This window comes from Flavobacterium sp. (genome assembly GCF_044341265.1).
Classification (GTDB): domain Bacteria; phylum Bacteroidota; class Bacteroidia; order Flavobacteriales; family Flavobacteriaceae; genus Flavobacterium.
This window is the reverse complement of the sequence record NZ_JBIISA010000023.1, coordinates 1-57,671: the sequence shown is the minus strand read 5'-3', so window position 1 is coordinate 57,671 and position 57,671 is coordinate 1. Positions and strand designations below refer to the sequence as shown.

The window sequence follows — 57,671 nt, the reverse complement described above, 5'->3', positions numbered from 1 at the left end:
TATCTGAAGAATACCGCATTGAAATTAATAACGAAATTGACAAACCAATTGTGAAGAATAACTTTGTAAGTGTTTCTAAAATTGATTCTTCAATGATGCGTATTATCATGCTAAACATAGGACAATCAGTTGCTTTAGATTATTATGAAAACTTGACAGACGACCTTATTTCGTCTTCTAAACACTACATCCTCCAACTTGAAAAACAAGGTAAAATAAGCATTTCAAAAACTAATTTACTAAAATATATTGGTAAGGTTTTGAATGTGAAAAACAGTATCATCGATAATTTATACATTTTAGATGATCCGAATTTGGTTTGGGACAACGAAGAACTGAATTTACTAAACCGAAATCTGAAAGCCAATTTTGACATCAATACTAGATTCAAAGATTTGGATTACCGATTGCAAATTGTGGAAGATAACCTAACGCTTTTTACCGATGTTCTGAACGTAAGAGAAAGCTCAAAACTGGAATGGCTGATTGTGATTCTTATCTTTATTGAAATTGTAATTAGTTTGACGCTGCGTTAATCGAAATGTGGCTTCGATTGCCTCACAATAATATGTTCACGTAACGTTGACTTCGAGAGCCTCAGCCTACAATGATTTATTTCTTAAAGAAGTTTTTTGTCGGCGGTTTATGCTCTCGAAGCCACTGTTTACTTAAACACTATTCTTGTCTAACAGAGGGTTGTCTTGCTTTTTCTCTAGCTAGTTTTCTTGCTAATCTCTTGGCTTTTTTTTCGGCTCTTTTCTCGTCTTTTTTTTCAGCGTGTATTCTTTGTGCTTCAATTTTAGAGGCGCGTTCTAATCTTACTTGAGTTGGTCGTTGTGGTTCTTGTTCTATTTTATCTAGAATATTTTCTTGACGGTCGTCTTGTTTTTCTACTTGTGCTGAGGAAAATGAGATTCCAGCAAAAAGTAGTATCATTAACATTGCTTTTTTCATATCTGTAAAATTTAGTGGATTATTGTTTCTAACAAAGTTAGGCGCTACTCCACTAAAAGATTTATATAAGTATTGCGAAAATTTACAAGATTCAATGATTATTATGTCATGAGGAATTCACGTAACGGTGGCTTCGAGAGCATTTCGACAAGCTCAACGTGGCACCTCAGCCAACGGAGGTATCTAGCTTGAGGAAGGTTTCTTAGCGGTGGCTGAGGTTCTCGAAGTCACTGCTTACGCTATGCGGTGGCTGAGGTTCTCGAAGCCCTGCTTATGGTTTTGTGTTGTTTTTCAACAATTGAATTTCTTTTTTAAGATCTTCAATTTGTGCTTGTTGTTCTTTTATGGCTTCTACCAAAACTGGAATTACAGCATCAAGGTTTACGGTTTTAACTTGCATTACTTCTACATCCTTTCCTCCTTCTTCTCTACTGGTATTGGTAGTAGAAAGATTTTTGGTAACAACGGCTTCTGGTAGTATTTTCTCTAAATCTTGAGCTATAAAGCCTAATTGGTGACGTGGATTTAAGGAGTATTTTTTGTATTTTTCGGTATTATAATGATAAGATACACCTTCAATTTTTAGTATTTTGTCTAATGCTTTTTCAATGGGTGCAATTTCTTTTTTAAGTCTTCCATCAGAAATTATGAAATAACCACCTGATGTTCCTATGTCACCATCTGCACGTACTGCCCAACCATTATATGATATTTCTTGTCCGCTAACTCCAGTGGATTGATTAAAACTTATTCCTCTCACACCTGCACCAGTTAAACTTGTTCCATTATACTCACCTTGAACACCGCCGAAAACCGTTGTACCACTAGTAATTTGTCCGTAAGTTCCACTACCATTAAATGAGGAATAACCATTAACCGCCCATGGAAAAACAACATTGCCGACACCATTCATTAAATCTCCTGCTAAAACAGTGTTGGTGGTTCCTATAAAAAATTCACCTAAATTGGATAATCTACCTCTTACAAGATTATTAGAAACCAAATCAATATGCTGGTTAGTACTTGTACCTAAAAATCCAGTAACGGTATTAGCATTAGTGGTTGCTGTATTTGTTCCTACCAACCAAGCAGCTCTTGCTGACGTAATAGTAGAGGGAATAGAGGTTACAATAGATTGTGTTCCAGTATTGTTAAAATTGTTAGAAGTAATCGTCCAAGGATTTCCGGTAGCTAAACGAACCCAAACTCCATTCCAATAGTAATACCCTGGCGTAACATCTCCAGCCGTATTGATATTGTAAACTAATAACGATGTTGCAGGTGTAGTTACTGGTGCGGCAACAGTAGTTGCTGTTAAACTAACACGAGGTATTAAGACACCTGTATTTAAAGAACTAACATCTAAGCTAGAACTTAAATTAGGAGAAGTGGTACCTATACCTACTTGAGCATTCATTTGAAATCCTAAAGTAGTACTAAATAAAATTGCATAAATAATCTTTCTCATTTTGTTTTTGTTTTCAGGTTAACCTTATTTTCATGAACTGTTTTAGCTATCTTAAACTATCCTTTTTAAAGAAATTTGCATTGAAAAAATTTCAAAATCTTTAATTATTATGAAAATTTACTACTTATCACAATAATGTTTCAAATAAACTCGATTAACGTAATAAAAAACAGATTAAAAGCTTAAAAGCAATATAAGTCTTTAAAAACCAATTGATTTGAGTAAGATAAAAAAGGGGTTTGAAAGATGTTTGCTTAACGTTGGCTTCGAGAGCATTTCGTAACGTTGACTTCGAGAGCCTCAGCCAACGGAGAATATTCTATAATAAAGAACCTCAGCCAACGGAGCTGTTCACGTAAGATTGGCTTCGAGTGGCCTCAGCCAACGGAGAATATCCTATAATTAAGAGCCTTAGACAACGGAGGTATTCACGTAACATTGGCTTCGAGTGGCCTCAGCCAACGGAGAATATTGTATAATAAAGAGTCTCAGCCAACGGAGAATATCCTACATTTGAGGACCTCAGCCAACGGAGATATGTAGCTTAAGGAAGGTTTCTTAGCGGTGGCTGAGGTTACTCGAAGCCCTGCTTACGTTATGCGGTGGCTGAGGTCACTCGAAGCCACTGCTTACGGAGATGTTTTGTTTAAAGCGGTGGCTGAGGTTACTCGAAGCCCTGCTTCAACTCAAATTGTGTTTCTAGACCACTATCGGAGCTACCGCCTACTCTTATTTTGAAGGTGCCTGATTCTACAAGATAGTTTCCTTCGTTGTTGAAAAATCCTAATTCTTTGTCGGTTAGCGTGAATGTTATGGTTTTGGTTTCACCTTTTTTCAAATTGGTTAGTTCGAATCCTTTTAGTTCTTGAACGGGTCTTGCTATACTTGCCACAACGTCGTGAAGGTAAAGTTGCACTACTTCTTTTCCGTCGTAATTTCCGGTGTTGGTAACTTCTATGGTGACTTTTACCGTTTCGCCTTTATTGTATTCTGGTTGGCTAACTTTTAGATTTTTGTATTCAAATTTGGTATAACTCAAGCCATAGCCAAAAGGATATAAAGGTGTGTTTTCAACATCGGTGTAGTGTGACCAAAACACATTTTTCTCATCATTCGTTGGTCTTCCAGTACTGTAATAATTATAGTATATTGGGCATTGTCCGACGTTTCTTGGAAAACTCATTGGTAACTTCCCACTCGGATTGTAATCACCATACACTACTTGAGCTACTGCATTGCCAGTTTGTGTTCCAAGTTGCCAAGCTTCTACAATAGCCGGAATGTGTTCCTTTGCCCATGATAGCACTAAAGGTCTTCCATTATTTAAAACCAAAACAATATTGGGATTAACTTTATAAACTTCCTCTAACAACTCTTGTTGAACGCCAGGTAAATCTAAATTGGAGCGACTTCTGGCTTCACCAGATTGAAAGCCATGTTCGCCTAGAACCATCACAACAACATCTGAACTCTTAGCAAGGTTTTTAGCGGCTTCAAATCCGCTTTTATCTGTGGTATTGAAAACTAGTTCGTTTACAAAAGTGGTTTTTCCAATAGTCAAATCGGCTCCTTTTTCAAAAGCTACCGTATTGCCTTTATAACTTTGCATCCCTTCTAAAACAGAAACAGCCGTTCCGTCCTCTGAAGCTACTCTCCAACCACCTAACGGACTTGTTTTATCATTTGCTAAGGAACCAATTAGCGCAATTTTAAGTCCGGACTTCTTTAATGGCAATAGATTATTCTCATTTTTCAATAATACCATTGACTTTTTTGCTATATCTAAAACAGCCTCATTGATGGCTTTGCTTCCCACAACTGCTTTTTCTCGTGTTTCATCACAGTATTTATAAGGATTGTCAAAAAGTCCCAATTCAAATTTAACTCGTAGTATTCTTCGAACGGCATCATCAATCAATGCTTCTTTTACCTTTCCAGATTTAACCAAATTGACTAATTCTGCAACATAAAAATGAGATTCCATATCCATATCAGAGCCAGCGATAACAGCTTTGGTAGTAGCATCGACAGCATCTTTTGCAAATCCGTGGTTTTTCATTTCTCTTATGGATCCCCAATCGGATACAATAAAACCATCAAAGTTCCATTTTCCTTTCAGAAGTTCACGTTGCAAAAAGCTACTTCCTGTGGCTGGAACTCCATTTAGAATGCTAAACGAATTCATAAAGGTTCTAACTCCAGCTTCTTTAGCCGCTTGAAATGGAGGTAATACAAGATTATATAGATTTGAATTACTGATATCAACAGTGTTGTATTCGCGACCGGCTTCGACAAAACCGTAAGCAGCAAAATGTTTGGCACAAGCGGCAATAGTATTCGCTTTGGCTAAATCAGCACTAGTTTCACCTTGAAAACCTTGCACTCTTGCCACTGCTATCTTACTACCTAAATAAGGGTCTTCACCTGCTCCTTCCATAACTCTACCCCATCGTGCTTCACGAGACACATCCATCATAGGTCCGAAAGTCCAATTAATTCCTGATGCTGAGGCCTCATCGGCAGCTACTTGAGCTGATTTCTTTATGGCTTCTAAATCCCAACTTGCTGCTTCAGCCAAAGGAATTGGGCTCAAGGTTTTATAACCATGAATTACATCCAATCCGAATAGTATTGGGATTCCCAATCGGGTTTCTTCCACTGCTATTTTTTGAACTGCTTTTACCTCTTTAACACCTTTAACGCTTAGCATTGCGCCTACCCATCCTTTACGAAGATGTTCGTATTTAATTTCGGCTGTGCCACCTTTAGGAGTCGGACCTGTAACGTCCCAAAATCCATTATATTGATTCATTTGACCTACTTTCTCTTCTAAAGTCATTTGATTCATTAGTAAATCGATGCGCTCTTCAATTGGCTTTTTAGAATCGAGATAGTCTTTCTTTTGTGCGTTTATGTTAGCTGTTACTAGTAAAACTATTCCTAAAAGAAGTAACTGTTTATTTATCATACTTGTAAATTTATTTTTAACGTATAGTATCGCTTACTGTTTGTATTTATAACACCTCTATGACCGCTTCTTTCTATACCAATCATAAATTGGTTTTTCAAAACCGTAATATAAAGCAATGGATACCAACCATAAAAGTATAAAATTTCGGTCGGGAAAAAATACAAAAGATTTAAGTTTCAAATTAGCATAACTAATATGAACCAGATAAAAGGCAAAAGAAGCGTTACCCAACAAGACCATGACTTTGGAAGATAAAAACTGTTGTAAATAAGTTCGCTGGCTCATCAAACCTTGAAATAGTAGTATTATAAAAAAAGGCAAAACAATAAAAAACAAAACTTTTCCTTGCCAATGGTTGGTGCCATGATCTACTCTACTCTCTTGGAACCATCCGATAACATACAAGGTCAATACAAAACCGATACCACCAATAACAGTGGCGTATTTAGAAAAAGGAATTTGATTCCAAAATTTAGGATAGTAGGCTAAAAATATTCCAGTAAGAAATAAGAGCGATTGACCTGCAAAAGTGCTCATGGTTACAAATTCTATAGGAACTAAATACCTATCTGGATTTCCGTTGTAAAGTGTCCACAAATTACCTAAAAGCAATGTAGTTGCAAATAGTACTATCAAAAAAAGTAGTAGGTATTTGAGGTGCTTTTCTAATAGTAATAGCATTAATGGTGCGAAAGCATAAAAAGTCATTTCAACAGTAAGCGACCAAGATTGTGAAATAGCATCTAAGGAGTGTGTTGAGGAAAAACCTTGTAATAAAAGATAATGAGGTAAAGAAAAACGATAGTTACCAAAACCTGAATCCAAATAATATAATGTAAGCAATAACCAATACAAAGGCATAATGCGGACAATTCGTTGGGCAAAATACTTTCTGTAATGCGTTAATGATTGTAAAGGTTTACTTCCATAGCTTTTGGCAATAAGAAATCCGCTTAACACAAAGAACAACTGAACACCTAAATTTAGTTCGTTACAAAAGCGAAACAGCTCTGGATGTATATCGTCTTTCCAATACTTGCGGTTATGGTAAACAAATATCATTATGGCTGCAATGGCGCGAACTCCAGTTAGGGCTTTGAAATGGTTGGGTTTGGGTTGGTCGGCTGTCATTGTGATTAGTAATGGGGTAAAGTTACAAATTTTTATGAGTGTGGCGCTTGTGTGGAAAATGGAACGCGGATGGAACGGATTGCTTCGCAAACGCTGATGGTCGCGGATTTTATTTGCAACACAGATTGGAATAATCTGAGAAATCTTGTAACTATTCAGTCTATAAAATTTCAACCACGAATTACACGAAATACACGAATTCATTTTGCATAAATTGCACAAATTTTAGCGATTTTCGTTGAAAATCATTGCAAAGCAATTTAAAATTCGTGAAATAATTAAAATCTATTACGAAAATTCGTGATTTTTAGTGTAATTCGTGGCTAAAATGAAAGTTTTTTTAAGCTTAGTAGTTAAGAAATCTTTTGTGGTGGAATGTAATATTGGAAAGTATAGTCAAAAAAAAAATCGAGAACCTATTTAAGATTCTCGATTATTACTATTTATAGTTTATTGATATAACTGCTATACAAATCCTTAAACTGATAGCCTACATCTACTCTATCTTTACTTAGTTTATCGTATTCCACCAATCCCCAAAGTACGAATTCTTTTAAGAAATACTTATCTTCTGTTGGGAATTCTGGTTGGTATTTTTGGATTAAATCTTCTAATGGTGTTACTGCATCCAATTGTTTTTTGTAGTCTTCATCGGAAGCATCGTCTAACAATTCGAAACCTGTTTCTGCAAAAAACCATTCTACTATTTTGGCATATGGACTGGAATCAGCATCACGTTCTAACTTCTCAATTTTGGGAAAGTAAGCTGGGAAGAACGTCTTAATGGCATCTGCTATTAAATATTGTGCTACAACTGCTGCACCCTCTTGTTCACCTTCATAAACCAATTCAACTTTACCCGTAATGGCAGGAATAATTCCCATAAAATCGGACAATCGCACTGACGTTTTATCGCTTCCTGATAACAAAGCTCTTCTTTCGGCAGTACTTAGTAAATTCTCATAGGCTGTGATACTCATACGTGCACTTACACCGCTTTTGGCATCAATGTATTCGCTTTCTCTTGCTTCAAAACTTATTTGTTCTAGCAAATCCTTCGCTAGATTTGGAACATGAACCGCGTCCGATTGTTGTTGGTCTAATTTAGCTTCTTGATGTGTAATCGTTTTGGCTATGGCAACTGTTTCAGGATAATGTGTTAGAATTTGGGAACCAATTCGGTCTTTCAATGGTGTCACAATACTTCCACGATTGGTGTAATCTTCTGGATTGGCAGTGAAAACAAATTGCATATCTAATGCCATTCGCACTTTAAAACCACGAATTTGAATATCGCCTTCTTGCAAAATATTAAATAAAGCCACTTGAATTCTCGCTTGCAAATCAGGTAATTCGTTGATTACAAATATGCAACGGTTCGCTCTTGGAATCATTCCGAAGTGAATTACTCGGTCATCAGCATAAGATAATTTCAAGTTAGCTGCTTTTATTGGGTCAACATCACCAATTAAATCGGCTACTGTTACATCAGGAGTAGCTAATTTTTCAGAGAAACGTTCGCTTCTGTGAATCCATTTTATTGGAGTAGCATCACCTTTTTCAGCAATTAAATCTTTAGCAAATCTTGAAATCGGATTTAATGGATCGTCATTAATTTCTGAACCATCCACAATAGGCATGTATTCGTCTAATAATTCAATCATTTTTCTAGCCAAACGAGTTTTCGCTTGACCACGAAGTCCAAGTAAATTGATGTTGTGACGTGATAAAATAGCACGTTCCAATTCAGGAATTACGGTGTTTTCAAATCCGTGAACACCTTCAAAAACTGGTTTACCCGATTTTATTTTTGTTCGTAAATTATCACGCAACTCGTCTTTAATACTTCTAGATATCCAACCGGATTTTTTTAATTCTGCTAGTGTTTTTATGTTTTCTACTTTCATATTTTTTTATTTAACCGCTTTTTTTTAACCACTAAGCTCACTAAGATTTACACTAAGTTCACAAAGTTTTATTTATAAATTTGATATTATGAAATTCTTCCTTCGTCAAAATGACTACTGGACGGAATCTGTAATCTTGTAAACTATTTAATCTTCTTCTTTCTATTAGTCTCATAATCCTCAAAAATCATTTCTCCCAAACCTTTGAGTCCAGTGTAAAATGCTTTTCCTTGATTGGCTTCCGTAAATCGGTTTACGAATTTCTGTAAGTATGGATCGTTTGCAATCATGAACGTTGTAATTGGAATGTGCAATTTTCTGGCTTGTGCGGCTTGATTGTAGCATTGTTCTACAATATACTCATCCAAACCATTACTGTTCATGTAATAGGTTCCGTCTTTTTCACGAACGCAACTTGGTTTTCCGTCGGTTATCATGAAAATTTGTTTGTTGGTATTTCGTTTTCTACGCAACATGTCCATCGCCAATTGTAATCCGGCAACGGTATTGGTATGATAAGGTCCGACTTTTAAATAGGGTAAATCTTTAATGGCGATTGGCCAAGCATCGTTTCCGAAAACTAGAATATCAATGGTGTCTTTTGGATAACGTGTTGTGATTAATTCTGCCAAAGCCATCGCTACTTTTTTGGCTGGTGTGATTCGGTCTTCGCCATACAAAATCATACTATGGCTAATGTCAATCATCAAAACGGTACTCATTTGAGATTTGAATTGAGCATCTTCAACAACCAAATCATTTTCGGTTAATTTAAATTCATCAACTCCATTATTGATTTGTGCGTTTCGCAGACTTTCGGTTAACGAAATACTTTCTAAGCCATCACCAAAATGATAATCGCGAAATTCGCCTGTTTTTTCATCACCACTTCCTGAATATTTAGTTTTATGATTTCCGGTGCCTGATTTTTTAAGATTCCCAAAAATTTGGTCTAAAGCCGCTTGACGAATGGCTCTTTCGGTTTTGGCTGTAATTCCGGTTCCTGAAGTTCCATCGTCTTTTAGTTCTTCGCGGATGTATCCTTTTTTCTTTAAGTCTTCAATAAAATCGTCAACTGTGTAGTTTTCGTCCGTTAATTTATATTCAACGTCCAACTGTCGTAACCAATCGATGGCTTCATCAAAGTCGCCTGAAGTATGAGTGATTAACTCTTTGAAAATATCAAAAAGTTTATCAAATGGCGAAAGATTGGGTGCTTCGTATTTCTTAAAGAAAAATCCTTTTCTAGTGTTCTTTTCCATAGCATATAAAATTACTATTTAAAGTTTAGAACCCAACAGAACGAATACTAATTTTTAGTTAAAGTAACTTTATTATTTGACGTAACGTTCACCAATAACTTTTCGAATGGATACAAATCCGATTTTATTTAAGTCGATTTCGCTTCTTTTTATCCAGATTAACGACTTGATTTCATCGGCTGCATTGATGGAAATTACATCACTCTTAAGTTGGCATTCGTAGAAGATGTCCATAGTTCTGTAAGGTACATTTCTATAAAGGTAATTATTTGGTGATGTGGTAATATAGGTCAAATCACTTGAAGTAATTGTTAATCCTAATTCTTCACTTATTTCTCGACAAGCAGCTTCTTCGGCAGTTTCATTTGGATCGATAAATCCGCCTGGTAAATCTAGTTTTCCTTTGTCAGGATCGACGTTTCTTTCTGTGAAAAGAATTTTATCTTCATAAGTAAAAATTATGGCAACCGCAGCAGCGATATTATGATACAAAACAAAATCACAATCGGAACAATGCAACTTGAAATTGTTTACATAAGTTAGATTTTGCGAACTGCAATTGGGACAGTATTTAAAAAAGGACGTTTCGTTATCTGACATACTATTTGGTATAAACTCGATTTTCTTGTTCTAAAACTCTGATAAAAGTGGTTCTTTTAGTTAGTTCTTTCAACTTGGAAGCCCCAACATAAGTACAAGTACTTCTAATGCCACCAAGTATATCGTGCAAAGTATCAATTACATCACCTTTGAATGGCACTTGAACTGTTTTTCCTTCGCTGGCTCGGTATTCCGCTACACCTCCAACATGCTTCTTCATTGCGGTTTCCGAACTCATTCCGTAAAACTGCTTGAACTTTTCTCCGTTAATTTCAATTGTTTCACCACCGCTTTCGGTATGTCCGGCTAACATTCCGCCAAGCATTACAAAATCAGCACCAGCTCCAAATGCTTTAGAAACATCACCTGGAATGGCACAACCGCCATCGCTAATAATGTGTCCGCCCAAACCATGAGCTGCATCGGCACATTCAATAATTGCAGAAAGTTGTGGATATCCTACTCCTGTTTTAACTCTTGTAGTACAAACCGAACCAGGTCCGATTCCTACTTTTACAATATCGGCACCTTCCAAAAGTAATTCTTCTACCATTTCGCCAGTAACTACATTTCCTGCAATGATAACTTTATCAGGATATTGTTTGCGCGCTTGTCTCAAAAACGCCACAAAATGCTCAGAATAGCCATTAGCTACATCAATGCAAATAAACTTGAGTTGTGGGTTGTGTTCAAATATTTCAGCAATTTTCTTGAAATCAGCCTTGCCTGTTCCGGTACTTACTGCGATATAATCACAAATATCTGATGGTGCTTTTTTAATAAAATCATTCCATTCTTGAACGGTGTAATGCTTATGAATGCATGAAAATAGTTTTTCTTTTGCTAAAGCTAAAGCCATTTCAAAAGTTCCAACAGTATCCATATTGGCAGCCATTATTGGAACTCCTGTCCATGTAACGGTACTGTGTTTAAACTTAAAATCTCTTTCCAATGACACTTGCGATCTACTGTTTAGTGTAGAGCGTTTTGGTCTTATCATTACATCTTTAAATCCTAATTTTAGTTCGGTTTCTATTCTCATTTTACATACGTTTTCATTACGTTCAAATGTATTATATCGTTGGGTTTATATGAAATAATATTATTGGAATTTATTAACAAAAAGGTGTGAGTTTTTAGTTTTGGAACGCGGATGAAACGGATGCTTCGCAAACGCGGATTGAGGCGGATTTTTTTGGAGCACACAGTTAAAGAATGTTATTTATTGCTTCTAAGTTCTCGATAAATTTTTTATATAATTACTTGGTCGCAATTATATAAAAAACACTCGAAGTGACGGTGGTTGTATACTTGAATACTGAGAACTGAAAACCGAGAACTGAAAACTGAATACTGAACACTAAACACTATTTTTCCCTAACTTTACGCTCACAAAATAAAAAACATGCACACCGATTATATTTTAGACCAAGAATTTAGAGACCAAACGTTTGACGATACCAATACCAAGTTTAAAGATTTTGAGAATTGTACTTTTTACAATTGTGATTTCAGAGCTTGTACGTTTCAAACGGTAACTTTTATTGATTGTAATTTCTTTGATTGCAATTTTGCGGAAACTAAAATCAATTATATTTCTTTACGTGGTGTGTTTTTTACTAAATGTAATTTCACGAATGTGAATTTTGCCATGACCGACCAAGTACTGTTTGAATTTCACTTTAAAGATTGCTTGTTGGATTACTCCAAATTTTATGCTTTAAAGCTTAAGAAAATGCAGTTCATCAATTGTAGTTTGATTTCAGCCGACTTTATGGGCAGTGATTTAACCGAAGTATTGTTTGACAATTGTAACCTAAGAAGAGCTGTTTTCATTGATACCATCGCCAATAAAGCTGATTTTTCTACTAGTTATGATTACGCCTTCGACCCAGATAAAAACAAAATTAAAAAAGCTGTTTTCTCTCAAGACGGATTGAAAGGACTTTTGGAGAAATATGATATTATTGTTAAGTGAGAAGTACGAAGTACGAAGTGAGAAGTGGGAAGTTTTAGGTTTTAATTATTTTTCCGTCTTCCATTGTGATGATTCTGTTGGTTCTTGAGGCAAAATCGTTGTCGTGGGTTACTATTAATAACGTTTGCTTCTCTTGTAGCGTAAGTTTTTTAAAAATATCAAAAACTAAGTCGCTGTTTTTTTTGTCCAGATTTCCTGTTGGTTCATCTCCCATAATGATTAATGGATTGTTGATTAACGCTCTTGCAATTGCTACACGTTGCTTTTGTCCACCACTCAATTGATTTGGCATTTTTAGTGCCTGCTCTTGCATGTCTAGTGTTTTTAAATGCTCCATCGCATTGTGTTCGATTTCAGAATTTGATAGTTTTCCTAGTTTCATTCCAGGCAACATGACATTTTTAAGCACATTGTATTCAGAAAGTAAATAATGAAACTGAAATACAAACCCAATTTTTTCATTGCGGATTGCGGCTAATTCTTTATCTGATTTTCCAGTTATAAGTTCTTCGTTTATAAACAATTGTCCTTCATAATCGGTATCCATTGTTGAGAGCAAATACAGTAATGTAGATTTCCCACAACCTGATTTTCCAACTATGGAAACAAACTCGCCATGATTTATGGTCATGTCAATGCCTTTCAGTACTTGAAATTTAACTGGGTCGTAAAAATATTTGGTCAAACCTTTTGTTTCTAATACTTTACTCATTTTATTTTCCTCTAATGATTTCTACAGGATCAATTTTACTGGCTTTGAGTGCTGGAAAAAGTCCGGCGATAATGGTAGTAAGCAATGCAAAAACAATTCCGATTACGTAAAACAATGGATTGAAATTGATTGGATAAGTCTTTATTGTAGGCAAAGAAGCTGTTTCAAACGGAATTACATCTATGATGGAAGAAAATACAAACCCGAAAATCAATCCAAAAACACCTCCTACCAAACCTATGATTAGCGCTAACAAAATAAAAATCCATTTTACGTCATTACCCGAAAAACCAGTTGCTTTTAGAATGGCAATACTGTCCATCTTTTCAAAAATCATCATGTTTAGAATATTATAAATTCCAAATCCAGCTACTATAAGCAACACAACGCCAACAGCATACGAAATAATACTTCGCACCGTGCTTCCTGTTTCAAATTGTGAATTGGCAGTTTGATAGTCAATTGCATCGATTTCAAATTTATTTTGAAATTCAACTGCAACACTCGGAGCTGTGGTTATATCAAACAATTTTACTTGAATGTCGGTAACGTAATTTGTAGACTCTCCAAGCAATTTTTGAGCTGTAGCCAAAGAAGTGTAACTCATTGTGTTATCATATTCCGCGATACCAAATTGTGAAATTCCAACAATCTTTAACGACGCAAGATTTCCTTTTGCCGAGGTTACTTTTATCATATCACCAACGGCAAGTAACATTTTATCAGCCAATCCTTTACCAATAATAATACTGTTGTTTTGAATCAAATCAGCCACTTTACCCTCGATAATATAATCGCTTATTTTGAATAGTTTTTCTTCTGGTAAAACATCAATTCCGTTAATAACTCCAGAAATTTCAATGGTTCCTGAATTAAAAAAAACAGGTACATTGATTTTGGGTGCTACATCAATAATGCGGTTATCTTGCTTTAGATAATTGATAATTGCTTGGCTGTTGTAGATGGCTTTTCCTCTGTCTTTGGGCTTAATAGAACTTATAAAATTAGTGCTGTTCTTGTATTTCTCAGACAACTCAATGGGTTGCTTTAAAGTAGGTTTTATTTCGTTGTAAAGTCTAACATGAGCAGTTCTATTTAGCATTAACCCATCTAATAGATCATTCAAACCATTCATAAAGCTCACTAAAGCGATAAACATTGCAATTCCGAACGTAACTCCGACTGCAGCCACAATAGTTTGTTTGAGTCTGGCTTTAAGTAAATGGATGGCAATATTAAAAATTAGTTTGAAATTCATTATTGTGGTAAATAAATGGTTTCGTTAACAGTTAATCCCGATAGTATTTCAGCATTTTGATAATCGCTTAATCCTACATTTACTTTACGTTTCTCGTCTTTGTTAACCAAAACATATTCACCATCAATAAGATAACTTTTCGGAATTGTAATTACGTTTTTTCTAACCTTTATTACAATATTAGCTTCGGCAGTTAAGTTTGGATATAATTGCTGTGGTATATTTATAAAATGAGCTTCTATTTTGAATGTTCTAGAACGTTCATCCATAATTGGATAAATTTTATCAACCGTTGCTTCAAACACTTTTCCTTTATAACTATCCAAACTCACCAGCATGGTTTGACCTAATCTAACGCGAACCATATCGTTTTCATCGACTTCTAATTCGAGCAAATACGAATTTTTCTTTCCAATAATGGCTAGTGGTGTTTGTGTAGTAACCATAGAGCCTTTTTTGACTAAAACATCAAATAACTCGCCATAGAAGGCGCTTTTAATAGTATAATCAGCTTTTGTCTTTTGACTAATCTTTAAATTGATACTATTACGTGTTTGGTCATTTTGCAGTTGCGATTTAAGTTGCGCTAATTGCTTTACAGCTGCTTCATAATTGGATTTAGAATTTTTATAAGCCAATTCTATCCTTTCATAATCTACTTCAGAAATGATGTTGTATTTCTTGATGTTCTTATTTCTGTTATAAATGGATAAATCCAATGCCAATTTATCTTTAGCAGCTTGAACCTTAGTTTCCATTTCTGAAATTTTATCTCGAATGTAATTATTGTCTTGTTTACTGAGTTGATAAGCCAGTTGAGCATTTTCAGTATTTAGGTTTGCTTTATCACTTTCTATTTGAAATAAAGCTTGACCTTCAGTTATCGTTTGTCCTACCTCAACGTTTATAGTTTGCAAAACGCCATTAACCGTTGAATAAACAATATATTGATTTTCGGCTTTTACAATACCTGAAGCATAAACACTTTCGGTTACATCACCTTTTTTAGGTTGTGTTTCGGTTAGTTCTTTTTTAGAACAAGAAATCAATAGAAAACCTATGACTATGGAAGAAATTAGAAAATATCGCATCTGAAAAGGTATTAAACGAATGAAATCGCCTATCAAATATACGAAAATTTAATGAAATTCAGAAGTACTACTTAGATTAATTTACACTCCCAATCTAAAGAAGTATTGTAAGCAATTTGCCCATTTTTTATTTCTAACGGACTATCAAAATTATTGGTATATAATCCTCCAGTTCCGAGTCCTTGAGGCATTGGATTTTGTTGTAAAAATGTCCATTGTGTGATGGCATTTAAACCAATATTACTTTCTAAAGCAGAAGTAATCCACCAACCAATATTGTGTTTTTTAGCTAAATCAATCCACTCATTTGTACCGCGAAATCCGCCTACAAAACTAGGTTTCAAAATGATGTATTGCGGCTTTATTTTTTGCAAAAGTTGTTCTTTCTCTTCGTATGAAAACACACCTATAAGCTCTTCGTCTAAAGCAATAGGAATTGGAGTGGTTTTACATAGCTCTGCCATAGTGTCAGTATGGCTTTTAGCAATAGGTTGCTCGATACTATGTAATTTATAACCAGCTAATTGATTCAATTTATTTAAAGCTAATTCTTCACTAAAAGCACCATTGGCATCTACTCTAATTTCGATAGTGTTTTCATCAAAATTTTGACGAATGAAGTGCAATAAATCGAGTTCTTTTTGAAAATCTATAGCACCAATTTTTAGTTTGATGCAATGAAAACCTTGCGCTAATTTTTCTTCAATTTGCTCCTTCATAAACACCTCATCACCCATCCAAACTAAACCATTAATGTCCATGTTTTTTTTGCCTTCGGTAAACTCCGATGGAAACAATAAAAAAGGGTTTTCTGAGGCTAATGATTGGAATGCCATTTCAACGCCAAATTGAATAGAAGGAAATTCTAAAAGCGCCTCCCAAAGTTGATCTTTTCCTAAATCGATATTTTGACAAGTCCATTGTAGTTTTTCTTCATAATCGGGTCTGTCGTCTGCTGAAAGTCCGCGAAGGATGCCACACTCACCTATTCCTTTCTTTCCGTTCTCCTCTAGAATGATGAACCACGTTTCTTTTTCGTTCATAACGCCTCTAGAGGTTCCAGAAGGTCGTTTGAAGTTTAAGATGTATTTTTGGTAGGTGGCTATCATTTTCTAGATTGTTGGATTGCTAGATTTTTAGATTATTGGATTGTTAGAGATAGACTATTCTAAAACTCGTAAAATCTTTTTGAAGTTTTCTGATGGTAATCCGAATTTTTGAAACTCTTTAAAATCATCATTTACTTGTTCTTTCCAAGTTTTGTTGCTTTCTATGTTTTGATTGGAAAATGATTTATGAAGAGCTTTGGCCATTGACAATCTATTGGTAAACATATACACATGAGCCAATTTGAGTTGAAAAATAATATCAGATGGATTAAGTTTTAAACCTGTGTTGTAAGCTTGTTCTGCTTTGGCAAATTGTTTGGTTACCAAATAATAACCTCCTAACAAGGCATAATCAGCACTTGTGGCTTTGTTTTTATTGATGATGTCTGTATTAATGACTTCAATAGCTTCTTGAATTTTTCCTTTGTTGAATAAGGCAACCGATTTATTTCTTATTGCTCCGTAATATTTATTGATTTCACCAGTTTGACGTAAGCTTTCCTCAATAGCTAACTCTGTAGCTCTATTTTTTTCAACAGTAAGCAATTGGTTGTATTCACTTGCTTTGTATTTCTTAGAAATGTTTTCTAGAAACAAAGCGTAGAATTCTTCTTTCTTGTTTAATGATTTAGCTAACTCTAGATTTTGAGCTACTTTGAGTAATTCTTTTTTAGTATCGTTATTCCAACCGCGGCTGGCTTTGTTGTCAATCCAAGGCACTACTTCTAGGATTACTTTTTCTTTCATCACCCAATTATCACTTTCGAAAACGAAGTAAAGATTTTGAGTTTTAGCGTTAAAACAATCCGAATCTTTGGCTTTAAGCAAACGTGCTTCTTTGTTGACAGGTGTTTCTTGATATAAACAAGCTTTGTTAGGTTTCTCAGCTGTTAGAAACTCCTCTGCGTCTTTTGATTGCGAGAAAATAGCATATTTGGTTTTGTCGTCACCAGAAATAGAAGATGCCAAAAAAATAACTCCAGCAGTTCCTTGACTGATTCCTGTTGGATCGGGAATGGCTTTAAGAACAGAAACCAAACTAGAAGATAGTTTTTGGTTGTCGTCTAGAAGTGTAATTCGGTAAACTATCTCTGTAGTTCCTTCGGGAAAATCGGCTGTCTTGATTACTTTTTTCTCTCCGGCTTTTAGAATAATGGTTTCGTTGGTGGTTCGAACATTGTCCCAATAACCGTCTTTAGATTGTGCAGAAGCTATTGTTGCTGAGAAAAATAAGACAACTATTTTTATTTTTTGAACCAGTAAGATATTAAGTTTCATTAAGATTTTCTTTTATTTTAAAATCAGATGTTGTTTTAGATTCTGATTTCTATTCAATACAATTACTAATTAGCCCTGATGGAAGCAACTACCATGTAGTGCGTACAGCAGGAATAAGGTTGATAACAATTACCATACCATTCGCTCCTAAATTTAAAGCTTAATACTTTGACCGATTTCTAATAACATTAGGTCTTTGCCTGCATCAAAGAATTTCTTTTTGGCTTCGTCGTGGTTGATTTCGATATATCCGAAGGTGTCGAAGTGCACTCCAAGTACTTTATCGCAATCTACAAAATCGGCAGCAAGAATGGCGTCCTCAACATCCATAGTGAAGTTGTTTCCGATGGACAAAATTGCCAAATCGAGTTTAGTGCGCATTGGAATAAGTTTCATATCCATTGTAAGCGCTGTATCTCCAGAGATATAAATGTTTTTGTGTTCGCCTTCGATTACGAAACCACATGGATTTCCGCCATAGCTTCCGTCTGGGAAAGAGCTTGAGTGGATGGCATTGACTAATTTTACTTTACCAAAATCAAATTGCCAACTTCCGCCATGATTCATTGGATGGTATTTTAAGCCTTTATTTCCGTAATGTACTGCTACTTCATAGTTAGAGACAATAGTTGCGTCTGTGCGCTTTGCAATAGCTTCTGCATCGAGAATGTGGTCTTGGTGCGCGTGAGTAAGTAAAATATAATCTGCTTTGAGCGAATTTATATCAATATGACTTGCTTTTGGATTGGCAGTGATGAATGGATCGACCAAGATATTTTTTCCGCTTACTTCAATTCCGATGCAGGCGTGTCCGTAGAATGTGATTTTCATGGGTTATTTAATTAATTAGTATAAAAAATTAAAAAGTCAGAGAGTAAATAGATAAGTGATAATGACAATAGTACTGATAAAAGAAAAGTACTAAGTGCTAATTTCTTTAACTCAGGATCTAGCAATTTGTGTTCTTTATTTTTAGCAACTCTTTTAAGATGTGCGATTATAGGAAAATAAGCAATTAAGAAGAAATACAAATCGAAATTGAATCGTCCTGGATTTGGATCTCTGTAACTAAAATCGAAAATTAAGGCAAAAGCTAGCATTAGAACCATTGCTGTAATGATTAAGAAATAATGATACTTCTTAGCCCAAGCTCCACCATTTTTAACAACAATAGTATTTTTACCCGACTTTCTATCGGATTCTTCGTCACGCATGTTGTTTAGGTTCAAAACCCCTACACTTAGTAATCCAATAGCAGTTGCAGGAAGGAATAACAACCAATCGATTTGTTTGGCAAACATGAAGTATACTCCAAATGTACTTACCAATCCGAAGAACGTGAAAACAAAAACATCGCCCAAGCCTCTGTAGCCATAAGGGTTTTTACCAACAGTATAACGAATTGCAGATGCAATAGCTAGAATTCCTAAAACAAAGAAAATAATCGAGTAAAGAAAATACTTTCCTTTGAACGATACGTAAATCAATAACATTGCTGAAACTAAGGTCAAAAATGCTGTAATGAATATAGCATAACGCATTTCACCTGGCGTGATTAATCCGCTTTGAATGGCGCGCTTTGGTCCTATTCTATCTTCGTTGTCTGTTCCTTTTACTCCGTCGCCATAATCGTTGGCGAAATTGGAAAGGATTTGCAATCCTAAGGTAGTAGAAAGTGCTAAAATCACAATTTTCCAATTGAAAATTCCTTGAGACATAGCGTAGAAACTACCTACCAATATTCCGGATACAGAAAGTGGTAAGGTTCTTACTCGTGCGGCTTCAATCCAGTGTTTCATTTTTTAAAATGTTTAAAAGTTTAATCTTTTAGTTTAAGGGTTTAAAAGTTTAGAAGAAAAATAGTATTCACGTTTATTTTAATTCTTATTTACTAATCACTATTCACGGCGGTTAGCGGTAAGTATTTATAAATATTCTAAACCATTTAAATTACCATTAAATATTTTCTCTTCAATTTCTTCAAATTTACTTCCTAATAATCTGTATAATTTATAAGGTTTTTCATTCTGAAAATCTATATCTTCATCATTCGTTTCGTATAATAATCCATGCGAACCATTTCCTAAATTTGCAACAAATTCAAAGAATTTTATAATTACATCTGACTTATGGTTTCTAGAATACTGAATTGTTAGAAAATCAGACATATTATTAAAACTAATTAATTCATATTTTATAAAATGATTTTCGCTACTTATTCTTTTTAGTTCCTTTAGCACTTTTTCGATAAACTTCCGAATAAATTCATCTTCTAAGTCATCATATTCTTGAGAACATATTTCAATATCTTTTATGCTATTTGGGCTTATTCTCAAAACAATCCAACCTTGACAATTATACATTTTAATTTTATTTTACCGCCGTCGTTCTAAACTTACTGTTAACTAATTACTATTACCTATTAGCTAATTACTTTTTACTAAAATTACATCCAGTTGCTGTCTGAGGTTTCTATTTCGTACAGCCACAGATTTACATATTCTTTTATTGTATTGTATTCGCCTAAATAAAACGATAAGTTACCTCCTGCTGTGTGCAAAGTTAACGAACCAATATTTAGGTTTTTGTGCCAAAACAATTGTGAGGTTGTAATGGCTTGTATTTTTTTAATTTCGATTATTTCATTGTCTACATCCCAAGCGCCACTTTGTTTGATGATATGATTATCACTTACAAATAAACGGTAATTTCTAAATCCGAATACGTGAATTAACAACAAAAATACTGTATAAAAAACAGCAAAATGGCTGTATTGAAATACAATGGCATCTACTTTAGTACCAAAGATAAAAAATCCTGTTAAAGGTAAGATAATTGTTAGAAAAATAGAGAAAACTAATTTACGAAAATTAGGTCGCATCATCACTCCTCTTTCTGGCAATTGGTTGAAAAGCAGTTTTAGAATTTCATCGCGCTCTAGCGAATTACATCCCGGAATTTCAATTAAATTCTTTTTCTGCTTCTTTTCATCGCTTGTAGCTTGCTTGATTTTGATTTCGAGTACATTAAGTTTTTTCTGAAAGTAATTTCTTGAAATGTTAACGATTTGCACTTTTTCTGGTTTTAGAATAGTACTTTCCGTGTTAATTAATCCGTAAGAAAGTAACAAAGAACCTTTTTGCTTAGCGATAGAAAAATTGAAATACTTGACAATTGTTCTAACGATATTGATTAGAAATATAATAGTAAACATCACTACAACAAATACAAGAATCGCATAGATAACTGGATAATTGCTTATTGCTGTCTCGATTTTATCTTCGTTAATAACATCTTCTTTTCCTATTTGATGTAGATTTTCTATAATGGTAAAAAAGAACGTTAGAATCAATCCAATGCTTTTAACATAATTAGACGTAATTCCAATTTTAAATAAACTAGCAAGATTGATTTTTAGAAAAGGATGTGTTTCTGATGTCGGAATTGCCTCTTGAACCTCAGTAGCATTCTCGTCAGAAACAACTGTTTTCAGATTTTCATTGTCTAATAATTTTGATTTCAATGCCAATGCCAATGGATGCGAAATAGCTTTGATGTTGCCTTCTTTTTTATCACTACCTGCAGTATCAACGCTCAAAGCATAAACACCTATAAGACGTTGCACAAGATTTTGATGAATATTTACTTGTTGGATTTTATTGAGCTGAATGGTAGTTTTAGTTTTGTTGATTACACCATCATTAACGATAAACTCGTCGTTCACATCGTCTATATAGAATGTAAAATTTAAATATCTTAAATAAGCAATAACACCAACAACTACTATTACACCAATGATTGCTAAAAACACATACAATTTGCTAAGATTATCTACTTTAAAAAGAGAAACTAGAATAATAGGCCAAAAAGCCCTTGCGAATTTCTGCAAAGAATCAACAAACATGATCAAAACTCCAATAGAGGATTGTCTTTGTGGCTGATTGAAATTGGTTTCCATTACAGTTGCTTTTGAATTTTACCCATCAATAACTGTTTGATGTTTTCGGCTTCTTCCTTTTCGATACCTGGAATTTCTAAATCGCTTGAGCTTCCTCCGGCAGTGAAGATTTCTACTTTGGCTAAACCAAAGATTCTAGAAACAAAACCTTCATGTAATGCAACGTGTTGTACTCTATTATAAGGAATTACCATAGTATTGGTTGAAATAATACCACTTCTGTAAATTACATCGTGATTTCTGAAGGCATAGGCTTTTTTCTTGAAAGCAATTCGATTAATTAATAAAGAAAATAAAAGCACAACGAAATAAGTAATTGCAAAATACAATCCAATATCTGAAAATTCTTCTTTATTGAACCAAAGCAATGTCAAAGCAATACCAATAATAAAAAATACGATAGAAAAGTTTATAAGTGCAACTTTCCAATACTTTGGATGCAAAGGTGTCAATTGCACTTCTTCATATCGAGGAAGTTGCTTGGTATCTATAACTTCGTTGGTAAATTCTTCCATAAATTAAAATTTTAGACCTATTCCCAAAGCTAGGATATGTGCATTAATGTTAGATTCTATTGGTAAGTATTTATAATCTGTTTGAAAGTAAACTTTATCATTAAAATAAAGTCTAAATCCAGGATTGATTGAAAGACTATTATAAGTTTCTGTGATTTCAAAACTTCTAGCTTGAAAAGCAGGATCCATTGGGTCAAAAAGGTTCAAATTAGTTGTTTTGATGACATATTTAGCCGAAAAAAAAGAGTATCCTAAATTAAAAAAAGGTTTGAATGTTTTACTAGCATTAAACTCAATTCCAAAATTTGGATTAACCATTACTCTGTTTTTTAAATCAACTTGATTATCAATAACTCGACCTTGAAAATAATCTAATCCCAATCCACCTTGAACACTAATCAATTCGTTATTGAACAAAACATAATGAGCGTTCAAACCAAGAATTCCATTATAGTTATCACTAACAAAATTGTTATTTCTACTATTTCCTGTGTAATGTAATGAAATCAAAAATTTATTACCATCCTCCTTTACCTTCTCTTGAGAGTTAGATTTAATAGATAATAACAATAGTAAACTTAAAATTATTATGTTTTTCATGGTAAAATTATAGATTCCTACGGAATGACAAACTGTGTATTTAAACTGATAACCGACAACTGAACACTGAACACTGAACACTGACAACTAAATTAAGGCAACCATTTTTTATCGAAGTTAGGCTTACGTTTTTCTAGGAACGCATCTCTTCCTTCTTTGGCTTCGTCGGTCATGTAAGCTAGTCTTGTTGCTTCGCCTGCAAAAACTTGTTGTCCTACCATACCGTCGTCTGTTAAATTCATAGCGAATTTTAGCATTTTGATAGACGTTGGTGATTTGGCTAATATTTCTTGTGCCCATTCGTAGGCAGTAGCTTCTAATTCATCGTGCGGAATTACGGCATTTACCATTCCCATTTCAAAAGCTTCTTGTGCGGAATAGTTTCTTCCTAAGAAAAAGATTTCTCTAGCTTTCTTTTGTCCGACCATTTTAGCTAAATAAGCTGAACCATATCCACCATCAAAACTAGTTACATCTGCATCGGTTTGTTTGAAAATAGCGTGTTCTTTACTGGCAAGTGTCAAATCGCAAACTACGTGAAGACTGTGTCCGCCACCAACGGCCCAACCTGGAACAACGCAAATTACCGCTTTGGGCATGAAACGAATTAATCGTTGAACGTCTAAAATATTTAATCTATGGTATCCGTCATCACCTACATACCCTTGATGTCCTCTTGCTTTTTGATCGCCACCACTACAAAATGACCAGATTCCGTCTTTAGAACTTGGACCTTCAGCAGAAAGCAACACCACTCCAATAGAAGTATCTTCTTGTGCATCGTGAAAGGCTTGTAGTAACTCTGCTGTAGTTTTTGGACGAAATGCGTTGCGTACATCTGGTCGATTGAATGCAATTCTCGCTACCCCATTGCATTTTTTATAGGTTATATCTTCAAATTCTTTAGCGACTACCCAATTAATTTCTGACATATTCTTTTTTTTAAGCGTAAAAATACTATTTTTATGACTTATTTAAAAAGAAAGTTCTTTATGAAAAATTTATTTGTTGCTTTATTTGTTTTAACCTATTCATTAACAGCTACATCACAAGTAAAAGCAACCGCTTTTCCTGATGCAGGATTTATGGCTGCCTTTCCAACAAAGCCAGAAGTGGAGAAAAACCAAGTGGATACTAAAGCCGGAAAAATAGAAAGTACCGCTTACACTTGTGAAGGTGAAGATTTTGTTATTACACTTTCAGAAAATATATACCCTGCTGAATTGATAAAAAAACTTGGAGATGTTGGTGTACAAGGAATTTTGGATGGCGCAAAAAATGGTGCTATTAAAAATTTTGAAACCCAAATGGAAGGAAAATACACCTCAACAATGGATGAAACTTTCTTGTATGATGGTAAATATAAAGCAACAAAATTTGGTGGAACAGCTGGTGAAGTTGATATGGAAGCCCTTTGTATTGTAAAAGAAAATCATTTCTTTATTCTGATTATAATGGGAAATACTAAAGCTGAAGCTGCTTTACAATTTGTAAAATCATTTAAATTAATTGAAAAATAATAATGAAGAAACGATTTCTATCCTCAAAAAACACTTTTACCATTGCTATCCTATGGGGTTTAGTATTGTTTTTAATTACTATGTTAGTTTTAAACTTAACCAAAGGAAATATTCCTATTGCTCCCATTATCATTATATCCTTGGTAACTGCTTTTATTCTTTGGGTCTTGTTGGATACGAGATATGTTATTAAAAACAACTTTCTTTTATATCGTTCGGGACCAATTCGTGGTAGAGTTGATATCACCAAAATCAAATCCATAAAGCGTTTTTCAGGATTGAATGTTCCAGTAATGTTGAAACCAGCTTTAGACACTAAGGGTTTTATTGTGACTTACAATCAGTTTGATGATTTGTTTATTTCACCTAAAATGAGTGATCTTTTTATTGAGGAAATTAAGAAGATAAATCCGAAAATTGAAGTGATTTAATATAAAAAAGGTAAGCGTAATGCTTACCTTTTTTATTTATCCTATTTTCACAGAAGTCATAGTTAAAGAACCTCCAACTGGCTTATCATTAAAGAAACTAACCTCGTCTTTACTGTCTTGCAAAGCGATGCTGTACAACAACGGATAATAATGATCTGGGGTTGGAATAGCAAGTTTGGCTGCTGCATTAAGTTTCTCGTATTCAATTAGCGATTTGAAATCATTATTTCCTATTTTTTCTTTGAAGATTGTATTCATTTCTATTGCCCAATCAAAACCATATTCTGGTTCTTGAAGTTTGTCCCAAGCAACCATGCGAAGGTTGTGCACCATATTTCCGCTTCCAATAATTAGAACTCCTTTTTTTCTTAACGAAGCCAATTGTTTGGCCAAATCATAATGATATTGTGGAGGTTTGTTATAATCAATACTCAATTGCAATACAGGAATATCTGCATTGGGATACATGTGGCGCACAACTGTCCAAGTTCCGTGGTCTAAACCCCAATCGTGGTCTAAGCCAACATTGGTTGAGGTAATTAATTCGGAGGTTGCTTTTGCCAATTCTGGACTTCCTTTTGCAGGATATTCAACATCAAACAACGCTTGCGGAAAACCACCAAAATCATGAATCGTTTTGGGATTTTCCATAGCGGTAATGTGCGTTCCATTCGTTAACCAGTGAGCTGAAATAACTAAAACAGCTTTAGGTTTCGGAATTTCTTTTCCGAATTTTGCCCAAGTTCTCGAAAACTCATTGTCTTCAATTCCGTTCATTGGTGAACCGTGACCAATAAACAATGCTGGAAGTTTTTCTTCTTGTTCTGTTAACTCTTTAGTCCAATTGTAAAAAGGCTGTAATGATGCCATAGCTGCTCCTCCTATTAGTGTTTTTATAAATGTTTTTCTTTCCAAGATTCTAACATTTGTATATACAAATATATGGAATTATTTCCTATACTAAATAATAATTAACAACGTTTTAAATCTTAAATAAAACTCATGAAAATTAAAATACTAATACTACTTACGTTTTTTATATTCTCTACTATAAATCAAAATGCAAAAAGTGATTATTCAATAGCTAAAAACAAAATTGAAACACAACGAAAAGCAATAAAAGTTAACTATTTGAAGGCTTCTGCACAAGAAAAGAAAGCATTATTACAATCTACTAAACAAGTAATAACTAAAAATTTAATGTCCACAATAATTCCGTTTTGGTACGGAACAAAATGGTCTTTTGATGGTTACACCGCAATTCCAAAGCAAGGTGAAATTGCTTGTGGTTATTTTGTTTCGACTACTTTAAGTCATGCTGGATTTAAATTAAACCGCTATAAATTAGCTCAAAAAGATCCAAAAAAGGAAGCTGAACTACTTCAAATAAAAGGAGCAATTGAAGTTTTAGAAAAAAGTCCGAGTGAGCTTAAAAAACATTTTATCGCTACTAAAAAAGACGGACTATATTTTGTGGGTTTGGATTTTCACGTTGGGTATTTACTGAAAGAAAACAATGAAGTATTTTTCATTCATTCCAATTACATCAATCATGAAGGCGTAAAAAAAGAAAGTATAACAGAATCGAAAGCTTTTGTAAGTAAAAAATACTACATCGTTGCTATTACCGAAAATGAAAAACTAGTTGAAAAATGGATTTTGAATGAAACGGTATTAACCAACTAAATAAATCCCATCCTCTTTAATTTCAATCAATTTCTCTTTGTACAAAAGTCCGATTGCTTTTTTGAAGGTTTTCTTACTCATTTTCAAAACCGTCTTAATATCTTCTGGATTAGAGTTATCATTCAATCGTAAGAAACCTCTACTGGCTCTCAATTCGTTCATGATAATTTCTGAATTGGGTTCGATGTTTTCAAAACCTTGTTTATGTAACGATACATCAATTTTTCCGTCAGGACGCACCAATTTTATATAGCCTTTCATTTTGTCACCAGTACGAATGGCATCGTCATAAACTTCATCTTTATAAACCAAACCTTTGTGTTTTTGGTTGATGATTACGTTGATTCCGATTTCGGTAATGTGTGAAATTATTAAATCTACTTCTTCTCCTTTTTCAACAGTAATGTTTTCGTTATCTAAAAACTGATTGGTTTTACTAGAAGCCACTAACCTATTTGTTTTTTCGTCCATATAAAGATACACTAAGTAGCGTTTTCCTTTTTCCATAGGACGTGCTTGCTCTTTAAACGGAACCAGAATGTCTTTCTCCATTCCCCAATCCATAAAGGCACCAATTTGATTGATGTAATTTACTCGTAAAAGTGCAAACTCATTTAAGAAAATATAAGGCACTAAAGTAGTAGCTACTGGACGTTCTTCATGATCAAGATAAACGAAGACTGTCATTTCTTCACCAATCTCAAATACTTTTGGGACGTATTTATTAGGTAATAAAACATCCTCTTTTCCATTGGTAAGAAATAAACCTACTTGAGTATCTCTATCTATCGTTAGTGTATTAAACTGTCCAATTTTCATATGTTTAAATTTTATTTTTTAGAGGTAACATATGGTATCGCCTTTTTAATCATTGGTGTTTGTTTGCAACAAACTTTTTGTTAGTGGCGATTTCATATATGTAAAATATAATTTTTTAACGGTCATATATGGAATCGCTTTTTTATTTATTGGTGTTTGCTTGCGCAACTTGTTGTTAATGGCGATTTCATAATATGCGTATAATTTGTGCAAAGGTACAAAATAGCAATTATGAATTATGAATTATAAATTATAAATTATGATTTGATGGTTTGTATTGAAATTGATTATATTTGAGTACTATATATTCAAAATGTCAAAAAACGACCAAAATAAAATTCAAGCCGAAGAATCGGATTATTTGTATATCCAAACTTCTCAACTTCCTAGTTCAGGGAATGGTTTATTTACAGCTATTGACATTTATAAAGACGAAATTATTTCGATTTTTAAAGGAGAAATCTTATCTAATATTGAAGCTGATTCGAGAGCAAAAAATAACGCCAATCAATACTTTATGAATCTACACAACGGAAGTATTTTAGATTGCAAAAACACGGATTGCTTTGCAAAATATGCTAATGATGCTAGTGGTTTTTCAATCCCGAAGTTTCGGGACAATTTTAAAAACAATGCCAAAATCACCTTAGACGATAATAATAATGTGTCTCTGATTGCAATTAAAAAAATAAAATCTGGCGAAGAAATTTTCTGTGATTATGGTAAGAAGTATTGGAAGAAACATTCCTAAACCAACTCCCTAAAATACTGCAACAAAACCTTATCGTTTTCTAAAGTTGGTGTAAAAACTTCTAATAACGTTGGTTTTTCATCATTTGAAAACATTGCTTTTAAACTTTCTTCTAAAGTAGTTTCGGTACTGGCTGTAAGATAGTTCAATCCGTACATTTTGCATAAATGTTCCGCCGTTAAGCAATGAGAAGTTTCAAAAAACGTATTAAAAACTGGCGTTTCATCATGACCTGGAAGAATTCTGAAAATACCTCCACCTCCATTATTAATCAAAATAATTTTGAAATTTTTTGGAATGTAATTGTTCCAAAGTGCGTTGCTGTCATATAAAAATCCGATATCGCCTGCAATGAATACGTTTGGCTTTTTACTTGCAACAGCTGCACCAATTGCGGTTGATGTACTTCCGTCGATGCCGCTTGTTCCTCTATTGCTAAAAACTTCAATGCTTTTTTCTATATCAAATAATTGTGCGTATCGAATGGGCGAACTGTTACTAATTTGCAACTGCGAATTCTTAGGCAAAGCCGGAATCAATTTTTCAAATACTTTAAAATCGGTAAATGGGATTTTGGCTAAATAGTCTAGACTTCGTTTTTGACGCAATGCTTTGATATTTTGAGCATATTGATTGTAATTGCTTTCAACCGTTTCTGTTAACATAAAGAAGGATTGAAAAAACAAATTGGGTTGCACTTCAAAATGTTTGGTCAAACAATCAAAAGTATCGTAAGCTCTTAAATCATCTATGTGCCAATGGTGATTTGGTTTGTATTTTCTTAGAAAAGCTTTGATACGTTTGGAAACAATCATTCCACCAAAAGTTACTAAAATTTCGGGTTGAAAATCTAGAAAATCTTCATGTGTGAATGGCGTAATTATCGAATCAATGGTATTAATAAACTTTGGATGATGCAAATTGGAAGTTGTTTCAATCATCACCACAACCGAAGGATCGTTGGCTAATTTATCGAGAAACTTTTGTTCAACTGCATTGGGTTCGTTTACTCCAACAAGAACTAATTTCTTTTTGGAAGTGTTCCAAATGTTGGCATATTCTGAAATGGGTTCGTCGTAAATAAATTCTTTTGCCGTTACCGAAATCACTTTAGGTTCCACTGTTAATTCAGAAACCATTTCGTACAAAGGTTCTTCAAAAGGCGCGTTGATATGCACTGGACCTTTTTTGGCGAAAGCCGTATTGATGGCTTCATTGATTAAAAAATCATTCTCATCGGAGGCATTTTCGGTAAGATTGGCATTGAATAACGAATGATTGGCAAATACGTTTTCTTGACGAATGGTTTGTCCGTCACCAATATCAATTTTGCTTTGTGGTCTATCTGCAGAAATTACAACAAATGGTATTTGACTGTAAAATGCTTCTGCAAAAGCTGGATAATAATTTAATAAAGCCGAACCAGAAGTACAAACCACAGCAACTGGTTTCTTGAGTTGTTGTGCCATTCCTACAGCAAAAAAAGCTGCCGAACGTTCGTCTGCAATGCTATAACAAGTAAAATCTGGATGACTAGCAAATCCGATGGTTAAAGGTGCGTTTCTTGAACCTGGAGAAATTATTATGGTTGTGATTCCTTTGGCACGAAGTATTTCGATGATAGATTGTGCTAAAGGTATTTTTGGGTACGTCATTTTATTATTTTTTTGCCATCTCGTTTAATAACGAGACTAAGACACAAAGGCTTTTAATTTATACAAAAGTACAAAGTTATTTTTTGAGTTTAAATTAAACTATTTATAAATAAAATAAAATAACCGCAAATTCGCAAATTTGTAATTTTGAAATAAAAATAATTTGCGAATTTGCGGTAATATAAAAAGTAACAAGAGTTTTTAATTAAATAAACTCTGAAAGCTTTAATTTCGTCATAATTTTAAAAAATACTATTTTTGAATCATGGAAATCAAAATCAGACCTTACCAAATTGAAGATACGCAAGCTATTTTAGAAATTATTAATTATAATATTCTAAATTCGACTGCTTTATATGATTATGAACCACGAAGTTTAGAAAATCAGATTGCGATTTTTGATGACAAACTAAAAAAAGGATTTCCAATTATTGTTGCAACTGAAAATGAAATCGTAATTGGATTTGGCTATTATAGTGAATTCCGATTTCGTGAAGCTTATAGATTTACCGTAGAACATTCGGTTTATGCGCATCCCAATCACATTGGAAAAGGCATTGGTAAATTGATTTTAGAAAACTTAATTGATTTAGCAATAGCTCAAAAACTCCATACAATGATTGGCGTAATTGATTCAGAAAACCAAAGCAGCATTGAATTTCATAAAAAATTTGGATTTGAAATTGCAGGAACCATAAAAGATTCCGGATTCAAATTTGACCGCTGGTTACACAGTGTTTTTGTTCAGAAGATGTTGTAAGTTTCGAATTCCCAACTGACAACAGACAACCGACAACCGACAACTACTTCAAAATATCCTCAAAATTCGGCTTGAAATAATTCGGTCCTTTCATTACTTTTCCGTCTTCTCTGTAAATTGGCTTTCCGTCATCGCCTAGTTTACTCATGTTACTTCTTTGGATTTCTTCAAATACTTCTTCTATTTTGTGTTGTAATCCGTGTTCTATAATGGTTCCACATAAAATATAAAGCATATCACCAAGAGCATCGGCAATTTCTACAATATCATCGTTTTGAGCTGCTTCTAGGTACTCCTCATTTTCTTCTTTCATTAAATTAAAGCGAAGTAGGTTTTTACTTTCACCCAAACTAGCTTTCATATTTTCACTGTATCCGATTTTGAAAGCAGTGTGAAACTCTTTTACTGCATTAAGTTTGTCTTGCATTTTATTTGTAATTAATTTATGAAGCCAAAATACAAATTATGATTTCAATTGCCTAAATTTGTTGAAAAATTAGAGAATATGTTTACAACTGGTCAATGGGTATTTGCTGGTCTATTTTTAGTTGCTTTTATCATAGCAATGATTTATGCTTACGGAAAAGATAAAGCATTACACAACAAATTTTATAAAGGAAATTACAAAATACTATTGGGTTTCTTTGGTTTTATCTTGCTTCTTTTTTTAATCAAAATTTTCTTAAAGCATTAAAAATTAGCGCCTAAAAGAAATATTAATTACGAATTCAATTGTAAAATAACTTCTACATTTAGAATTGTTTAATAATAAAATTAATTTCTTACATTTACGTCGCGAATTCTTAACCTCTAATGAGAATACTTAAATACATCTTTTTATTATTATTCCTAATACTCGTAGGACTAACTGTTTTTGTTTCAACTCAGCAAGCAAATTATGATGTAACTCGAAGTAAGGTAATCAAGAATCCTAAAGCAACTGTTTTTAATTACATCAACGATTATAGAAATTGGGAAACCTTTAGTTCTTGGATTCTAGAAGATGAATCCATAAAATTTACTTACCCAGAACTTACTTCTGGAAAAGGAGCTTCGTGCTCTTGGACAGGCGGTGATGGAAATGGAAACCTAAAAACTATTTTTGTAAAAGACAACGAAAGTATTTATCAAAAAATGGTTTCAAATGGTGAAAATTCAGAAATTTTTTGGAAATTTAAAGATACGATTGGTGGCACTAAAGTAACTTGGAGAAGTAAAGGAACTTTAGATTTTAAATCAAAAGTATTAGCCTTTTTTCAAGGCGGAATTAATAGTGTTGTTGGAGATACTAACGAAAAAAGTTTAGAAAATTTAAACAAGACTCTTGATTTTGAAATCAATACATTTAGTATAAAAGTTAACGGAATTGTCAATCGACAAGGAGGCTTTTACTTAAAACAGTATAAAGTTTGTAAAGAAAAAGATGTTACTCGCAACGTCAAAATTATGTTGCCAAGAATGAGACGTTTCTTTGAAAAAAATAGTTTAGTAATGAATGGCAAACCTTTCATTATTTATCACAAATATGATAGAACAAATGATTTAGTTGGATTTTCTGTTTGCATGCCCATAAGAGATTCTATTCATATTTCTGAAGGAAGTGATATGGAATCTGGTGAACTTAAACCTTATACAGCATTGAAAACCACTTTGACTGGAGATTATTCTCATACACAGCAAACTTGGAACAAAGCCTATCAACATATTGCAAAAAACAACTTGGTTAGAAATACATCGCAACAAATTATTGAGGTTTATTCTAAAAATATGGATGATATTAAAAGTCCATCCAAATGGGTAACTGAAGTTTATGTTCCTGTTTATCCAAAAGCTGCTCCTCGACCTGTTTATAGAAAACCAGCCGATACAACTGTTGTTGCACCAGTTGTTGCTCCTACCGAAACTACTACTCCATAAATTCTTAAAAAAAGATTTTAAAAGTTTCGATTAAACCTTTTCAATTATCTTTATTCTAATTGGTATATTAGCTGAACAAAAGATAAATTTTCTGAATTGCAAGAAGAAAAAGATTTCATACAAGAATTGTTAAATCCTAAAACGCAGAATGTCGCGTTTCAAAAACTCTTGCGCGATTATCAGAAACCATTGTATAATCACATCAGAAATATTGTTCTCAATCACGATGATACCGATGATGTTTTACAAAACACCTTTGTCAAAGTATTTCAACATCTTAAAAATTTTAAAGGAGACAGCAAACTTTTTTCGTGGATGTATAGAATTGCAACTAATGAAGCCATAACTTTTATCAATAACAAAGCCAAACGCAACGGAACTACAAGTGAAGCCATGCAAACTAAAATTGTAGAAAATTTGCAATCCGATTCTTATTTTGATGGAAACGATATTCAAATAAAACTTCAGAAGGCTATTTTACTCTTGCCCGAAAAACAACAATTAGTTTTCAAAATGAAGTACTTTGAAGAAATTAAATATGAAAACATGTCGGAAATTTTAGGCACTTCGGTTGGAGCATTAAAAGCTTCTTACCATCATGCAGTGAAAAAAATTGAAGAATATATGAACTCAAATTAAACCTTTTTAAACAATACTTGTCTTATAAATATGAATAATTTTAAATTAGATACAAACGAAAAAGTAACCTCCGGATTCAAGATTCCAGAGGATTACTTTGAAACTTTTTCAGAAAAAGTGCTACATCAGTTGCCTTCTGAAGAACCAAAAGTAATTTCGTTTTATGCAAAATATAGTAGAATATTTTACGCTGCAGCAGCAATAATTGTTTTGGCATTAAGTATTCCAATAGCGAATCAATTACAAAATAATAGCGATGAAATGGCTTCCAATGAAATTGAAACCTATTTAACGCAACACTCTTCTTTGTCTGATGATGACATTGTAAACTTATTGGATACAGAAGATATAGAAAACATTAAAATAGACAATAAAATAGAAAATGAAGCCCTAGAGGAAGTGCTTCTTAACAATTCACAAATCGAAGATTACATTACAAACTAAAACAAAACTAAAATGAAAAAATATAAATTAATTACTTTACTACTATTACTACTTTCTATTTCAACTTTTGCTCAACCAGGTAGTCGACTAAAAGAGAAAAAGGAACAAGTAAAATCCTTAAAAGTAGCTTTTATAACTAATGAATTGGATTTAACTCCAGAGGAATCGGCTAAATTTTGGCCTCTTTACAATGCTTTTGAGGACAAACAACACGAAATCAGAAAGCAAAAACTAAAAGTTTACATGGACAGAGCAGATAATTCAGTTGATAAATTATCTGAAAAAGATGCTACCACGCTATTGAATCAAATGGAAAGCACTGAAGAAGAATTGCACCAATTAAAAAAGAAATTCATCACTAATTTGAAAGGTGTACTACCAGCAACAAAGATTTTAAAATTGAAAAAAGCAGAAGAAGAGTTTAGCAAAAAATTACTTCAACAATATCGTGATAAGAAAGTTAGAAGATAGTGTTCAGTGTTCAGTGTTCAAAATTAAAATATTGAAATTAAAAAGGCGATTTTTACTTAAAAATCGCCTTTTTTTATGCTGCAAACTGATTACTGAACACTAAATACTATTTTGACAATTTTATCTTTTCCAGCGGCTATTGCTGTGGTTTCATTTATGAATCTTATGGTGTAAAATGCAGCATCTTTGCTAAATTGAGTCCAAGTATTTCCACTATCGTGAGAATAAAACAAACCATTTGAGCCAACTGCTACCAATTCTTTACCATTACTATTGGGAACAAACTGTACACACGATGCATAACCAAATCCAGTGTTCTCTCCGACTAATTTCCATGTTTTTCCACCATCAATTGTTAGTGCTTTATTTTGAAAATTTTGATTTGGTTTTTCATAATTTCCACCTGCTACAAATCCGATTTTGTCGTTGTAGAAATCGGCAGTGAAAATTCCGGTCATCGCTTCACCTTGAACAATTGGAGTTTCATAGACTTTCCAACTTATTCCTTTATCAGGAGAATAAAAAACTCTTGTCTTTTTTCCTCCTGAAACCAACCAAGTATTGTTTCCTTTTATTATGATATTGGTATTGCTAGCTGCAAAAGCGGCTTCTCCATCGTCCATTTTAGGTAATTTATCACAAGTAACTTTACTCCACGTATTTCCTCCGTCACGAGTAATAATTACACAAAAACAATTTTCAATTGGATCACCGATAGCTATTCCCTCTTTATCATTCCAAAATTGCATACTATCATAAAATACTTTTTCATGTTTTTCTTCATAAACTAAAGTTTTCTTATTCAAATCTTCAGAAAATTTATATAACAAAGCTGGATTTCCAACATTTAAAACAAATATAGCATCCGAAGTTTGAGCAATACTTCTAAATTCTAATTTAAGCGAATCTTTATTGATTTTGCGTTCCATTTTATTAGCGTCTATCAAACTAACATAGCCTACTCTATTTTTGTCGGCTGCATACCAAACTTTATTAGAAGAAACTGTAATAGGTCGAATACTGATTTTATCCTTCAAAATAGTATCAATTTTCACACTTTTAAAAAATGTTTCATCAGAAACTTGAGTTGGTTTGCAGGAAATAAAAGAAACCAAAACTAGCAGTAAAATTGCGATTCTATTCATATTTATAGTTTTATTACAGTGCTAAAATACAACTAAATTTTGTGTTAATGATTTGTGAATAATTATTCTTGGCACAAAAATTGGTTTAAGCTAACAAATGCTATTATGAACCATAAATACATTATATTATGAAAACAAAATTATTACTTTCGTCATTGATGACTTTGCTTTTTGCAACTTCATTTGCTCAAGACAGAACTACTGTAAATGCAACAAGTTCTGAAATCAGTGATAATCTAGACCTTAGAGCCATTGCTTCTATATTTGGAGATTCAAGAGATTTAGAAGATTTTGAAAACCGATTGAATGATCCTAAAACACAAATCTCAAATTTGGATTTAAACAATGATAATCAAGTTGATTATTTGCGAGTAATTGAATCTGTTGAAGGAAGAACCCATTTAATTGTAGTGCAATCTGTTTTAGGTCGTGATCAATTTCAAGATGTTTGTACCGTAGAAGTTGAAAAAGACACTAACAATCGTGTTCAAGTTCAAGTAGTTGGTGATGTTTACATGTATGGAAGTAATTATATTTATGAGCCAGTTTATGTTCATGTTCCAGTAATATACAATCACTTTTGGATATCAAATTATCGTCCTTATTGTTCAAGTTGGTATTGGGGTTATTATCCAAGTTATTACACATTTTGGAATCCATATCCAATATTCAGATACCGTCACAACATTGGTTTATGGATAAACTTTAGTCACAATTACAATTATGTAAACTTCAGAAGATGTCATGTTGCTTACAACAATTACTATGGAAGAAGAGCTAATTTTTACGAAAGACAATATCCAAATCGTTCATTTAGTCACAGAAACTCTGGATATACTAATAGATATGAGTTAGACCGAACTAGAACTGTAAGAGATGTTGCTTTCAACAACACAAGAACTAATGGAAATACAAGAGACAATTCAAACCTAGGTGGTGTAAGAAGTAGCAATAATACAGTAAGAAACAATTCTTCTGAAACTATTAGAACAACTGCTCCTGTAAGTGAAAACTCAAACTTAGGTGGTGTTAGAAGTAATGACAACACAGTAAGAAACAATTCTTCTGAAACTATTAGAACTGCTCCTGTGAGAGAGAATTCAAACACAGGTGGCGTTAGAAATAGTAACAACACAGTAAGAAACAATTCTTCTGAAACTATTAGAACAACTGCACCTGTTAGAGAAAACTCAAACTATGGTGGTGTTAGAAATACTAGCGAACCAGTAAGAAGTGCATCAACATCAAGAGGCAGTTCTAGTGAGCCATCAAGAAGTTCAAGTGTAAGAAGTAGCTCAAACGAAAGAAGTTCAGGTAGTTCTTCAAGAGGTGGAGATTCTGGAGGAAGAGGCGGAAATTCTGGAAGAAGATAACTTATTTAAATATAAACTATAAAGCATCGAAAATATTCGGTGCTTTTTTTATTACCATTTATTAAAATGAGTAACTTTGCAATCTTTTATTTAAAATAAATTATGAGCTCACACGGTCATTCAAATATTCATAGCAAACTTTCTACAGCTGGTTTATTAGTAACATTGGGAATTATTTTTGGTGATATTGGAACATCTCCTCTTTATGTAATGAAAGCCATTCTAGGACAATATGCCATCACAAGTGACATAGTTTTAGGTGGAATTTCATGTATCTTTTGGACACTTACTTTACAAACAACATTAAAATATGTAATCATCACACTAAGTGCTGATAATCATGGTGAAGGTGGGATTTTTGCCTTATATGCCTTAGTCAAAAAAACTAAAATAAAGTGGTTAATCGTTCCTGCAATCATTGGAGGAAGTACGCTTTTGGCAGATGGAATCATTACGCCACCAATCTCAGTATCATCAGCAGTTGAGGGTTTAAAAATCTTCAAACCTGAGTTGAATACTATTCCAATCGTAATTGTAATTTTGATAATTTTATTTATCATCCAACAATATGGAACCAAACTTGTAGGAAAGTTTTTTGCTCCAATGATGTTAGTTTGGTTTGCCATGTTGGGTATTTTAGGAACTATTCAAATATTTGGAAATTTTCATGTATTAAAAGCAATCAACCCATACTACGCTTATCATTTATTATCTGCTCATCCTGAAGGTTTCTTTGTTCTAGGTGCTGTATTTTTATGTACCACTGGAGCTGAAGCTTTATACTCAGATATGGGACATTGTGGAAGAAAAAACATCCGAGTAAGTTGGATTTTTGTAAAAATAATGTTGCTTTTAAACTATTTTGGTCAAGGTGCTTATTTAATATCTCACGAAGGAAAAACATTGCAAGAACTTGGTGGAAAAAACGGAAATCCATTCTATTTAATTATGGAAACTTGGTTCCAACCTATTGGTGTTGTAATTGCAACATTAGCTGCTGTAATTGCTTCACAAGCCTTAATTAGTGGTTCGTTTACATTAATAAATGAAGCCATGCGATTAAACTTTTGGCCAAAAGCTAAAATCAAATATCCTACAGAAGAAAAAGGACAATTGTATATTCCATCCATCAACTGGTTACTATTAGTTGGCTGTATCGGAATTGTTTTATATTTCAAAGAGTCAAGTAATATGGAACATGCTTATGGTTTAGCTATTGTTCTAACCATGATTATGACTACAATTTTACTTAATTTTTATTTGATAATGAAAAGAGTAAAAATGTACTACATCATTCCTTTAATAACACTTTACTTAGTCATTGAATTCTCTTTCCTTTATGCTAATGTTACTAAATTTTTACATGGTGGTTTTGTAACTCTTATTATTGCTGTGATACTTATTTCGATAATGTCAACTTGGTATTTAGCAAAACAAATTAGTAAAACCTATACCAAAATTGTCAAAATCGACACTTACAAAAAAGTATTGGCTGAGTTAAGTGTTGACTTATCAATTCCTAAATATGCAACCCATTTAGTTTACATGACTAACTCAATGAGAAGTGATGAAATTGAAGAAAAAGTAATGTACTCAATCTTGCAAAAAAGACCTAAAAGAGCTGATATTTATTGGTTTGTTCACGTAAATATTTTAAGCGAACCTTATAAAAAAGAATATAAAGTAATTGAACTTGTAAAAGATGATATTTACAGAATTGATTTTTACCTTGGCTTTAGAGAAGCAACAAAAATCAATTTGATGTTCAAACAAGTATTAAAAGATATGGTACAACGTGGTGAAGTTGACATCACAAGTCGTTATGAATCATTGAACAAAAACAATATTATTGGTGACTTCAAATTTGTACTTTCAGAAAAATTCTTATCTAACGATAGTGATTTAACCTTCTTTGAAAATACGGTTATGAGTGCTTATTTCTTCCTTAAAAAATTCAGTTTATCTGAAGAAAAAGGTTTCGGATTGGATAGTAGTTCTGTAAAAGTAGAACAATTCCCATTAGTGCTTCATGCTCCTGAAAAAATAGAAATGAGAAGAATTGAATGTCGAGAAAACTAAACATTAAATAACAATAACAAAAAGAAGTATTCTTTAACACACAAGGTTTTAAAGAATACTTTTTTCTTTCTATTAAAAAGCAATACCTTTGCAGACTGATTAAAAAATAATGAGATTACATAGAAATTTAGTTTACACAACGATTGATGCATTGAATGCCATTTTCAATGAAGGTGAATATGCTGATAAAGTTGTAGCACGTTCTTTAAAAAAAGACAAACGTTGGGGAAGCTCCGACAGAAAATTTGTTGCCGAAACCATCTACGAAGTAGTTCGTTGGAAGAGATTATATTCTGAAATTGCTGACGTAAAAGAACCATACAATCGTGAAGATTTATGGAGAATGTTCGCAGTTTGGGCTGTATTACGTGGTTACCCAATTCCAGATTGGAGACAATTGGAAGGAACTCCTGAAAGAAAAATAAAAGGAAAATTTGATGAATTATCAAAAATCCGAAAAATGCGTGAATCTATTCCAGATTGGATGGATGAAGTTGGTGTACAAGAACTTGGAGAAGAACTTTGGACCAAAGAAATTGCAGCTCAAAACCAACAAGCAAAAGTTATTCTGAGAGTAAATACTTTAAAAACGACAAAAGAAAAACTTCGTGCACTTTTGATGGATTTGAATATCGAAACCGAATTCTTAAAAGATCAACCAGATGCTTTAGTTCTTACTGAAAGAGCAAATGTTTTTCTAACCGATGCATTCAAAGAAGGAATGTTTGAAGTTCAAGACGCTTCATCACAATTAGTAGCTCGTTTTCTTGATGTCCAACCAGGCATGAGAGTTGTTGATACTTGTGCAGGCGCAGGTGGAAAAACGTTGCACATGGCTTCTTTAATGGAAAACAAAGGACAATTGATTGCAATGGATTTGTATGAAAGTAAACTAAAGCAATTAAAACTTAGAGCAAAAAGAAACGGAGCTTTCAACATAGAATACAGAATTATTGATACTACAAAGGTCATCAAAAAACTTCACGAAAAAGCTGATAGAGTTCTTATTGACGCACCATGTAGTGGTTTGGGAGTTTTAAAAAGAAATCCTGATGCTAAATGGAAACTCCAACCTGAATTTATTGATAACATCAGAAAAGTACAAGCAGAAGTTTTAGAAAACTATTCTAAGATTGTTAAACCAGGTGGAAAATTGGTTTATGCAACCTGTTCTGTTTTACCTTCTGAAAATCAAGAACAAATTAAGAAATTCTTAAGCACAGAAATCGGAAAAAGCTTTACCTTTGTAAAAGATTCTAAGATACTTGCCTCACAATCAGGTTTTGACGGGTTTTATATGGCATTATTAGAAAGAAAACAATAAAATTGAAAATGAAAAAATACTTTTACCTACTATTATTTGTAAACGCTATCGTTTTTGCACAAATTCCAACAGGATATTATAATTCTGCAACTGGAACAGGTTACGCACTAAAAACGCAATTGAAAACAAGAATCACTACAGGTCACGTAGATCAAGGTTATGGTTCAATTTGGGGATTGTACACGCAATCTGCTTTTAGAGATAACTACTATGAGAATAATGGAAGTCTTTTGGACATGTATTCTGAAAAACCAACAGGAATAGATTCTTATGAATATACAAATACTTCACAACAATGTGGTTCTTATGGTGCAGAAGGTGATTGCTATAACAGAGAACATCTTGTGCCACAATCTTACTTTGATGGTTTTCAAGTAGATCCAATGAAAAATGACCCATTTCATGTAGTTCCATCTGATGGAAAAGTTAATGGTGATAGAAATAATTTACCTTTTGGTATTGTAGCCTCTGGAACTTATGTTTCTTCAAATGGTTCTAAAAGAGGTACCAACACAGTAAATGGTTTTTCAAACTACACTGGAACTGTTTTTGAACCAATTGACGAATTCAAAGGTGATATAGCTAGAGCTTACTTCTATTTTGCTACACGTTATGAAGACTTTATGGATGACTTCTACAATGCTGCCAATGCAAGTACTTGTCAAGCTAAAAATATGTTCGATGGTTCAACAAATAAAGTTTTTAGCGATAGTTTTATTCTGTTATTAATTAAATGGCATAAACAAGATCCTGTTTCTCCTAAAGAAATAGCTCAAAATAATGCCATCTATAATTATCAAGGTAATAGAAATCCTTTTATCGATAATCCAGCATATGTTTGTTCTATTTGGAGTGCTCAATGCGCAACAGTTGATGCTCTTTCAGTAGATTCATTTGAATTATTATCAAACATAACTGTTTATCCAAATCCTTCAAACGAACAAAAAATTAATATTACAAGTGCTGTTTCAATTGAAACTATCGAACTTATAAATATTAACGGACAAATTATAAATGAAGTGAAAAATCCAATATTTGAAAGCAATACTTTCACAATGGAGAATTTACCTCAAGGATTTTATTTCCTAAAATTAACTTCAGGAAATCAATCTGTTACTAAGAAAGTTATTATCAACTAATAAGTTTCAACCCTATAAAAAAAGACCTTTAGAAATTTCTAAAGGTCTTTTTTTTATTCTTCTTCCTCAGAGGCATTTGATTTGGAATAGTTTCTCCATTTTTCAATACAATCTGCCATATCTTTGGGTATTTCTGTATCAAATCGCATCATCTCACCAGTCTTTGGATGAATGAAACCAAGTGTTTTAGCATGAAGTGCTTGTCTTGGTAATGTTTTAAAACAATTGTCTATAAACTGTTTGTATTTAGTAAAAGTGGTTCCTTTCAAAATAAGATTTCCACCATAACGCTCATCATTAAATAAGGTATGTCCAATGTGCTTCATGTGCACACGAATCTGATGCGTACGACCAGTTTCTAATTTACATGAAACTAAAGTAACATAACCAAATCGCTCTAAAACCTTATAATGAGTAACCGCATGCTTTCCTATTTCAGGATCAGCAAAGACAGCCATTTGCATTCTATCTCTAACGTGACGTGCTATATTTCCTGTTACCGTTCCTTCCTCTTCTTTTACATTTCCCCAAACCAAGGCAACATATTCTCTTTCTGAAGTTTTATCTTCAAATTGCTTTGCCAAATGCGTCATAGCAGCTTCAGTCTTGGCAACAACCAAAAGTCCTGAAGTGTCTTTGTCAATTCGATGCACCAATCCTGGGCGTTCTGAACTGTTTAAAGGCAAATTTTCAAAATGAAAAGCCAAGGCATTCACCAAAGTTCCTGTGTAATTTCCATGACCTGGATGTACAACAAAATTTGGCGGTTTATTAATCACTAATAAAGCGTCGTCTTCATAAACTATATCTAAAGGAATATCTTCAGGATCTACCCTATTTTCAAATGGCGGATGTGCTAATAAAATTCTAATTACATCAAGTGGTTTTACTTTATAATTAGATTTTACTGGAACATCATTTACATAAATATCACCATTGGAAGCCGCATTTTGAATCTTGTTTCTGGTGGCATTCGGAACCATCAACATCAAGTACTTGTCAATTCTTAGAAATGCTTGACCTTTAGGAACGTCAAACCTGTAATGTTCAAAAAGTTCTTCTTCAGGTTCTTGTAAGTCACTATTATTGCTCATTCGGAATGGTATCTATTGGAGTTTCAGTTTCAATAATTGAATCTATCTCAGTTTCATCAAAAACTACTTTTCCATCACCAAGAACTAAGTCTATCTTGGTAGCTTTATATACTTTCTTTCCTGATTCAATTTTCTCGCCATTAATCCACATTTCACGAACCATATCTTTACCAATGTAAGGTATATATCTAATAGTTCCGACTTGTAATCCAAGTGCTTTCAATGTTGGAACAGCTTGTCTGTAAGTCTTTTCTATTAAATCTGGAACAGCAACCATTTTGAAAGTTGAGGCATTTAATTTTATATAAATGGTTCTTCCTCCTTTTACCTTAGAACCAGCAGTTGGTTCTTGTTGCACTACTGTAAGTTTAGGAAATTGTGGTTGATAATCAACCGTATCAATAATTTGGTAATCCAAATCTAATTCGTCTAATTTTTCTTCAACTTGTTCTGGATTTAATTTTGCCAAATTGGGAACTGTAATTTCCTCACCATGATTGGTAATAAAAGTAATCCAATGAAAAAACAAATAAGCCAAAACTGCTATTATTGCTAATGCTGCCAGACCTTGAGCAAAAAACACACGACTAGTAAGATATTTACGTAAACTCATAAATAAAATTTATTTATCGCAAAGATATAATTTTTAGTTTCAACAATTGTGCTAAATTTGTATTGTATTTAAAATAAAATCAAATGAACGTAGCCGTTGTTATGGGTGGATATTCGGATGAATCTGTAATATCTTTAAGAAGTGGTCAATTAATCTTAAACAATTTAGACAAATCAAAATACCAAGTATTTGAAGTTCACATCCTTTTGAACGATTGGTATTGCCTAATTGACGGAACAAAATACCCAATAAACAAAGCTGATTTTTCATTCACAAAAGACAACCAAACCATCAAATTTGACGTTGTTTCAAATACAATTCACGGAACTCCAGGCGAAGATGGACACATGCAAGCCTATTGGGAATTACTAGAAATTCCGTACACAGGTTGCGGATTTTACCAATCGAGTTTGACTTTTAACAAACGTGATACGCTTTCGGTTTTATCAAAATTTAATATCCCAAAAGCCAATTCTATTTATTTATCAAAAGGTGATGCTATTGATGGAAACGAAGTGGCAAAAGAATTAGGTTTGCCGTTCTTTGTAAAACCTAATCAATCCGGAAGTTCTCTCGGCGTTTCCAAAGTAAATTCACTAGAAGATTTTGATAAAGCTTTAGCCTTTGCTTTCGCAGAAGACAATGATATTTTGATTGAATCCTATTTAAAAGGAAGAGAAGTTTCGGTTGGTGTTATCAAATATAAAGGTGAAACCAAAGTTATGGGAATCACCGAAATTTTATCTGAAAATGATTTCTTCGATTATGAAGCCAAATATTTGGGCAAATCGGAAGAAGTTACGCCAGCGAATTTATCTGAAGAAATTAAAAATAGTGTCGAAGAAACGGCTAAAAAAGTCTATGAAGCACTTGGAATGTCAGGTTTTTCGAGAACTGATTTTATCATTATGAATGACGTTCCGCATTTTATCGAAATCAATACCAATCCGGGTTTATCGCCACAAAGTATTTTTCCACAACAAGCTGCCTACTCAAATATGCCGATGAGTGATTTGCTAGATAACGAAATTAGTTTAGCTTTACAAAGAAAACTAATTTGGAAAAAGTAGAACAGTTGTCAGTTCTCAGTTCTCAGTTAACCGACAACCGATAACCGATAACCGATAACCGAAAACCAATAAAAAAAACTAACCAAAACCAAAACTATGATTTTTTACGGAACAAAAGCAAGCAACATCAAAAACGGACAAGTAATCAATGTAGATTGTCCACATTGTGAAACCAATACTTCAATGAATTACGCCGTTTTCGGTAAGTATGCTCATGTTTATTGGATTCCGTTTTTTCCAATTGGAAAAACAACTGTAGCTGAATGTAATAATTGCAAAAGAACCTTTGAATACAGTGAATTACCACAACCTATTCAAACAAAATTGGACAGAGAAAAAGAAAAAGATGGTGCCAAAACTCCAATTTGGATGTTTTCAGGATTAGGAGTTGTTGCTGTTTTAGTTGCCATAGGAATTTACAGTTCTGGTGAAACCGAGAAAAAAGAAGCAGAATATTTAAAAGCTCCAAAAGCTGGTGATGTTTATGAAATGAAAATTGACAACGGTCATTACAGCACTGCAAGAGTTGATAAAGTAGATAAAGACAGTGTATATGTGACCTTCAACGATTATGAAACCGACAAATCATCAGGTATAAATGATATCGATGTTGAAAAAAATTACTCTATTTTCAGAGGTTCCTACACAAGACAAATGATTCAAGATCTTTATAAAAAAGACACCATTTTTGCAATAAATCGAGATTAATTTCACTTAAATATATTTTAATAAATTTCAGTAAAAGAGATACTGAAATAAATTCAGTATAAAATGAAAAAAGCAATATTTCCAGGTTCTTTTGATCCTATTACAAATGGTCATTACGACATTATTAAAAGAGGCATTTCGCTGTTTGATGAAGTCATTGTAGCCATTGGAATCAATGCCGAAAAAAAATACATGTTTTCCCTTGAAGACCGAAAACGCTTTATCGAAGAAGCTTTTAAAGACGAACCCAAAGTAAAAGTAATCACTTACGAAGGTTTGACGATTGATTTATGCCGAAAAGAAAAAGCCGAATTCATCTTACGTGGATTGAGAAATCCTGCCGATTTTGAATTTGAAAAAGCCATTGCCCACACCAACAGAAGATTGTCTAAAATTGAAACCGTGTTCTTATTAACCGCATCCAAAACCTCTTACATTTCCTCAAGTATTGTGCGCGATGTATTGCGAAATGGTGGCGATTATACCGTTTTAGTACCAGATTCTGTGAGAATTTAAACAGATTGCTGATTACAAAATACTATTTAAAAAGCTAAAAGTTAGAACTAATTTTTAGCTTTTTTTTATGGAATGTGGAAAACCGTAATTTTTGTAGAAACTTATTTTATATATTTACGATTAATTACAAACGCTTACAAATAATTGTAAATGTTTGTTTGTGGCGCCTATATACAAGTTGTGTGCAATACAACCCAAAAAACGACAACTGAAAATTAATAACATAAATGGCAAAAGAGAATAATTTTATTGAGGAAAATATTAATATTTATATTGATTATGATTTTATTACGATTGAACAGTATTCATCAATTATAAAAGCAATAAATGAAATATACAAAGAGATTGTTACAACTTGTATATATCAAGATTACGATGATTTAGACTATCCTTTTCTTAACTTTCCTCCATACAATATACCGCTATGTTTAGAAGAAATAAACACAGGAAATTCTATTACTACAAAAATCACATTAGAAAATAGATTTTTTCCCAGTTTTACAATAGAGAATGGCGAAGTTTTAAAAATTGTATTACCAAAATGGACTGCAACATTGATTTTAGCAGGTATGGTTGGAACATACGGAATAGACAGATATGAACAGTATTTAGATATTCGTGTTAAACAATTAGATGTAAAAATTAAAGAAAAAGAGTTGGCAGAGAAACCCGCAGAAGGGAAGTTACACGAAGAAACAAAAAAAGAAATTCAAAAACAATCGGAAAAACTTCAAACTATAAAGAAAAAAAATAATCATCATTATTCAAGAATTCAACAAAATTATTATTTGATTCAAACTCAAATCCAACAAACAAATATAAATATTGTAGAAATTAACGGAGATATCATTAAACAAAACGATTCTATAGAATAAAGTACTGCACACAACACACGCTACAAGCGATTTGGGTTTTAGGCTTAATTTGAAGTTGGTTTTGTATTTGGGAATTTTGGCTAATCCGAAAAATAGCGCTAATTTAGTCCCAAACCGCTTGTAGCTCGGGAACGTTAGCAGCAACTATATATACATATTATGAAAATAAACATTAATAATTTTAGAAGTTTTGATAATCAACAATTAAATTTTTCAAGAGTTAATATTTTAATTGGGGAGAATAGTGGTGGAAAAAGTTCATTATTAAAATTTCTTTTGGCTTTAAAACAAACTATTGATACTCCATTAGAAAGTAATCTGAAACTTAGGGGAGACTATACTGATTTAGGTAATTATCAAGAAGTTGTAAAGGATAAGGTAAAGACAAAAAAAATAAATTTTGGCTTCTCGGATTCAGTTAAATACTTAGAATACTTTTTAAATTCAATAAATAGATTTGAAAAAGAAAATGATAAAATAGAAAACAAAACAATCACTGATCTTTTAAATGAAGTATCTGAAGCTGAGACTTCTATTAAATTCACATTAAGTTCTCTACTAAATAATCATAAGAGTATTAGTACTACAATTAGCAACGATGTTTTTGGGAAAATAATTATACATAGTAAAAAAATTGATATGTATGATACGCAAAGAGAGTTATCATCATCCATTGTTGTCAAATTTGATAATTTTGAGGTTGAAATCCCAAATTGTCTTACCTACAAAGAAGGATTCTTTACATTATTTGATAGTGAAATTAGAAAAAAAATATTCTCATTAAATATTACTAACCAATATGAAATTTATTATAAAATAATTTTTCTATTGATATTTCAAAACTATTGTATGGAATATATTGATGGAATACGCTTTGCTAATCCAATAGGGAACTCACCTAAAAGACTATACTTTCAAGAAGATAAAAAATCAAACTATAAGTTAATTGATATTGAAAAGTTAATCAATATACTCGGAGATCCAAGTTTATCACAAAAAGAGTTTAATAAAAAAATAGCGTCACTAAATGAAGTGATTAAAAAGTCAGGTATAGCTGAAGAAGTTAATATTACAAAAAACAAAGAGTTGTCTGTTTTGGCATTAAATGTTAAAACTAAAGGATTTTGGGCAAATATTACAGATGTTGGCTATGGGGTCTCCTTACAACTTCCAATTCTTTTTCAAGCTATCTTATCTGAAAAATTTACCAATAATGTTGAAACATTATTAATTGAACAACCGGAAGTTCACTTACATCCTTCATTACAATCTAAATTTATCGACACATTATTAAGCATTGGAAATAAAAATAGATACTTTATAGAAACTCATAGTGAGCATATTGTAAGAAAACTACAAATATTGGTTAAAAATAAAGTTTATAAATTAAAGCCTGAAGATATAACTATTCATTATTTTAAAAGGACAGAAACAAAATTTGAAATTACCGAGCATAAAATAGATAAAAATGGAAAATTGATTCCAAACTTTCCAACTGGATTTTATGATAATAGTTATAATTTAGTAAAAGCTCTTCTTTAAAATGACCGTTTTACCCTCTTTAGATATTTTTGAAAAATATGTTTCAAATTCACGAGATAGAGCATTTAGTGATATAAATAGCATTTTTTTTAATGAAAATATTGACATTCTAATTACTTCAAATTATCTAGATTTATTAGAAATGAATCTAGATAATTTTGATTTGATCCAGGCATTAACTTTAGAACTATTTGATAACGATAGAATTGCAAATGATTTAATTGATAATGAAATTCAAGATACATATGAAAATTTTTACGAAAAGCTTTACATTGACAATGTTGACAAAATTGATTGCTTATTCGCAATAAATATTAATGAAAATCCAAACATTAATCATTATAAATACTACACAAGAAATAAACAAACTAAAAGCAAGGAATATTTACTTTTTGAATTATTAAAATCAAATATTCTATCTTTTCATCATTATGATTTTAACTCAAATGCAGAAATTCAAAACCTTATAAAAAGAGTTTTCAGTATGCCAAAAAATTTAAGTAGAATTTTAATTTACAATAGATATGCAGAGAGTAATTATTTTACTTTTTTAAAAAATAAATCAATTCACTATTTCAATTTAATCCCTTCCGCGAGTAAACATCAAAGAACAACAGAATATATTAGAATAGAAAATGATTTAAAATTAAATCTAGGTAGAAACGTAATTTTGAAATCTACTGATGACTTAACAAAACTTCATGAGCGCAAAGTCCTGTATAATCATTTTATTTTGACTTTTGATCAATCATTTGATAATACTATCATTACCGATCATAGTTGGAAAATTGATGTAGAAATTGACAGAAAAATTTGTATGCAAGAATGGAATAAAAAGCACGGATATTTTGTTCGATTAACTTAAACATAGCTGCAGCTAACATCTGCTAGCGTCAATGGCGAGGTCAGAGCTAATCAGGAAAGTACGCTGGTTAAATAAAGTTTTGGTTATATTTGTAAAGACTTAGTCTTGATCCATCGCCACTTCTTGAAATCGCAAAACGTTGTTAAAAGTTATATAAACACCTTAGTATAATAAAAATGAAACTTAATTTAAAATTTATTTACATATTTATCTTAACGACAACTTTAAGTTTTGCACAGAATGAAAATGATAATCTATTCAAAACAAATGAAATAGCAATTGTAACCAAAAATGATTCTATAAATCTTGATGAATTTAAAGGTTTAATTCTAATTCCGGCTGGAATTCAATTCAGACAATATTTTGAAACCATAAAATATTTTGATAAGTTCCAAACATTTGAAGAATTCGAAAAAGAAATTAAAAAATCAGAATTTAAAAAAGAAGTTGGAGATTTTTATGGAAAAGATGGTCTAATCAATGCTTATACAAAATACAAAAAATTTCTTTGTCTATTCATTTCTGAGGAAAAAGATAATATTGTTAAAATGAGTTTGTACAAACCAGACACAAAAGAAATATTCACAGTTACTGGAAAATCAAAAACAAATTACATTGGTATAAGTGCAGGAACCAAAAATGTTTCAGATGAAACATATAAATCAATGTTAAATGAATTAGTGAAATATATAAAAGCAAATTCTGAAACTTATTAGAAGTTAAACACCTACTCCTCTTTCTTAACAACCTTCCTTGCAACCTCAATTTTAAACTTCTTTCCTTTCATTTTTTCATCACGAATGTTAGAAAGAAACTCTTTTACTTTATTCGATTTTACGGCAGCAAACGAAATGAAATCTTTTACTTCAATCAAACCCAAATCACCTTTTTCTAGTTTTCCTTTTTGAGAAAAGAAACCTACAATGTCAATTTTATTCAATTTGTTTTTCTTTCCGCCACTTACATAAATCGTTTGAAATTCGGGTGGTTTTGGTAAAGTGGTTGCATTTTCTACATTTAAAACAGGCATTTTATAATCTAAATAGTCCATTTTTTTCTCACTTTCGTGCGCAATAATGTAAGCCGTTCCTGAAGCTAACATTCTAGCTGTACGACCATTTCTATGAGTAAATTCGTCTTCTTTTAAAGGCAAATGATAATGAATAACGTGCTTCATTTCGGGAATGTCTAATCCACGAGCCGCTAAATCGGTTGTGATTAAATAACTCACACTTCCGTTTCTAAACTGAATTAAGGCGCGTTCGCGTTCGTCTTGATCCATTCCGCCGTGATAATAGGTTGAATAAATTCCTTTTTCGTTTAACGTGTCGCTTATACGTTCGGCTGCATCACGATGGTTGCAAAAGATAATCGCAGCTTCCGATTTTAAAGAACAAAGCAAATTGAATAACGAATTGATTTTGTCTTTTTCTTTAGAAACGACCATTTTCAAACTCAAATTGCTACTCGAATCTTCCGTTGGAATAAAATCCAAAACCGTCGGATTCAAAACGCGTGTATATTTCGGAATTTCAATATCGGAAGTCGCCGAAACCAAAACGCGTTTGTTCAACTTGTTCAATCTTGAAATGATAAAACTCATTTGCTCATGAAATCCCAATTGCAACGACTTATCAAATTCATCCAAAACCAACGTCTGAATGGCATCTACAGCAAAAGTTCCTCTGTCCAAATGATCAGCAATTCGACCAGGTGTTCCAATTAAAATCGCCGGTGGATTTGATAAATTCTTAATTTCCGTTTCAATAGAATGTCCACCATAACAAACATTTACTTTGTAATCGGTGCTCATTTTTTTCCAAACTTGTTCGATTTGCAAACCCAATTCACGCGATGGAACTAAAATTAAACATTGAACATCTTTACAAGTATCGTCCAACATTTGAAAAATGGGTAATAAAAAAGCTAACGTTTTTCCAGAACCTGTTGGTGAAAGTAGTAAAACATTGGCATCGTTCAAGATGGTTTCTTGAGCTGCAACTTGCATTTCGTTGAGTTCCTCAATACCTAAATTAAGAAGAACATTATTGGAATGTGGATTTTTATTCATTTGGCAAAGATAAAGCCAATTATGAATTAATAATTATGAATTACGAAATACTAGTTGGAAAAAGTTAATTACTTTTGAAAATCTAAAAAAAATTACACCCATGCGTTTTATAAAAATTGCTTTCCTCCTATTTACGACAGTTCTTTTGGCTCAAAATGATACAAAATACACTACTTATTTTGAAAAAGGAAATGGCAATCAAAGTGCTGATTATGAAGAAATACTTCGTTATTATGAGCAATTGGATTTGGATTTTGAAAGCATTCAAGTTCTAAATATGGGTGAAACCGATAGTGGCGAACGCTTGCAAGTAGTGATTTTCAATCCTGATAAAGTATTTGATTTGAATTACTCTTCTTCCGAAAAAAGCATCCTATTAATCAATAACGGAATTCACGCCGGCGAACCAGACGGAATTGATGCGACCATGCAATTGTACCGCGATTTGGCTTTAGGAAAAATCAAAGTGCCAAAGAATGTGATTGTGGTTGCGATTCCGGTTTATAATATTGGAGGTTGTTTGAATAGAAATTCGACAACACGTGTCAATCAAGATGGTCCAGAGGAATATGGTTTTCGTGGTAATGCCAGAAACTTTGATTTGAACAGAGATTTCATCAAATCAGACACCAAAAACACGCATAGTTTTTATAAAATATTCCAAGAATTTAATCCCGACATTTTTATAGACAATCACGTGAGCAATGGCGCAGATTATCAATATACGTTGACGTACATCATGACCGAACCTAAAAAATTAGGAACTGCTTTAGGCGATTACATGAAAAACGAATTAACGCCATCGATTATAAAAGATTTACAACAGAAAAAGATAGAAACCACACCTTATGTAAACGTTTGGCACGGCACACCAGACGAAGGTTTTCAGCAGTTTTTTGAAAGTCCGAGGTATGCTACAGGTTATACTTCGTTGTTCAATACGATTGGTTTTGTGGTAGAAACGCACATGTTGAAAAATTACGCAAGTCGTGTGAAAGCAACTTATGAGTTTATGGTTTCTACAATTAATTTTGCTGATAAAAATTATAAAACCATAAAAGCCAAACGATTAGAAAATCAAAATCAATTTCAACCGAAAAGTGATTACACAATCAAATGGGAAATTGATACGACTAAAATTTCCAAAATTCCGTTTCTTGGTTACGAAGGAAAATACAAAAAAAGTGATGTAACTACAGGCAAACGTTTGTATTACGACCGAAAACTTCCGTTTACAAAATACATTCCTTTTATGGCAGATTATAAATCGGTTCAAACAGTAAAAATTCCGGATGCTTATGTCATTCCACAAGGATTTTGGCCTGTAATTGATCGTTTGAAAGAAAACAAATTAGAATTCAGAAGATTAAAAACCGATACGATAATTGAAGTAGAAAGTTATAGAATTGCCGATTATAAAACTGCGAAAAATGCTTACGAAGGTCATTATCCGCACAACAGTACAAAAATTGTAAGTTCTAAAATAAAAATGAATTTTAGAAAAGGTGATTATTTGTTCAAAACCGACCAAATGGGCGTGAAATTTCTAGTAGAAACCTTAGAGCCAGAAGCGATGGACAGCTTTTTCAATTGGAACTTTTTTGACACGATGTTACAACAAAAAGAAGGTTATTCCGACTATGTTTTTGAAGATTTAGCGAATGAGTATTTGAACAAAAATCCAGAGTTGCGAGCGAAATTAGAACAAAAGAAACTAGAAGACAAAGCTTTTGCAGAAAACCCAGAAGCACAATTGGATTGGGTTCATAAAAATTCTATTTATTACGAAAAAGCGCATTTGCAATATCCTGTTTATAGGATAATGGAGTAATCTTTTTTTACATTTAACTACATCCATAAAAAAATAATGGCTGAAATAAAATTATACAAATCAAGCGGAAAAGGGTTTAAAATAATTGCTCTTTCATTGCCTTTTGTAATAATTGGTATTTGGGTGATTTTAAAAGAACAAAATGGAACTTTTGATTATTATATGGGTTGGTTCACAACATTGTTCTTTGGCTTAGGAATTCCAATTGGAATATTTACACTCTTTGATAAAAGAGTACAAATAATTATTAATGAAAATGGAATCTACGATAAAACATTAAAACAAGATCTAATAGAATGGGACTATATCATTGAAGCTTATCCATTAGATATTTATGACCAAAAATTCATTTCAATAATAGTAAACGAAGCTTTTGATAGTGAAACCAAACAATATAAATGGGTAGAAAAATTAAATGAAATAATTGGTGCACAGAAATTAAATTTAAATTTAAGCCAAATAAAAGTTGATGAAATAAAACTTTCAGAATTGATAAATAAATTAATTCATTCCGAAAAAAATGAAAGGTCCAATCACATTAGAATATTTTTGTCAAATCAAAAATTAAATACAACAATTGACTTTAATAATTATCTTCTATACTTATTTATACTAATCATTTTATTAGTTGCATCATTGAGTAATTTCATTGCTTTCATGACAATAATAGTAATAATGGGATGCTCTGCGTTGATTGCAAAATGGTACAGCGGCACAAATAATAAATCTTTACTTTACAAATGGTCTAAAATAATGACGTTTTTATGTTTTATTAATATGATTCTATTATTGCTTGTATTTGAAATTTATGATGCTACATCAAATAAAATTGGAATAAAAATCACCAATGAAATTGAAGTTCACAAAAGCAAATTTGGAAAATATCCAAATGAAATTAAGAGTATCATCGAGAAACAAGATTTTAACTTGCTACAAAGTTACATTGCAAATAAAATTGAATACAATATTGATGGACAAGAATATTTACTTGAGCTTGAATATTTAAATCACAACAAAAAAGAATTTGACAAAGAGTTCAAAGAATGGTATTGATGTGTTGTTGTAATGAATTACAACTTATTTTGAAATAATTTTAACAGCCGAAATTTTATCGGTTTCTATTCGAATTCCTTCACAAATTGAAAAACCATTTTTAAGGTAAAAATGCAATGGTGAAACATAAGAAGTTCCGTCTGATTTTAGGTCGTTATTATGATCAATAACCCAACCTGATAGCTTACTTTCAATAAATTTCAAATGATTTAATAATTGCGTTCCGAAACCTTGATTTTTAATTTTAGAATTGATGATGATGGCAAACCATTTTTCGTTTTCTCTTATAAATGTTATCGCCCAACCATGAATTTCATTGGAATCGTTATAAAGAAAATAATGATTTACATCAACTAAATTGTTCAGATAAGTTTCTAAATCTTCAATAGAATTATACGAAATTTTCTCAGGATACTCGTCATTCCAAATTTGGAAGATGATTTCCTTTTCTTCAATTGATAAATCAGATTTTGATACTATTTTCATTTTCTTCCTCAAACAACAATTTGATATTTTCGTACGAATTTTTCAAAGCCTCTTGAACATCTTCAGGTTTTAACCAAACCGCTTTTTTTATTCCTTCTTCTTTTTGAGGTGTCAGTTTGTCTTCAAAGTCGGTTCTCATTTCAAACCAACTAGTAATCTTTAGTCGGTAAACACCATTACGTTTAAAAACATGATACGTTTTTTGAAGTTTTTTAGTGATTTTCAAACCTTGAACACCTGTTTCTTCTTCCACTTCTCTTATCGAGCAATCCTCAATTTCTTCACCTTTATCGCAACCGCCTTTTGGCAAATCCCATTTTCCGTTTCTAAAAATGAATAAAACTTCACCATTTTTATTGTAAACCAAACCGCCACCAGCTTTTTTTACAGGGATTTTTTCCTTTACTTTTTTCAGAATTTCCTTTTCGTCAGGATAATACAAATAAGCTTTATTAATCTTATTGTTGAACATCTTTATAATAAGCTGTTCAATGTCAACACTTTCAAGCAAAAACAATTGAAAGTCGGTTTCCTTTGCGACTTCATTTGTTAAAAAAAGTGGTTTATCGTTCACAAAAACTTTATACATTTGCAGTATGATTTTTAATAAAGAAACAGCCGAAAAAACAGCCGAATTGCTTTTACAAATAAATGCAATTAAATTGAATCCGTCAAATCCTTTTAAGTGGGCTTCGGGCTGGAACTCACCTATTTATTGCGACAATCGTCTAACGCTTTCATTTCCAGCGATTAGAAATTACATTCGCGATGAATTTTCTAAGCAAATTGAAGAAATTTATGGTAAACCAGATGTCATTGCAGGTGTTGCAACCGGCGCAATTGGCATTGGCATACTTGTTGCAGAAGAATTAGGACTGCCATTTGTGTACGTTAGACCAGAGCCAAAAAAGCACGGAAGACAAAATCAAGTGGAAGGTTTTTTACAAAAAGGTCAGAATGTTGTTGTAGTTGAAGATTTGATTTCGACAGGAAATAGTAGTTTGCTTGCTGTTGAAGCTTTGAAAGAAGCCGGTGCCAATGTAAAAGGAATGTTAGCTATTTTCTCTTACGGATTTGATGTTGCTGAAGAAAACTTCAAAAATGCAAATGTAAATTTGAATACATTAAGCAATTACGAACATCTTTTGGAACTTGCTGTAGAAAAACAATACATTACAGAAGAAGAACAAAAAACATTACAAGAATGGCGTAAAAGTCCATCGACTTGGAGTGTTTAACAATATAAAAATGATTTTTAAAAAAACTATTTTAATTGCCTTATTATCACTTTTACTTACAAGTTGTTCAACTAGTTTAGTTAATTTTACCACTCTTAGTAATAAAGAAACAACAATTACTAATCAAGTTGGTGTAAGAGTTAGTGGAAGTGCTAAAGTGTTTTTAAAAAGTAAAAAAGAAGCTATAGACGAAGCAATTGAAAATGCTCTAAAGTCCGCTGGTGAAGGATATGACATTCTAATAAATGGTACCATTAAAATTAAAATGCATTTATTTTACACTGAATATATTGTTGAAGGAACTGCTATAAAATCAAAAGATACTATTAAATAAAAATATATAATGAACTTAGAAAGTCCAAAAGTTACTGTAGAAAAATCGGCTGAGTATTTATACACTCAATTGTCTGATGTGAAAAATTTTGAAAAATTAATGCCTGAGAACATTGCTAAATTTGAAGTTCTTGGTGATGATATTTTCAACTTTGGTTTGAAAGGTATGCCAGAAATCAAATTACGTTTGAAAGAAGGTGTTCCACATTCTAAAGTGAATCTTGCTGCGGCAAGTGACAAACTTCCTTTTACATTAGTGGCAAGTATTGATACTGTTTCTGATAATTCTAGTGAGGTAAAATTAGATTTTGAAGGTGATTTCAACCCAATGATGGCGATGATGATTAAAGGTCCGATTTCAAAATTCATTGAGACTTTGGCTGAGAATATGCACAAGTTGTAATTGAATTTTATACTTTATATAAATGAAAAAAACATTATTAGTTTCATTATTACTATTTTCAATTACAATCATCTTTGCACAAGAAAATAATTCTCAAGCTGGTGGACCTCCAAAATTGACAGAATTGATAGGTTTTTGGAAGAAAGTTGAAATTCCCAACGAAGAAAGTATAAATCAAGTAAATCCTTGGCCACAAAAATACCAATGGTTTGCCTTTTACGAAAATGGAAAAGTATATTCTATGATGTCTGATAAAGATTATGATTATACATCAAAAGAATTAAATGAAATTTTTAAAGTTCTACCATCTGAAAAAACTCCAAACTATACTTTAAATGGGCAATTTTTGAGTATTGATAACAAAGAAACTAAAGATTATAAAGAAATTTGGGGAGTAAATTTATTTGCAATTGATGTAAATGAATTTCTAAAAAAAGGTAACTTAATAATGTCCTTAGACGATGGAAAAGGAAATGTTATTTACTACAGATTGTTAAAAAAAATTGATTGATGTTAATTTTTACAATACATGAATTATAATTTCATAATAAAATAGAAAAACCTCGTATCTAATTCGGTACGAGGTTTTTCATTTTAAAGAATCTATTTTAAAACTAAACTAATTCTTCTTGATTACTAAATTCTGAAATCAATGTTCTTTGTAAATCAAATGGCACAGCTTCATAATGATCAAATTTCATATTAAATCTTGCTCTTCCTTGAGTCAATGAACGCAAATCGTTACTAAATTCATGCATTTCTGCATAAGGAATTTGTGCTTTTATAATTGAGAATTGTCCTTCTGCATCCATTCCTTCTACAACAGCTCTGTGTGATTGAATAGTACTCATTATAGAACCTGTAACTTCTTCAGGAGCATGAATCTCAACATAATAAAATGGTTCTAATAATTGTGGATCTGCATTATGAAAATTTTCTTTAAATGCCATCATTCCTGCCAATTTGAATGATAAATCATTGCTATCAACAGTGTGCATTTTTCCATCATAAACAATAACTCGCACATCACGAACATAAGAACCTGTAAGCGGACCTTCGTGCATTTTATCCATAATTCCTTTCATAATGGATGGATGAAAACGAGTATCAATAGCACCACCAACGACACAATTATAATATACTAATTTTCCACCCCAAGGTAAATCGTGTTCTTCTTTTCCACGAATATTGTAACCTGTTGGCTCGTCAATTCCTTCGTACCAAGGTTCAATTTTCATAGAAACTTCAGCAAATTGTCCGTTTCCACCAGATTGTTTTTTGTGTCTGTAAACCGTATCCGCACTTTTACGAATGGTTTCTCTGTAAGGTATTTTTGGAGTTTTAAAATCAACCGATAGTTTGTAGGCATTTTCCAATTTCCATTTGATGATTGCCAAATGCAACTCACCATGACAATGCAATAAGGTTTGTTTTAATTCTGGAGAAACTTCAACTTTTATAGTTGGATCTTCTTCCACTAATTGATGTAACGCCATTGATAATTTTTCTTCTTCACCTTTTTTAGTGCCTTCAACAGCAATAGTTAGCGTTGGATTTGGAAACTGAATTGGAAAAATCTCAATGTGTTTTCCTTTTTCGTGAAGCGTATTATTGGTATGCGTATTTTTTAATTTTAAAGTAGCACCAATATCTCCAGCAACCAATTCTTGAACAGGCGTTCTTTTACTTCCTTCTACTTCATAAAGCTGATTGATTCTCTCTATTTGGTCAGTATTTTCATTGGTTAATTCATCACCAACTTTAATTTTACCTGAAAGTACTTTAAAGAAACTTAAATCACCAACATGAGGTTCTGATAAGGTTTTATAAACAAAAATTGAGGTAGATTCGTTTTCATCGCAAGTAATTTCTTTACCGTCAACTGTTTTTTGTTTAGGCATTTCGTAAGCTGATGGACAAACATTATCAATAAATCCCATAATTCTTCCGCTTCCCATATTCTTTTTGGCAGAAACACAGAAAATTGGAAAAATCTCATGTTTTATCAACGAATGATGCAATCCTAAT

At 32.5% G+C, this 57,671-nt stretch carries 60 protein-coding genes (1 of these 60 running past the window's edge); 29 read left to right on the top strand and 31 right to left on the bottom strand.

Annotated elements, in window-relative coordinates:
* On the top strand, positions 1-536 hold the 3' portion of the coding sequence (locus ACIQ06_RS11555; protein ID WP_396146475.1) for an RMD1 family protein. The gene continues 247 nt to the left of window position 1, outside the view; 536 of the gene's 783 nt are visible here — the last part of the coding sequence; its start codon lies off the left edge, out of view; the stop codon is at positions 534-536.
* Between the two features lie 139 nt (positions 537-675).
* On the opposite strand, the gene ACIQ06_RS11550 is transcribed toward ACIQ06_RS11555, so the two are convergent.
* The 8 genes from ACIQ06_RS11550 to ACIQ06_RS11515 all read right to left on the bottom strand — a co-directional run bounded on the left by ACIQ06_RS11550 (position 676) and on the right by ACIQ06_RS11515 (position 11,335).
* On the bottom strand, positions 676-954 hold the full coding sequence (locus tag ACIQ06_RS11550) for a hypothetical protein (protein WP_396146473.1): 279 nt from the start codon (positions 952-954) through the stop codon (positions 676-678).
* A 271-nt stretch (positions 955-1,225) separates the two neighbouring features.
* Entirely contained in the window at positions 1,226-2,422 is a 1,197-nt protein-coding gene (locus ACIQ06_RS11545; RefSeq protein ID WP_396146471.1) for a tail fiber domain-containing protein, read from the bottom strand.
* A gap of 664 nt (positions 2,423-3,086) precedes the next feature.
* Positions 3,087-5,390 carry a beta-glucosidase BglX gene (gene bglX, locus ACIQ06_RS11540; protein ID WP_396146469.1) on the bottom strand — a complete coding sequence of 768 codons (2,304 nt, stop codon included), beginning with the start codon at positions 5,388-5,390 and terminating at the stop codon, positions 3,087-3,089.
* 57 nt (positions 5,391-5,447) lie between these two features.
* Entirely contained in the window at positions 5,448-6,524 is a 1,077-nt protein-coding gene (locus tag ACIQ06_RS11535) for an acyltransferase family protein (protein WP_396146467.1), read from the bottom strand.
* A 443-nt stretch (positions 6,525-6,967) separates the two neighbouring features.
* Positions 6,968-8,431: a magnesium chelatase gene (locus tag ACIQ06_RS11530; protein ID WP_396146465.1), complete on the bottom strand. Its 1,464-nt coding sequence runs from the start codon at positions 8,429-8,431 to the stop codon at positions 6,968-6,970.
* Between the two features lie 143 nt (positions 8,432-8,574).
* On the bottom strand, positions 8,575-9,693 hold the full coding sequence (locus ACIQ06_RS11525; protein ID WP_396146463.1) for a VWA domain-containing protein: 1,119 nt from the start codon (positions 9,691-9,693) through the stop codon (positions 8,575-8,577).
* A gap of 72 nt (positions 9,694-9,765) precedes the next feature.
* Positions 9,766-10,293, bottom strand: a complete 528-nt coding sequence (locus tag ACIQ06_RS11520) for an NUDIX domain-containing protein (RefSeq protein ID WP_396146461.1) — start codon at positions 10,291-10,293, stop codon at positions 9,766-9,768.
* Between the two features lies 1 nt (position 10,294).
* Positions 10,295-11,335 (bottom strand): GMP reductase, encoded by a 1,041-nt coding sequence (locus tag ACIQ06_RS11515; protein WP_344817164.1) that lies wholly within the window; start codon positions 11,333-11,335, stop codon positions 10,295-10,297.
* A 363-nt stretch (positions 11,336-11,698) separates the two neighbouring features.
* Here ACIQ06_RS11515 and ACIQ06_RS11510 point away from each other — a divergent pair, with 363 nt between their 5' ends.
* On the top strand, positions 11,699-12,271 hold the full coding sequence (locus tag ACIQ06_RS11510) for a pentapeptide repeat-containing protein (protein ID WP_396146457.1): 573 nt from the start codon (positions 11,699-11,701) through the stop codon (positions 12,269-12,271).
* A gap of 34 nt (positions 12,272-12,305) precedes the next feature.
* Here the strand turns inward: ACIQ06_RS11510 and ACIQ06_RS11505 are convergent, their stop codons facing one another.
* The 12 genes from ACIQ06_RS11505 to ACIQ06_RS11450 form a co-directional block, all read right to left on the bottom strand.
* On the bottom strand, positions 12,306-12,983 hold the full coding sequence (locus tag ACIQ06_RS11505) for an ABC transporter ATP-binding protein (RefSeq protein WP_396146455.1): 678 nt from the start codon (positions 12,981-12,983) through the stop codon (positions 12,306-12,308).
* A 1-nt stretch (position 12,984) separates the two neighbouring features.
* Complete coding sequence (locus tag ACIQ06_RS11500; RefSeq protein WP_344817166.1) at positions 12,985-14,241, bottom strand: FtsX-like permease family protein; 1,257 nt, start codon at positions 14,239-14,241, stop codon at positions 12,985-12,987.
* Positions 14,241-15,332, bottom strand: a complete 1,092-nt coding sequence (locus ACIQ06_RS11495; protein WP_396146453.1) for an efflux RND transporter periplasmic adaptor subunit — start codon at positions 15,330-15,332, stop codon at positions 14,241-14,243. Before ACIQ06_RS11495 ends, ACIQ06_RS11500 begins: the two co-directional genes overlap by 1 nt.
* Positions 15,333-15,403: 71 nt before the next feature.
* Complete coding sequence (locus ACIQ06_RS11490; RefSeq protein ID WP_396146451.1) at positions 15,404-16,441, bottom strand: o-succinylbenzoate synthase; 1,038 nt, start codon at positions 16,439-16,441, stop codon at positions 15,404-15,406.
* A 54-nt stretch (positions 16,442-16,495) separates the two neighbouring features.
* Positions 16,496-17,719: a tetratricopeptide repeat protein gene (locus ACIQ06_RS11485; protein WP_396146449.1), complete on the bottom strand. Its 1,224-nt coding sequence runs from the start codon at positions 17,717-17,719 to the stop codon at positions 16,496-16,498.
* 153 nt (positions 17,720-17,872) lie between these two features.
* Complete coding sequence (locus ACIQ06_RS11480) at positions 17,873-18,550, bottom strand: metal-dependent hydrolase (protein ID WP_298308556.1); 678 nt, start codon at positions 18,548-18,550, stop codon at positions 17,873-17,875.
* 11 nt (positions 18,551-18,561) lie between these two features.
* On the bottom strand, positions 18,562-19,518 hold the full coding sequence (menA, locus tag ACIQ06_RS11475; RefSeq protein WP_298308553.1) for a 1,4-dihydroxy-2-naphthoate octaprenyltransferase: 957 nt from the start codon (positions 19,516-19,518) through the stop codon (positions 18,562-18,564).
* 126 nt (positions 19,519-19,644) lie between these two features.
* Positions 19,645-20,082 (bottom strand): Imm7 family immunity protein, encoded by a 438-nt coding sequence (locus ACIQ06_RS11470; RefSeq protein WP_396146446.1) that lies wholly within the window; start codon positions 20,080-20,082, stop codon positions 19,645-19,647.
* Between the two features lie 83 nt (positions 20,083-20,165).
* A complete protein-coding gene (locus ACIQ06_RS11465; RefSeq protein WP_396146443.1) occupies positions 20,166-21,677 on the bottom strand; it encodes a PH domain-containing protein in 1,512 nt (503 codons plus the stop codon).
* Positions 21,677-22,192 (bottom strand): PH domain-containing protein, encoded by a 516-nt coding sequence (locus tag ACIQ06_RS11460; RefSeq protein WP_396146441.1) that lies wholly within the window; start codon positions 22,190-22,192, stop codon positions 21,677-21,679. The genes ACIQ06_RS11465 and ACIQ06_RS11460 overlap by 1 nt, the downstream gene beginning before the upstream one ends.
* 3 nt (positions 22,193-22,195) lie before the next feature.
* A complete protein-coding gene (locus tag ACIQ06_RS11455) occupies positions 22,196-22,792 on the bottom strand; it encodes an outer membrane beta-barrel protein (protein ID WP_396146439.1) in 597 nt (198 codons plus the stop codon).
* Between the two features lie 92 nt (positions 22,793-22,884).
* Positions 22,885-23,724, bottom strand: coding sequence for a 1,4-dihydroxy-2-naphthoyl-CoA synthase (locus ACIQ06_RS11450; protein ID WP_396146437.1), 840 nt, complete (start codon positions 23,722-23,724; stop codon positions 22,885-22,887).
* Between the two features lie 60 nt (positions 23,725-23,784).
* Between ACIQ06_RS11450 and ACIQ06_RS11445 the strand changes: the two genes are divergently transcribed.
* Both ACIQ06_RS11445 and ACIQ06_RS11440 read left to right on the top strand, forming a co-directional pair.
* A complete protein-coding gene (locus ACIQ06_RS11445; protein WP_396146435.1) occupies positions 23,785-24,312 on the top strand; it encodes a hypothetical protein in 528 nt (175 codons plus the stop codon).
* A 2-nt stretch (positions 24,313-24,314) separates the two neighbouring features.
* A complete protein-coding gene (locus ACIQ06_RS11440; protein WP_396146433.1) occupies positions 24,315-24,743 on the top strand; it encodes a PH domain-containing protein in 429 nt (142 codons plus the stop codon).
* Positions 24,744-24,779: 36 nt separating this feature from the next.
* On the opposite strand, the gene ygiD is transcribed toward ACIQ06_RS11440, so the two are convergent.
* Positions 24,780-25,658 carry a 4,5-DOPA dioxygenase extradiol gene (ygiD, locus tag ACIQ06_RS11435; protein WP_396146431.1) on the bottom strand — a complete coding sequence of 293 codons (879 nt, stop codon included), beginning with the start codon at positions 25,656-25,658 and terminating at the stop codon, positions 24,780-24,782.
* Between the two features lie 87 nt (positions 25,659-25,745).
* Between ygiD and ACIQ06_RS11430 the strand changes: the two genes are divergently transcribed.
* Positions 25,746-26,429, top strand: a complete 684-nt coding sequence (locus tag ACIQ06_RS11430; protein WP_396146429.1) for a hypothetical protein — start codon at positions 25,746-25,748, stop codon at positions 26,427-26,429.
* On the opposite strand, the gene ACIQ06_RS11425 is transcribed toward ACIQ06_RS11430, so the two are convergent.
* The gene (locus ACIQ06_RS11425) at positions 26,418-27,248 is read right to left on the bottom strand and encodes a S1 RNA-binding domain-containing protein (RefSeq protein WP_396146427.1); all 831 of its coding nucleotides are present in this window, start codon (positions 27,246-27,248) and stop codon (positions 26,418-26,420) included. The genes ACIQ06_RS11430 and ACIQ06_RS11425 overlap by 12 nt on opposite strands.
* A 313-nt stretch (positions 27,249-27,561) precedes the next feature.
* Here ACIQ06_RS11425 and ACIQ06_RS11420 point away from each other — a divergent pair, with 313 nt between their 5' ends.
* Positions 27,562-27,999 carry an SET domain-containing protein-lysine N-methyltransferase gene (locus ACIQ06_RS11420; protein WP_396146425.1) on the top strand — a complete coding sequence of 146 codons (438 nt, stop codon included), beginning with the start codon at positions 27,562-27,564 and terminating at the stop codon, positions 27,997-27,999.
* Here ACIQ06_RS11420 and menD read toward each other — a convergent pair.
* Positions 27,996-29,654 carry a 2-succinyl-5-enolpyruvyl-6-hydroxy-3-cyclohexene-1-carboxylic-acid synthase gene (gene menD, locus ACIQ06_RS11415; RefSeq protein WP_396146423.1) on the bottom strand — a complete coding sequence of 553 codons (1,659 nt, stop codon included), beginning with the start codon at positions 29,652-29,654 and terminating at the stop codon, positions 27,996-27,998. The two genes, ACIQ06_RS11420 and menD, sit on opposite strands and share 4 nt — an antisense overlap.
* 265 nt (positions 29,655-29,919) lie before the next feature.
* Here menD and ACIQ06_RS11410 point away from each other — a divergent pair, with 265 nt between their 5' ends.
* Entirely contained in the window at positions 29,920-30,414 is a 495-nt protein-coding gene (locus tag ACIQ06_RS11410) for a GNAT family N-acetyltransferase (RefSeq protein WP_396146421.1), read from the top strand.
* Between the two features lie 43 nt (positions 30,415-30,457).
* On the opposite strand, the gene ACIQ06_RS11405 is transcribed toward ACIQ06_RS11410, so the two are convergent.
* Complete coding sequence (locus ACIQ06_RS11405; RefSeq protein ID WP_396146420.1) at positions 30,458-30,841, bottom strand: hypothetical protein; 384 nt, start codon at positions 30,839-30,841, stop codon at positions 30,458-30,460.
* 48 nt (positions 30,842-30,889) lie between these two features.
* On the opposite strand from ACIQ06_RS11405, the gene ACIQ06_RS11400 reads away from it, so the two are divergent.
* The 5 genes from ACIQ06_RS11400 (at position 30,890) to ACIQ06_RS11380 (ending at position 33,885) form a co-directional block, all read left to right on the top strand.
* Complete coding sequence (locus ACIQ06_RS11400; protein WP_396146419.1) at positions 30,890-31,108, top strand: hypothetical protein; 219 nt, start codon at positions 30,890-30,892, stop codon at positions 31,106-31,108.
* Positions 31,109-31,227: 119 nt separating this feature from the next.
* Positions 31,228-32,331 (top strand): GyrI-like domain-containing protein, encoded by a 1,104-nt coding sequence (locus ACIQ06_RS11395; protein WP_396146418.1) that lies wholly within the window; start codon positions 31,228-31,230, stop codon positions 32,329-32,331.
* Between the two features lie 96 nt (positions 32,332-32,427).
* The gene (locus ACIQ06_RS11390; protein ID WP_298308502.1) at positions 32,428-32,970 is read left to right on the top strand and encodes an RNA polymerase sigma factor; all 543 of its coding nucleotides are present in this window, start codon (positions 32,428-32,430) and stop codon (positions 32,968-32,970) included.
* 30 nt (positions 32,971-33,000) lie between these two features.
* The gene (locus ACIQ06_RS11385) at positions 33,001-33,414 is read left to right on the top strand and encodes a hypothetical protein (RefSeq protein ID WP_396146416.1); all 414 of its coding nucleotides are present in this window, start codon (positions 33,001-33,003) and stop codon (positions 33,412-33,414) included.
* Positions 33,415-33,426: 12 nt separating this feature from the next.
* Positions 33,427-33,885 (top strand): sensor of ECF-type sigma factor, encoded by a 459-nt coding sequence (locus ACIQ06_RS11380; RefSeq protein WP_396146414.1) that lies wholly within the window; start codon positions 33,427-33,429, stop codon positions 33,883-33,885.
* A gap of 89 nt (positions 33,886-33,974) precedes the next feature.
* Here ACIQ06_RS11380 and ACIQ06_RS11375 read toward each other — a convergent pair whose 3' ends face one another.
* The gene (locus tag ACIQ06_RS11375) at positions 33,975-35,030 is read right to left on the bottom strand and encodes a WD40/YVTN/BNR-like repeat-containing protein (protein ID WP_396146412.1); all 1,056 of its coding nucleotides are present in this window, start codon (positions 35,028-35,030) and stop codon (positions 33,975-33,977) included.
* Positions 35,031-35,158: 128 nt separating this feature from the next.
* Here ACIQ06_RS11375 and ACIQ06_RS11370 point away from each other — a divergent pair, with 128 nt between their 5' ends.
* The 4 genes from ACIQ06_RS11370 to ACIQ06_RS11355 all read left to right on the top strand — a co-directional run bounded on the left by ACIQ06_RS11370 (position 35,159) and on the right by ACIQ06_RS11355 (position 40,945).
* Complete coding sequence (locus tag ACIQ06_RS11370) at positions 35,159-36,403, top strand: hypothetical protein (RefSeq protein WP_396146410.1); 1,245 nt, start codon at positions 35,159-35,161, stop codon at positions 36,401-36,403.
* 102 nt (positions 36,404-36,505) lie between these two features.
* Positions 36,506-38,482 carry a KUP/HAK/KT family potassium transporter gene (locus tag ACIQ06_RS11365; RefSeq protein WP_396146408.1) on the top strand — a complete coding sequence of 659 codons (1,977 nt, stop codon included), beginning with the start codon at positions 36,506-36,508 and terminating at the stop codon, positions 38,480-38,482.
* A gap of 109 nt (positions 38,483-38,591) precedes the next feature.
* Positions 38,592-39,806, top strand: coding sequence for an RsmB/NOP family class I SAM-dependent RNA methyltransferase (locus ACIQ06_RS11360; RefSeq protein ID WP_396146406.1), 1,215 nt, complete (start codon positions 38,592-38,594; stop codon positions 39,804-39,806).
* Between the two features lie 8 nt (positions 39,807-39,814).
* Positions 39,815-40,945 carry an endonuclease gene (locus tag ACIQ06_RS11355; RefSeq protein ID WP_396146404.1) on the top strand — a complete coding sequence of 377 codons (1,131 nt, stop codon included), beginning with the start codon at positions 39,815-39,817 and terminating at the stop codon, positions 40,943-40,945.
* Between the two features lie 53 nt (positions 40,946-40,998).
* Here ACIQ06_RS11355 and ACIQ06_RS11350 read toward each other — a convergent pair whose 3' ends face one another.
* On the bottom strand, positions 40,999-42,039 hold the full coding sequence (locus ACIQ06_RS11350) for an RluA family pseudouridine synthase (protein WP_396146402.1): 1,041 nt from the start codon (positions 42,037-42,039) through the stop codon (positions 40,999-41,001).
* Positions 42,029-42,652 carry a PASTA domain-containing protein gene (locus tag ACIQ06_RS11345; protein WP_396146400.1) on the bottom strand — a complete coding sequence of 208 codons (624 nt, stop codon included), beginning with the start codon at positions 42,650-42,652 and terminating at the stop codon, positions 42,029-42,031. Before ACIQ06_RS11345 ends, ACIQ06_RS11350 begins: the two co-directional genes overlap by 11 nt.
* 83 nt (positions 42,653-42,735) lie before the next feature.
* On the opposite strand from ACIQ06_RS11345, the gene ACIQ06_RS11340 reads away from it, so the two are divergent.
* The 7 genes from ACIQ06_RS11340 to ACIQ06_RS11310 all read left to right on the top strand — a co-directional run bounded on the left by ACIQ06_RS11340 (position 42,736) and on the right by ACIQ06_RS11310 (position 48,944).
* Positions 42,736-43,722: a D-alanine--D-alanine ligase gene (locus ACIQ06_RS11340; RefSeq protein ID WP_396146398.1), complete on the top strand. Its 987-nt coding sequence runs from the start codon at positions 42,736-42,738 to the stop codon at positions 43,720-43,722.
* Between the two features lie 96 nt (positions 43,723-43,818).
* A complete protein-coding gene (locus tag ACIQ06_RS11335; RefSeq protein WP_396146396.1) occupies positions 43,819-44,430 on the top strand; it encodes a zinc-ribbon domain-containing protein in 612 nt (203 codons plus the stop codon).
* A 63-nt stretch (positions 44,431-44,493) separates the two neighbouring features.
* Entirely contained in the window at positions 44,494-44,946 is a 453-nt protein-coding gene (gene coaD, locus ACIQ06_RS11330; RefSeq protein WP_298141470.1) for a pantetheine-phosphate adenylyltransferase, read from the top strand.
* A gap of 227 nt (positions 44,947-45,173) precedes the next feature.
* Complete coding sequence (locus ACIQ06_RS11325) at positions 45,174-45,821, top strand: hypothetical protein (protein ID WP_396146394.1); 648 nt, start codon at positions 45,174-45,176, stop codon at positions 45,819-45,821.
* 159 nt (positions 45,822-45,980) lie between these two features.
* On the top strand, positions 45,981-47,363 hold the full coding sequence (locus ACIQ06_RS11320; protein ID WP_396146392.1) for a DUF3696 domain-containing protein: 1,383 nt from the start codon (positions 45,981-45,983) through the stop codon (positions 47,361-47,363).
* 1 nt (position 47,364) lies between these two features.
* Positions 47,365-48,228 (top strand): hypothetical protein, encoded by an 864-nt coding sequence (locus ACIQ06_RS11315; protein ID WP_396146390.1) that lies wholly within the window; start codon positions 47,365-47,367, stop codon positions 48,226-48,228.
* A gap of 176 nt (positions 48,229-48,404) precedes the next feature.
* Positions 48,405-48,944 carry a hypothetical protein gene (locus ACIQ06_RS11310; RefSeq protein ID WP_396146388.1) on the top strand — a complete coding sequence of 180 codons (540 nt, stop codon included), beginning with the start codon at positions 48,405-48,407 and terminating at the stop codon, positions 48,942-48,944.
* An 11-nt stretch (positions 48,945-48,955) separates the two neighbouring features.
* On the opposite strand, the gene ACIQ06_RS11305 is transcribed toward ACIQ06_RS11310, so the two are convergent.
* A complete protein-coding gene (locus tag ACIQ06_RS11305) occupies positions 48,956-50,299 on the bottom strand; it encodes a DEAD/DEAH box helicase (RefSeq protein WP_396146386.1) in 1,344 nt (447 codons plus the stop codon).
* 100 nt (positions 50,300-50,399) lie between these two features.
* Here ACIQ06_RS11305 and ACIQ06_RS11300 point away from each other — a divergent pair, with 100 nt between their 5' ends.
* Complete coding sequence (locus ACIQ06_RS11300; RefSeq protein ID WP_396146384.1) at positions 50,400-52,130, top strand: hypothetical protein; 1,731 nt, start codon at positions 50,400-50,402, stop codon at positions 52,128-52,130.
* A 36-nt stretch (positions 52,131-52,166) separates the two neighbouring features.
* Positions 52,167-53,183, top strand: a complete 1,017-nt coding sequence (locus ACIQ06_RS11295; protein WP_396146382.1) for an STM3941 family protein — start codon at positions 52,167-52,169, stop codon at positions 53,181-53,183.
* Positions 53,184-53,207: 24 nt separating this feature from the next.
* Here the strand turns inward: ACIQ06_RS11295 and ACIQ06_RS11290 are convergent, their stop codons facing one another.
* Positions 53,208-53,669 (bottom strand): GNAT family N-acetyltransferase, encoded by a 462-nt coding sequence (locus ACIQ06_RS11290; RefSeq protein WP_396146380.1) that lies wholly within the window; start codon positions 53,667-53,669, stop codon positions 53,208-53,210.
* Positions 53,647-54,258: an NUDIX hydrolase gene (locus ACIQ06_RS11285; protein WP_396146378.1), complete on the bottom strand. Its 612-nt coding sequence runs from the start codon at positions 54,256-54,258 to the stop codon at positions 53,647-53,649. Before ACIQ06_RS11285 ends, ACIQ06_RS11290 begins: the two co-directional genes overlap by 23 nt.
* A gap of 7 nt (positions 54,259-54,265) precedes the next feature.
* Here ACIQ06_RS11285 and pyrE point away from each other — a divergent pair, with 7 nt between their 5' ends.
* Genes pyrE through ACIQ06_RS11265 form a run of 4 tightly spaced genes read left to right on the top strand, consistent with a single transcriptional unit; the run spans position 54,266 to position 56,154 of the window.
* A complete protein-coding gene (gene pyrE, locus ACIQ06_RS11280; protein ID WP_345091279.1) occupies positions 54,266-54,907 on the top strand; it encodes an orotate phosphoribosyltransferase in 642 nt (213 codons plus the stop codon).
* 10 nt (positions 54,908-54,917) lie between these two features.
* The gene (locus ACIQ06_RS11275) at positions 54,918-55,241 is read left to right on the top strand and encodes a hypothetical protein (protein WP_396146375.1); all 324 of its coding nucleotides are present in this window, start codon (positions 54,918-54,920) and stop codon (positions 55,239-55,241) included.
* A 9-nt stretch (positions 55,242-55,250) separates the two neighbouring features.
* Positions 55,251-55,643, top strand: a complete 393-nt coding sequence (locus ACIQ06_RS11270; RefSeq protein WP_396146373.1) for an SRPBCC family protein — start codon at positions 55,251-55,253, stop codon at positions 55,641-55,643.
* A gap of 22 nt (positions 55,644-55,665) precedes the next feature.
* On the top strand, positions 55,666-56,154 hold the full coding sequence (locus tag ACIQ06_RS11265; RefSeq protein WP_396146371.1) for a hypothetical protein: 489 nt from the start codon (positions 55,666-55,668) through the stop codon (positions 56,152-56,154).
* A gap of 103 nt (positions 56,155-56,257) precedes the next feature.
* Here the strand turns inward: ACIQ06_RS11265 and ACIQ06_RS11260 are convergent.
* The coding region (locus ACIQ06_RS11260) for an elongation factor G (protein ID WP_396146369.1) at positions 56,258-57,671 on the bottom strand (1,414 nt) is incomplete at its 5' end.

What these genes read in the sequence shown, in the direction of transcription:
- ACIQ06_RS11450 (WP_396146437.1), bottom strand. Translation starts at nt 23,724, where the DNA reads ATGTCAGAAATTAATTGGGTAGTCGCTAAAGAATTTGAAGATATAACC.
- coaD (WP_298141470.1), top strand. Translation starts at nt 44,494, where the DNA reads ATGAAAAAAGCAATATTTCCAGGTTCTTTTGATCCTATTACAAATGGT.
- ACIQ06_RS11350 (WP_396146402.1), bottom strand. Translation starts at nt 42,039, where the DNA reads ATGAGCAATAATAGTGACTTACAAGAACCTGAAGAAGAACTTTTTGAA.
- ACIQ06_RS11380 (WP_396146414.1), top strand. Translation starts at nt 33,427, where the DNA reads ATGAAAAAATATAAATTAATTACTTTACTACTATTACTACTTTCTATT.
- ACIQ06_RS11495 (WP_396146453.1), bottom strand. Translation starts at nt 15,332, where the DNA reads ATGCGATATTTTCTAATTTCTTCCATAGTCATAGGTTTTCTATTGATT.
- ACIQ06_RS11535 (WP_396146467.1), bottom strand. Translation starts at nt 6,524, where the DNA reads ATGACAGCCGACCAACCCAAACCCAACCATTTCAAAGCCCTAACTGGA.
- ACIQ06_RS11510 (WP_396146457.1), top strand. Translation starts at nt 11,699, where the DNA reads ATGCACACCGATTATATTTTAGACCAAGAATTTAGAGACCAAACGTTT.
- ACIQ06_RS11440 (WP_396146433.1), top strand. Translation starts at nt 24,315, where the DNA reads ATGAAGAAACGATTTCTATCCTCAAAAAACACTTTTACCATTGCTATC.
- ACIQ06_RS11315 (WP_396146390.1), top strand. Translation starts at nt 47,365, where the DNA reads ATGACCGTTTTACCCTCTTTAGATATTTTTGAAAAATATGTTTCAAAT.
- ACIQ06_RS11360 (WP_396146406.1), top strand. Translation starts at nt 38,592, where the DNA reads ATGAGATTACATAGAAATTTAGTTTACACAACGATTGATGCATTGAAT.
- ACIQ06_RS11310 (WP_396146388.1), top strand. Translation starts at nt 48,405, where the DNA reads ATGAAACTTAATTTAAAATTTATTTACATATTTATCTTAACGACAACT.
- ACIQ06_RS11525 (WP_396146463.1), bottom strand. Translation starts at nt 9,693, where the DNA reads ATGGAAAAGAACACTAGAAAAGGATTTTTCTTTAAGAAATACGAAGCA.
- ACIQ06_RS11405 (WP_396146420.1), bottom strand. Translation starts at nt 30,841, where the DNA reads ATGCAAGACAAACTTAATGCAGTAAAAGAGTTTCACACTGCTTTCAAA.
- ACIQ06_RS11290 (WP_396146380.1), bottom strand. Translation starts at nt 53,669, where the DNA reads ATGAAAATAGTATCAAAATCTGATTTATCAATTGAAGAAAAGGAAATC.
- ACIQ06_RS11515 (WP_344817164.1), bottom strand. Translation starts at nt 11,335, where the DNA reads ATGAGAATAGAAACCGAACTAAAATTAGGATTTAAAGATGTAATGATA.
- ACIQ06_RS11305 (WP_396146386.1), bottom strand. Translation starts at nt 50,299, where the DNA reads ATGAATAAAAATCCACATTCCAATAATGTTCTTCTTAATTTAGGTATT.
- bglX (WP_396146469.1), bottom strand. Translation starts at nt 5,390, where the DNA reads ATGATAAATAAACAGTTACTTCTTTTAGGAATAGTTTTACTAGTAACA.
- ACIQ06_RS11355 (WP_396146404.1), top strand. Translation starts at nt 39,815, where the DNA reads ATGAAAAAATACTTTTACCTACTATTATTTGTAAACGCTATCGTTTTT.
- ACIQ06_RS11335 (WP_396146396.1), top strand. Translation starts at nt 43,819, where the DNA reads ATGATTTTTTACGGAACAAAAGCAAGCAACATCAAAAACGGACAAGTA.
- ACIQ06_RS11265 (WP_396146371.1), top strand. Translation starts at nt 55,666, where the DNA reads ATGAAAAAAACATTATTAGTTTCATTATTACTATTTTCAATTACAATC.
- ACIQ06_RS11325 (WP_396146394.1), top strand. Translation starts at nt 45,174, where the DNA reads ATGGCAAAAGAGAATAATTTTATTGAGGAAAATATTAATATTTATATT.
- ACIQ06_RS11300 (WP_396146384.1), top strand. Translation starts at nt 50,400, where the DNA reads ATGCGTTTTATAAAAATTGCTTTCCTCCTATTTACGACAGTTCTTTTG.
- ACIQ06_RS11420 (WP_396146425.1), top strand. Translation starts at nt 27,562, where the DNA reads ATGTCAAAAAACGACCAAAATAAAATTCAAGCCGAAGAATCGGATTAT.
- menA (WP_298308553.1), bottom strand. Translation starts at nt 19,518, where the DNA reads ATGAAACACTGGATTGAAGCCGCACGAGTAAGAACCTTACCACTTTCT.
- ACIQ06_RS11375 (WP_396146412.1), bottom strand. Translation starts at nt 35,030, where the DNA reads ATGAATAGAATCGCAATTTTACTGCTAGTTTTGGTTTCTTTTATTTCC.
- ACIQ06_RS11385 (WP_396146416.1), top strand. Translation starts at nt 33,001, where the DNA reads ATGAATAATTTTAAATTAGATACAAACGAAAAAGTAACCTCCGGATTC.
- ACIQ06_RS11500 (WP_344817166.1), bottom strand. Translation starts at nt 14,241, where the DNA reads ATGAATTTCAAACTAATTTTTAATATTGCCATCCATTTACTTAAAGCC.
- ACIQ06_RS11275 (WP_396146375.1), top strand. Translation starts at nt 54,918, where the DNA reads ATGATTTTTAAAAAAACTATTTTAATTGCCTTATTATCACTTTTACTT.
- ACIQ06_RS11425 (WP_396146427.1), bottom strand. Translation starts at nt 27,248, where the DNA reads ATGAAAATTGGACAGTTTAATACACTAACGATAGATAGAGATACTCAA.
- ACIQ06_RS11470 (WP_396146446.1), bottom strand. Translation starts at nt 20,082, where the DNA reads ATGTATAATTGTCAAGGTTGGATTGTTTTGAGAATAAGCCCAAATAGC.
- ACIQ06_RS11395 (WP_396146418.1), top strand. Translation starts at nt 31,228, where the DNA reads ATGAGAATACTTAAATACATCTTTTTATTATTATTCCTAATACTCGTA.
- ACIQ06_RS11410 (WP_396146421.1), top strand. Translation starts at nt 29,920, where the DNA reads ATGGAAATCAAAATCAGACCTTACCAAATTGAAGATACGCAAGCTATT.
- ACIQ06_RS11465 (WP_396146443.1), bottom strand. Translation starts at nt 21,677, where the DNA reads ATGGAAACCAATTTCAATCAGCCACAAAGACAATCCTCTATTGGAGTT.
- ACIQ06_RS11455 (WP_396146439.1), bottom strand. Translation starts at nt 22,792, where the DNA reads ATGAAAAACATAATAATTTTAAGTTTACTATTGTTATTATCTATTAAA.
- ACIQ06_RS11520 (WP_396146461.1), bottom strand. Translation starts at nt 10,293, where the DNA reads ATGTCAGATAACGAAACGTCCTTTTTTAAATACTGTCCCAATTGCAGT.
- ACIQ06_RS11295 (WP_396146382.1), top strand. Translation starts at nt 52,167, where the DNA reads ATGGCTGAAATAAAATTATACAAATCAAGCGGAAAAGGGTTTAAAATA.
- pyrE (WP_345091279.1), top strand. Translation starts at nt 54,266, where the DNA reads ATGATTTTTAATAAAGAAACAGCCGAAAAAACAGCCGAATTGCTTTTA.
- ACIQ06_RS11460 (WP_396146441.1), bottom strand. Translation starts at nt 22,192, where the DNA reads ATGGAAGAATTTACCAACGAAGTTATAGATACCAAGCAACTTCCTCGA.
- ACIQ06_RS11320 (WP_396146392.1), top strand. Translation starts at nt 45,981, where the DNA reads ATGAAAATAAACATTAATAATTTTAGAAGTTTTGATAATCAACAATTA.
- ACIQ06_RS11545 (WP_396146471.1), bottom strand. Translation starts at nt 2,422, where the DNA reads ATGAGAAAGATTATTTATGCAATTTTATTTAGTACTACTTTAGGATTT.
- ACIQ06_RS11550 (WP_396146473.1), bottom strand. Translation starts at nt 954, where the DNA reads ATGAAAAAAGCAATGTTAATGATACTACTTTTTGCTGGAATCTCATTT.
- ACIQ06_RS11430 (WP_396146429.1), top strand. Translation starts at nt 25,746, where the DNA reads ATGAAAATTAAAATACTAATACTACTTACGTTTTTTATATTCTCTACT.
- ACIQ06_RS11365 (WP_396146408.1), top strand. Translation starts at nt 36,506, where the DNA reads ATGAGCTCACACGGTCATTCAAATATTCATAGCAAACTTTCTACAGCT.
- ACIQ06_RS11445 (WP_396146435.1), top strand. Translation starts at nt 23,785, where the DNA reads ATGAAAAATTTATTTGTTGCTTTATTTGTTTTAACCTATTCATTAACA.
- ACIQ06_RS11490 (WP_396146451.1), bottom strand. Translation starts at nt 16,441, where the DNA reads ATGATAGCCACCTACCAAAAATACATCTTAAACTTCAAACGACCTTCT.
- ACIQ06_RS11370 (WP_396146410.1), top strand. Translation starts at nt 35,159, where the DNA reads ATGAAAACAAAATTATTACTTTCGTCATTGATGACTTTGCTTTTTGCA.
- ACIQ06_RS11485 (WP_396146449.1), bottom strand. Translation starts at nt 17,719, where the DNA reads ATGAAACTTAATATCTTACTGGTTCAAAAAATAAAAATAGTTGTCTTA.
- menD (WP_396146423.1), bottom strand. Translation starts at nt 29,654, where the DNA reads ATGACGTACCCAAAAATACCTTTAGCACAATCTATCATCGAAATACTT.
- ACIQ06_RS11345 (WP_396146400.1), bottom strand. Translation starts at nt 42,652, where the DNA reads ATGAGTTTACGTAAATATCTTACTAGTCGTGTGTTTTTTGCTCAAGGT.
- ACIQ06_RS11270 (WP_396146373.1), top strand. Translation starts at nt 55,251, where the DNA reads ATGAACTTAGAAAGTCCAAAAGTTACTGTAGAAAAATCGGCTGAGTAT.
- ACIQ06_RS11505 (WP_396146455.1), bottom strand. Translation starts at nt 12,983, where the DNA reads ATGAGTAAAGTATTAGAAACAAAAGGTTTGACCAAATATTTTTACGAC.
- ACIQ06_RS11480 (WP_298308556.1), bottom strand. Translation starts at nt 18,550, where the DNA reads ATGAAAATCACATTCTACGGACACGCCTGCATCGGAATTGAAGTAAGC.
- ACIQ06_RS11530 (WP_396146465.1), bottom strand. Translation starts at nt 8,431, where the DNA reads ATGAAAGTAGAAAACATAAAAACACTAGCAGAATTAAAAAAATCCGGT.
- ACIQ06_RS11285 (WP_396146378.1), bottom strand. Translation starts at nt 54,258, where the DNA reads ATGTATAAAGTTTTTGTGAACGATAAACCACTTTTTTTAACAAATGAA.
- ACIQ06_RS11340 (WP_396146398.1), top strand. Translation starts at nt 42,736, where the DNA reads ATGAACGTAGCCGTTGTTATGGGTGGATATTCGGATGAATCTGTAATA.